At 32.8% G+C, this 57,671-nt stretch carries 56 protein-coding genes (1 of these 56 running past the window's edge); 35 read left to right on the top strand and 21 right to left on the bottom strand.

Annotation, left to right across the window (positions count from 1 at the left end):
- The 10 genes from VLB80_04640 to VLB80_04595 form a co-directional block, all read left to right on the top strand.
- Positions 1–358, top strand: the final stretch of a protein-coding gene (locus VLB80_04640) for an ABC transporter ATP-binding protein (protein ID HSC25473.1). The gene continues 398 nt to the left of window position 1, outside the view; 358 of the gene's 756 nt are visible here — the last part of the coding sequence; the start codon falls outside the window, past its left edge; the stop codon is at positions 356–358.
- Positions 358–1,149 carry a hypothetical protein gene (locus VLB80_04635; protein ID HSC25472.1) on the top strand — a complete coding sequence of 264 codons (792 nt, stop codon included), beginning with the start codon at positions 358–360 and terminating at the stop codon, positions 1,147–1,149. The genes VLB80_04640 and VLB80_04635 overlap by 1 nt, the downstream gene beginning before the upstream one ends.
- Positions 1,150–1,211: 62 nt before the next feature.
- Positions 1,212–2,399, top strand: coding sequence for an MFS transporter (locus tag VLB80_04630; GenBank protein HSC25471.1), 1,188 nt, complete (start codon positions 1,212–1,214; stop codon positions 2,397–2,399).
- A 152-nt stretch (positions 2,400–2,551) separates the two neighbouring features.
- The gene (locus tag VLB80_04625) at positions 2,552–3,745 is read left to right on the top strand and encodes an ATP-binding protein (protein HSC25470.1); all 1,194 of its coding nucleotides are present in this window, start codon (positions 2,552–2,554) and stop codon (positions 3,743–3,745) included.
- Positions 3,746–3,947: 202 nt separating this feature from the next.
- A complete protein-coding gene (locus VLB80_04620) occupies positions 3,948–4,547 on the top strand; it encodes a hypothetical protein (protein HSC25469.1) in 600 nt (199 codons plus the stop codon).
- Positions 4,548–4,813: 266 nt separating this feature from the next.
- Positions 4,814–5,866: a hypothetical protein gene (locus VLB80_04615; GenBank protein HSC25468.1), complete on the top strand. Its 1,053-nt coding sequence runs from the start codon at positions 4,814–4,816 to the stop codon at positions 5,864–5,866.
- Positions 5,859–6,533: a hypothetical protein gene (locus VLB80_04610; protein HSC25467.1), complete on the top strand. Its 675-nt coding sequence runs from the start codon at positions 5,859–5,861 to the stop codon at positions 6,531–6,533. Before VLB80_04615 ends, VLB80_04610 begins: the two co-directional genes overlap by 8 nt.
- Positions 6,534–6,642: 109 nt before the next feature.
- Positions 6,643–8,379, top strand: coding sequence for a hypothetical protein (locus VLB80_04605; protein ID HSC25466.1), 1,737 nt, complete (start codon positions 6,643–6,645; stop codon positions 8,377–8,379).
- A gap of 139 nt (positions 8,380–8,518) precedes the next feature.
- The gene (gene ppa / locus VLB80_04600; protein ID HSC25465.1) at positions 8,519–8,995 is read left to right on the top strand and encodes an inorganic diphosphatase; all 477 of its coding nucleotides are present in this window, start codon (positions 8,519–8,521) and stop codon (positions 8,993–8,995) included.
- Positions 8,996–9,176: 181 nt separating this feature from the next.
- Positions 9,177–10,781, top strand: a complete 1,605-nt coding sequence (locus VLB80_04595; protein HSC25464.1) for a hypothetical protein — start codon at positions 9,177–9,179, stop codon at positions 10,779–10,781.
- A 202-nt stretch (positions 10,782–10,983) separates the two neighbouring features.
- On the opposite strand, the gene VLB80_04590 is transcribed toward VLB80_04595, so the two are convergent.
- From VLB80_04590 to VLB80_04575, 4 genes are all read right to left on the bottom strand, one after another.
- The gene (locus tag VLB80_04590; protein ID HSC25463.1) at positions 10,984–11,424 is read right to left on the bottom strand and encodes an NUDIX domain-containing protein; all 441 of its coding nucleotides are present in this window, start codon (positions 11,422–11,424) and stop codon (positions 10,984–10,986) included.
- Between the two features lie 3 nt (positions 11,425–11,427).
- Positions 11,428–12,183 carry a class I SAM-dependent methyltransferase gene (locus VLB80_04585; protein HSC25462.1) on the bottom strand — a complete coding sequence of 252 codons (756 nt, stop codon included), beginning with the start codon at positions 12,181–12,183 and terminating at the stop codon, positions 11,428–11,430.
- Between the two features lie 15 nt (positions 12,184–12,198).
- Positions 12,199–14,493 carry a UvrD-helicase domain-containing protein gene (locus tag VLB80_04580; GenBank protein HSC25461.1) on the bottom strand — a complete coding sequence of 765 codons (2,295 nt, stop codon included), beginning with the start codon at positions 14,491–14,493 and terminating at the stop codon, positions 12,199–12,201.
- A 75-nt stretch (positions 14,494–14,568) separates the two neighbouring features.
- Positions 14,569–15,033 (bottom strand): DUF6165 family protein, encoded by a 465-nt coding sequence (locus VLB80_04575; GenBank protein HSC25460.1) that lies wholly within the window; start codon positions 15,031–15,033, stop codon positions 14,569–14,571.
- Positions 15,034–15,254: 221 nt separating this feature from the next.
- On the opposite strand from VLB80_04575, the gene VLB80_04570 reads away from it, so the two are divergent.
- The 5 genes from VLB80_04570 to VLB80_04550 all read left to right on the top strand — a co-directional run bounded on the left by VLB80_04570 (position 15,255) and on the right by VLB80_04550 (position 18,315).
- Positions 15,255–15,803, top strand: a complete 549-nt coding sequence (locus VLB80_04570; protein HSC25459.1) for a hypothetical protein — start codon at positions 15,255–15,257, stop codon at positions 15,801–15,803.
- 268 nt (positions 15,804–16,071) lie between these two features.
- On the top strand, positions 16,072–16,653 hold the full coding sequence (locus VLB80_04565; protein HSC25458.1) for a hypothetical protein: 582 nt from the start codon (positions 16,072–16,074) through the stop codon (positions 16,651–16,653).
- Between the two features lie 266 nt (positions 16,654–16,919).
- Positions 16,920–17,216 (top strand): hypothetical protein, encoded by a 297-nt coding sequence (locus VLB80_04560; protein HSC25457.1) that lies wholly within the window; start codon positions 16,920–16,922, stop codon positions 17,214–17,216.
- Positions 17,128–17,466: a hypothetical protein gene (locus VLB80_04555; protein HSC25456.1), complete on the top strand. Its 339-nt coding sequence runs from the start codon at positions 17,128–17,130 to the stop codon at positions 17,464–17,466. Before VLB80_04560 ends, VLB80_04555 begins: the two co-directional genes overlap by 89 nt.
- Positions 17,467–17,724: 258 nt before the next feature.
- Positions 17,725–18,315: a hypothetical protein gene (locus VLB80_04550; protein HSC25455.1), complete on the top strand. Its 591-nt coding sequence runs from the start codon at positions 17,725–17,727 to the stop codon at positions 18,313–18,315.
- 66 nt (positions 18,316–18,381) lie between these two features.
- Here VLB80_04550 and VLB80_04545 read toward each other — a convergent pair whose 3' ends face one another.
- The 4 genes from VLB80_04545 to VLB80_04530 form a co-directional block, all read right to left on the bottom strand.
- Positions 18,382–19,695 (bottom strand): tetratricopeptide repeat-containing glycosyltransferase family protein, encoded by a 1,314-nt coding sequence (locus VLB80_04545; GenBank protein HSC25454.1) that lies wholly within the window; start codon positions 19,693–19,695, stop codon positions 18,382–18,384.
- A complete protein-coding gene (locus tag VLB80_04540; GenBank protein ID HSC25453.1) occupies positions 19,688–21,406 on the bottom strand; it encodes a tetratricopeptide repeat protein in 1,719 nt (572 codons plus the stop codon). The genes VLB80_04545 and VLB80_04540 overlap by 8 nt, the downstream gene beginning before the upstream one ends.
- Positions 21,407–21,476: 70 nt before the next feature.
- Positions 21,477–22,580 (bottom strand): GTPase HflX, encoded by a 1,104-nt coding sequence (gene hflX / locus VLB80_04535; protein HSC25452.1) that lies wholly within the window; start codon positions 22,578–22,580, stop codon positions 21,477–21,479.
- A gap of 176 nt (positions 22,581–22,756) precedes the next feature.
- The gene (locus VLB80_04530) at positions 22,757–23,749 is read right to left on the bottom strand and encodes a hypothetical protein (GenBank protein HSC25451.1); all 993 of its coding nucleotides are present in this window, start codon (positions 23,747–23,749) and stop codon (positions 22,757–22,759) included.
- A gap of 223 nt (positions 23,750–23,972) precedes the next feature.
- Between VLB80_04530 and VLB80_04525 the strand changes: the two genes are divergently transcribed.
- From VLB80_04525 to VLB80_04500, 6 genes are all read left to right on the top strand, one after another.
- On the top strand, positions 23,973–25,265 hold the full coding sequence (locus tag VLB80_04525) for a signal recognition particle receptor subunit alpha (GenBank protein ID HSC25450.1): 1,293 nt from the start codon (positions 23,973–23,975) through the stop codon (positions 25,263–25,265).
- A gap of 79 nt (positions 25,266–25,344) precedes the next feature.
- Positions 25,345–25,653 carry a 30S ribosomal protein S16 gene (gene rpsP / locus VLB80_04520; GenBank protein HSC25449.1) on the top strand — a complete coding sequence of 103 codons (309 nt, stop codon included), beginning with the start codon at positions 25,345–25,347 and terminating at the stop codon, positions 25,651–25,653.
- 9 nt (positions 25,654–25,662) lie between these two features.
- Positions 25,663–25,896, top strand: a complete 234-nt coding sequence (locus VLB80_04515) for a KH domain-containing protein (protein ID HSC25448.1) — start codon at positions 25,663–25,665, stop codon at positions 25,894–25,896.
- 15 nt (positions 25,897–25,911) lie between these two features.
- On the top strand, positions 25,912–27,216 hold the full coding sequence (locus VLB80_04510; protein ID HSC25447.1) for an RNA methyltransferase: 1,305 nt from the start codon (positions 25,912–25,914) through the stop codon (positions 27,214–27,216).
- 74 nt (positions 27,217–27,290) lie between these two features.
- A complete protein-coding gene (gene rplS, locus VLB80_04505; protein ID HSC25446.1) occupies positions 27,291–27,698 on the top strand; it encodes a 50S ribosomal protein L19 in 408 nt (135 codons plus the stop codon).
- Positions 27,699–27,700: 2 nt separating this feature from the next.
- A complete protein-coding gene (locus VLB80_04500; GenBank protein HSC25445.1) occupies positions 27,701–28,186 on the top strand; it encodes a hypothetical protein in 486 nt (161 codons plus the stop codon).
- 26 nt (positions 28,187–28,212) lie between these two features.
- Here the strand turns inward: VLB80_04500 and VLB80_04495 are convergent, their stop codons facing one another.
- The 4 genes from VLB80_04495 to murC all read right to left on the bottom strand — a co-directional run bounded on the left by VLB80_04495 (position 28,213) and on the right by murC (position 30,965).
- The gene (locus tag VLB80_04495) at positions 28,213–28,608 is read right to left on the bottom strand and encodes a hypothetical protein (protein ID HSC25444.1); all 396 of its coding nucleotides are present in this window, start codon (positions 28,606–28,608) and stop codon (positions 28,213–28,215) included.
- An 89-nt stretch (positions 28,609–28,697) separates the two neighbouring features.
- Positions 28,698–29,036: a hypothetical protein gene (locus VLB80_04490; protein HSC25443.1), complete on the bottom strand. Its 339-nt coding sequence runs from the start codon at positions 29,034–29,036 to the stop codon at positions 28,698–28,700.
- Between the two features lie 47 nt (positions 29,037–29,083).
- Positions 29,084–29,404, bottom strand: a complete 321-nt coding sequence (locus VLB80_04485) for a hypothetical protein (GenBank protein HSC25442.1) — start codon at positions 29,402–29,404, stop codon at positions 29,084–29,086.
- Between the two features lie 154 nt (positions 29,405–29,558).
- Positions 29,559–30,965, bottom strand: a complete 1,407-nt coding sequence (murC, locus tag VLB80_04480) for a UDP-N-acetylmuramate--L-alanine ligase (protein HSC25441.1) — start codon at positions 30,963–30,965, stop codon at positions 29,559–29,561.
- 184 nt (positions 30,966–31,149) lie between these two features.
- On the opposite strand from murC, the gene VLB80_04475 reads away from it, so the two are divergent.
- Positions 31,150–32,820: a hypothetical protein gene (locus tag VLB80_04475; protein HSC25440.1), complete on the top strand. Its 1,671-nt coding sequence runs from the start codon at positions 31,150–31,152 to the stop codon at positions 32,818–32,820.
- Positions 32,821–32,826: 6 nt separating this feature from the next.
- Here the strand turns inward: VLB80_04475 and VLB80_04470 are convergent, their stop codons facing one another.
- On the bottom strand, positions 32,827–33,222 hold the full coding sequence (locus tag VLB80_04470) for a MerR family transcriptional regulator (GenBank protein ID HSC25439.1): 396 nt from the start codon (positions 33,220–33,222) through the stop codon (positions 32,827–32,829).
- A 190-nt stretch (positions 33,223–33,412) separates the two neighbouring features.
- Between VLB80_04470 and yidC the strand changes: the two genes are divergently transcribed.
- The 5 genes from yidC to VLB80_04445 all read left to right on the top strand — a co-directional run bounded on the left by yidC (position 33,413) and on the right by VLB80_04445 (position 39,692).
- A complete protein-coding gene (gene yidC, locus VLB80_04465) occupies positions 33,413–34,951 on the top strand; it encodes a membrane protein insertase YidC (GenBank protein ID HSC25438.1) in 1,539 nt (512 codons plus the stop codon).
- Positions 34,952–34,953: 2 nt separating this feature from the next.
- Positions 34,954–35,556, top strand: a complete 603-nt coding sequence (gene recR, locus VLB80_04460) for a recombination mediator RecR (GenBank protein HSC25437.1) — start codon at positions 34,954–34,956, stop codon at positions 35,554–35,556.
- A gap of 30 nt (positions 35,557–35,586) precedes the next feature.
- Positions 35,587–36,975: an aminopeptidase P N-terminal domain-containing protein gene (locus VLB80_04455; protein ID HSC25436.1), complete on the top strand. Its 1,389-nt coding sequence runs from the start codon at positions 35,587–35,589 to the stop codon at positions 36,973–36,975.
- A gap of 132 nt (positions 36,976–37,107) precedes the next feature.
- On the top strand, positions 37,108–38,673 hold the full coding sequence (locus VLB80_04450; GenBank protein ID HSC25435.1) for a Na+/H+ antiporter NhaC family protein: 1,566 nt from the start codon (positions 37,108–37,110) through the stop codon (positions 38,671–38,673).
- 65 nt (positions 38,674–38,738) lie between these two features.
- The gene (locus VLB80_04445) at positions 38,739–39,692 is read left to right on the top strand and encodes a hypothetical protein (GenBank protein ID HSC25434.1); all 954 of its coding nucleotides are present in this window, start codon (positions 38,739–38,741) and stop codon (positions 39,690–39,692) included.
- Here the strand turns inward: VLB80_04445 and VLB80_04440 are convergent.
- On the bottom strand, positions 39,689–40,591 hold the full coding sequence (locus tag VLB80_04440) for a hypothetical protein (protein ID HSC25433.1): 903 nt from the start codon (positions 40,589–40,591) through the stop codon (positions 39,689–39,691). The genes VLB80_04445 and VLB80_04440 overlap by 4 nt on opposite strands.
- Before the next feature lie 98 nt (positions 40,592–40,689).
- Here VLB80_04440 and radA point away from each other — a divergent pair, with 98 nt between their 5' ends.
- Positions 40,690–42,054 (top strand): DNA repair protein RadA, encoded by a 1,365-nt coding sequence (radA, locus tag VLB80_04435; protein HSC25432.1) that lies wholly within the window; start codon positions 40,690–40,692, stop codon positions 42,052–42,054.
- Here radA and VLB80_04430 read toward each other — a convergent pair.
- Positions 42,034–43,020 carry a hypothetical protein gene (locus VLB80_04430; GenBank protein HSC25431.1) on the bottom strand — a complete coding sequence of 329 codons (987 nt, stop codon included), beginning with the start codon at positions 43,018–43,020 and terminating at the stop codon, positions 42,034–42,036. The two genes, radA and VLB80_04430, sit on opposite strands and share 21 nt — an antisense overlap.
- Positions 43,021–43,213: 193 nt before the next feature.
- Here VLB80_04430 and VLB80_04425 point away from each other — a divergent pair, with 193 nt between their 5' ends.
- The 3 genes from VLB80_04425 to VLB80_04415 are packed head-to-tail and all read left to right on the top strand — an operon-like array spanning position 43,214 to position 47,992.
- Positions 43,214–43,624, top strand: a complete 411-nt coding sequence (locus VLB80_04425) for a VOC family protein (GenBank protein HSC25430.1) — start codon at positions 43,214–43,216, stop codon at positions 43,622–43,624.
- A 23-nt stretch (positions 43,625–43,647) separates the two neighbouring features.
- Positions 43,648–47,004 (top strand): CPBP family intramembrane glutamic endopeptidase, encoded by a 3,357-nt coding sequence (locus VLB80_04420; protein HSC25429.1) that lies wholly within the window; start codon positions 43,648–43,650, stop codon positions 47,002–47,004.
- 37 nt (positions 47,005–47,041) lie between these two features.
- Positions 47,042–47,992 (top strand): hypothetical protein, encoded by a 951-nt coding sequence (locus tag VLB80_04415; GenBank protein HSC25428.1) that lies wholly within the window; start codon positions 47,042–47,044, stop codon positions 47,990–47,992.
- Positions 47,993–48,366: 374 nt separating this feature from the next.
- On the opposite strand, the gene VLB80_04410 is transcribed toward VLB80_04415, so the two are convergent.
- A complete protein-coding gene (locus tag VLB80_04410) occupies positions 48,367–49,128 on the bottom strand; it encodes a hypothetical protein (protein ID HSC25427.1) in 762 nt (253 codons plus the stop codon).
- Between the two features lie 513 nt (positions 49,129–49,641).
- Here VLB80_04410 and VLB80_04405 point away from each other — a divergent pair.
- Positions 49,642–50,619 carry an ABC transporter substrate-binding protein gene (locus VLB80_04405; GenBank protein HSC25426.1) on the top strand — a complete coding sequence of 326 codons (978 nt, stop codon included), beginning with the start codon at positions 49,642–49,644 and terminating at the stop codon, positions 50,617–50,619.
- Positions 50,620–50,695: 76 nt separating this feature from the next.
- Here VLB80_04405 and gatA read toward each other — a convergent pair whose 3' ends face one another.
- Genes gatA through rsmG form a run of 4 tightly spaced genes read right to left on the bottom strand, consistent with a single transcriptional unit; the run spans position 50,696 to position 54,534 of the window.
- Entirely contained in the window at positions 50,696–52,144 is a 1,449-nt protein-coding gene (gene gatA / locus VLB80_04400; GenBank protein HSC25425.1) for an Asp-tRNA(Asn)/Glu-tRNA(Gln) amidotransferase subunit GatA, read from the bottom strand.
- Between the two features lie 22 nt (positions 52,145–52,166).
- On the bottom strand, positions 52,167–52,457 hold the full coding sequence (locus tag VLB80_04395; GenBank protein HSC25424.1) for an Asp-tRNA(Asn)/Glu-tRNA(Gln) amidotransferase subunit GatC: 291 nt from the start codon (positions 52,455–52,457) through the stop codon (positions 52,167–52,169).
- 14 nt (positions 52,458–52,471) lie between these two features.
- Positions 52,472–53,872, bottom strand: a complete 1,401-nt coding sequence (locus tag VLB80_04390; protein HSC25423.1) for an MATE family efflux transporter — start codon at positions 53,870–53,872, stop codon at positions 52,472–52,474.
- Entirely contained in the window at positions 53,866–54,534 is a 669-nt protein-coding gene (rsmG, locus tag VLB80_04385) for a 16S rRNA (guanine(527)-N(7))-methyltransferase RsmG (GenBank protein ID HSC25422.1), read from the bottom strand. Before rsmG ends, VLB80_04390 begins: the two co-directional genes overlap by 7 nt.
- A 92-nt stretch (positions 54,535–54,626) precedes the next feature.
- Here rsmG and VLB80_04380 point away from each other — a divergent pair, with 92 nt between their 5' ends.
- Together VLB80_04380 and VLB80_04375 are read left to right on the top strand one after the other, a co-directional pair.
- Positions 54,627–55,316, top strand: a complete 690-nt coding sequence (locus VLB80_04380) for a hypothetical protein (protein HSC25421.1) — start codon at positions 54,627–54,629, stop codon at positions 55,314–55,316.
- Between the two features lie 103 nt (positions 55,317–55,419).
- Positions 55,420–56,046 (top strand): orotidine 5'-phosphate decarboxylase / HUMPS family protein, encoded by a 627-nt coding sequence (locus VLB80_04375; GenBank protein HSC25420.1) that lies wholly within the window; start codon positions 55,420–55,422, stop codon positions 56,044–56,046.
- Between the two features lie 41 nt (positions 56,047–56,087).
- On the opposite strand, the gene VLB80_04370 is transcribed toward VLB80_04375, so the two are convergent.
- On the bottom strand, positions 56,088–57,212 hold the full coding sequence (locus VLB80_04370) for a glycoside hydrolase family 3 N-terminal domain-containing protein (GenBank protein ID HSC25419.1): 1,125 nt from the start codon (positions 57,210–57,212) through the stop codon (positions 56,088–56,090).
- Between the two features lie 162 nt (positions 57,213–57,374).
- Between VLB80_04370 and VLB80_04365 the strand changes: the two genes are divergently transcribed.
- A partial coding sequence (locus VLB80_04365) for an F-box protein (protein ID HSC25418.1) occupies positions 57,375–57,671 on the top strand: 297 nt, incomplete at its 3' end.

The following is a 57,671-nucleotide window of genomic DNA, read 5'->3' as shown; positions in this document are numbered from 1 at the left end:
AGCTACAGTGTTATCGGGGGGTTATAAGCAACGTTTTATGATTGCACGCGCATTGATGCATAATCCGCAACTAGTAATTTTAGATGAACCAACGGTTGGTCTTGATCCGCATATTAGAAGACAATTATGGCAACAGATTAAGGATTTAAAAAAAATAGGTGTTACGGTAATTTTAACAACACATTATCTTGATGAAGCAGAGCAATTATCAGATCGAGTTTGTGTACTTGATGCTGGACTTATTAAATTAATAGATACGCCGGATAATTTAAAAGCTGATTTTAAAATGAATAATCTTGAGGATGTATTTATAGCGATTATGTCCGACGATGCATCTAAGACAGATAAGGAAAAATAATGAATAACGGTTTATTTCGTTTTGCCGATATTTTTTACAAATTAGTTGCAACTAATTTTTATATTGCACGTCAGCAGCTTTTTAATCAATTTATTAATCTGTGTATTTGGGGTTTTTGCCAATTAGTTGTTATGGGGTATCTCATGCAATCATTTGGATTGGCGAGCAGTTTTGGTGCCTTTCAACTCGCAACAGTCATTGGAACGGTAGGTCTTTTTGAGGTATATGGTAATACGGTGAAAAGTATTATGGATTTTGAAGGTGATCGTTCAATTGGTTATTATTTAACATTGCCTGCAAGTTCAACCGTAGTTTTGTTGAGTATGGTTTGTTCGTATGCGTTGGTAGGTATTTTATTAAGTTGTGCAATGTTTTTATTTAATGCATTAATTTTCTCTACAAGCTTTAATATTGCTAATATATCATGTATTAAGTTTGCTGTTATTATTGTGTTAGCAAATATTTTTTATGGTGTATTTACTATAGCGGTTACTGCGCATGTTGGTAGTATGGCAAAAATACGAAACGCTTGGTCACGTTTTATTTTTCCATTATGGTTTATGGGTGGTTTTCAATTTTCATGGGCGTCAATGTATAAACTTTCAGCGCCCTTAGCATATGCACTTTTATGTAATCCTATTATTTTTATTATGGAAGGAGTGCGTGCGGCGTTATTGGGAGCAGAAGGCTGTTTGCCATGGGAAGTTTGTTGCATAGCATTGTGTAGTTTTACTATAGTTCTTTGGTTTTATGCGCATTATAAAATGAAAAAATTACTTGATTTTGTATAAGATTATTATGTACATACCTGATAGAAGGTATAAACACGTTTATTATTAATGTTTGGAAATATATGAAAAGTTGGTTGAATAAAAATATTATTGGTTTTTGTTCGGCCAGCTTTTTTGGTGATTGGTGCCATGAGATGGGTACTGCAATTTTGCCTATGTTTATTACACAGTTAGTAAGTGGAACCTATGCACCATTTGCATTGGGATTTATTCAGGGCTTTGCTGATGCAGGAGCAACGATTACTAAATTATTATCGGGTTACCTTGCAGACAGAGTTCCTTTTTATAAACCATTTTTGATTGCTGGATATGGTATTTCGGGTGTTTGTCTTGCATTGATTGGTACGGTACAATCGATTATATTTATTTTTGTTTATAAAACAATTGCATGGCTTGCAAAGGGGATTAGGGAACCAATGCGTGACACGTGGATTGCTAAGATTGTTCCGAGGAATTTGTATGGGCGAGTTTTTGGACTACAACGGTCTTTGGATACGTTAGGAGCACTTGTTGGTCCATTAACGACATTTTTTTTATTAAAAATTAATTTTTCATTGACATCTGTTTTTCTTTTTTCAGCTATTCCAGCTATTTTTTCTGTTCTTTCTATAATGTTTCTAACTCATGAAGAAAAACGAGAAACAATGGTAATGCACGATGTGCATTTTATTGAACAGGTAAAAGTATTGCCTTCTGATTTTATCTCTTTTGCATGGATAATGTTTTTATTCGGTGTTGGTAATTTTAATCAAACTTTACTTATATATCGCGTTCAGGAAATTTTTGGACAAGAACATTCTTTTTTAATAGCGACCACGCATGGGGTTTTATTATATGCGTTTTTTAATGTTATACGAGCATTCAGTGAATTTGGTATGGGAACTTTAAGTGATTATGTGAATAGAAAAATGTTATTGGCAGTTTTTGGTTTTGGTGCCTTTGGCATAACAACTCTTGGCTTTATGGTACACGTAACACCTATATGGTTTTGGTTGCTCTGTTTTGGATGTGCTGGGTTAAGCGCAGGTACGGTTAAGGCATTAGAAAAAGCTCATGCATCGTATATTTTGCCCGAGCAAACTCGTGGGGTAGGATTAGGATTGTTGCAATCTATCGATGGAGTAGGTGATTTGCTTTCAAGTTTAATAGTGGGAGCATTGTGGAGTTTTATTTCACCTCTTGCTGGTCTTATATATGCTGCAATAATAAGTTTTATAGCAATGGTATTATTGATTTTTCAAAGAGATTAATTTGTTCAGAAGCCGATTTTTTCATGCTAAAATTACATTCAATTGTCAGTTTAGCATGAAAATTTTTATTAAATCCTATTTTTGGCATAATTTTTATGTTAAACTTATACTTGATTATACATTTAACATAAAAATTTTTAGGAGATGTGAAAATGTTTAGACGGGATTTAGAGAAAATATTGTCGCGTTTTGCAAAATTTCCTGTGGTCGCTATTTTAGGGCCTCGCCAATCGGGAAAAACAACATTGGCTAGATCTTTTTTTAAAAATCACCGTTTTCTTAATCTTGAAAGTCCACATATACGAGAATTGGCAATTAAAGATCCGGTATTGTTTTTACGTGAAAATGAAAATGAATATGGTATTATTTTAGATGAATTTCAATATGCGCCAGAAATTCTTTCTTATATACAGGTTGAATCTGATGAGAAAAAAAGACCAGGATATTTTGTTCTTACTGGATCGCAAAATTTTTTAATGAATCAAGCAGTGTCTCAATCTCTAGCGGGCCGTGTTGGTATTGTTACACTATTGCCTCTTTCAATTAAAGAATTAAAAGATAATAATGCATTGCCAGACAATGTTAACGAAGTAATATTTAATGGCGGATATCCACGCCTTTATGCAGAAAATTTTTCTCCACTTGAATTATATCCACCGTACATACATTCATATCTTGAACGCGATGTTCGGCAACTGATTAAAGTAGAAAATTTGAGAACATATCAAAAATTTATGCAGCTATGTGCTGGAAGAGTTGGCCAGCTTCTGAATGTTGCAGATATTGCTACTAACTGTGGAATTCACCGTAAAACGGTAGAGAGTTGGATTTCAATTTTGGAAGCAAGTTATGTTGTTTTTACACTAAAACCTTACTGGGAAAATTTTAAAAAACGCGCAACAAAAATGCCAAAATTATATTTTTATGATACAGGCCTTGCATGTTCTTTATTAGATATTAGTTCACCAGCTCAGCTTGGTGTTAGTCCTTTTCGAGGTCCTCTTTTTGAATCTTTTATTATATCTGATTTGCATAAACAATATTTTAATATAGGGCGTCGCCCCCCATTGTATTTTTGGAGAGATAATAATGGGTATATTGAAGTTGACTGTTTAGCAAATATTGGTAATACGCTAATTCCGATTGAAACCAAATCTGGTCATACAGCAACGAATGATTTTTTTACCGGTCTTACTAAATGGAATAAATTGGCTACAACAGATCCAACAGCAGGATACATTGTATATGGCGGTGATTATACACAAAGTACTAGTATGGGTAGATTGCTTAGTTGGAAAGAAGCTAGCAACTTAATAGAAGAGCTGGAAGGTAAAAATAGTTTTTGATTACCATGTCTTTAGCGTAGGTTAAATAAAAGATTATATAAGAAATAATTGTTTTTTATGCAATTATACCTTTGCAATACTTTTTTTGCAGACAAAAAAAATCAACGTAGCAACTGTATTTTTCTTCTTGTCAGCCGTGCCCTTATGTGTTACTATTAGGATATATTGATAATATTTGTTTCTTTTAATGACAGGATATAAAATGAAGAAAATAACATATTTAGCAATTATAATGACCCTGACAAATGCAACAACGGGCTACTGCGCGGAATCGTCTAGTGTAATAGCAAAATTATCAGATTGGTATAAAAATTGGCGCCTAGAAATGGATTATAAAAAAACTATTCTTAAGCCCCTAACAAAAATAATCCGCGAATCAGCCAAGAATAAAGAAAAAGAACTTGATGCTAAAATATGTCACTGTAATGAGCAACTATCTATTTTGAATGATTTTAATATTGACGAATATGATGGGCTATTAGACGAAAGGCAAGTAGAAAATGCTAAAACTTATCTCTTTTATGACAAAAAAGATTTAGAACGAGAAAAAGAAGCTTTTCATAATCTCGCTACTAATCCTCATGCCTACCTTCAATATAGAGATGCCTATTATATGGAAGCGAGAAAAATGCATGAAATATTACATGAAGAAAACAAAGGAATAGAACATTTCCTTTATGAGCAATTTCGTGCAAAACGTCCTGAAGCTAAAGGCATACCTATACGTACGATATTAATGGACAAAATTAGACGAAACAATGAGTTAACATCTGCAGAAGAATTTTATGGGTTTGCAAATTAATAAGCGTTACTTTTTAAAGTTCTAAATGCACTACCTTGCTAGTTAAATTTTGCATGAATAGGCTATTTATTTACGGGTTCCTCGGATATCAATTGAATTGAACTATTATTAATTTTTTGATACGTTTTATTTAGAAATTATGTAATTTATTGAGTAATTATAAAATTTTTTTTGAATAAAGAGAACATATAGAAGAAAATAAGAGGAAGCGGAACTTGTATTTTATAAATTTAATTTTTCTGTCTATCAGTATATCGCTTTTTGGAATGGAAACTAAGCACACAAATTCTGATTATAAAATAATAAAATATAATATACTACGTCCTCAATGTTTTCGTAGTGATAAGCGCTTTCCAGGAAATTATCCTGTGGACACTGAAAGTCATGGACAATACTTTGTTAGCAATAGTTCTGTTACTGGTGGTACAAAAATTATTGTTTGTTTTTTTGGATACTTTAAAGAGCCTGCTCATGCCTACGATCCATTACTTCTTGCGCAAAATCCTTTATCAATGCTGGATATTGAAACGGGCATTAATACGCCATTTAAACAGATCCCAGAATTAGAAGAACGCTGTGTTGAGGCTAGTACTGTGAGGTTAAATAATAACAGTCGGCCACTGCATATGCTTGATGCAGATACCGGTGTAATTGGGTATAATAAAAAGATTTTTATTGTTCAAAATAGCTTTGAGTTTAAGACACTTAAGGGAAATATAATTGAACCTCTTGCAAAAATAGTACAGACACTTTCTTCAAAAATTCTTGATGATGATAGTATTCATACCGTTGATAGTTCACGATCTCATCTTGTAGTTGTTTCATTACAAGGCCATATTATAACATGGCCAAAAAATGGTATAATTATTGATGAAAGTAAATTAAAAACAATGCAGTGTGGAGAAAAATTTTTTTCATGCGTGCTGAATCATAAAGAAAATTTGTTATGTCTCGGCTTAGAGAATGGTAAATTATTTATAGTTGATTTAGCTGATCTTACAAGAAATAAAATTGTATCTTTATTTCCTGATTCACGTATTAAAATTAATTTGCTAAGTTCTTATAATGATCTTTTGCTAGCAGTTGCTGTAAGTTATTGTGCCAACAAGACAGAGTATTGTTGTAAAAAAGATACTGCTATTATTTCTCCAACATGTGAAGAATGTAAAAAAAGAAATTATAATGATGTTTATGGTAAACAGCAGACTATTGATTTGATGCACTTAGACCAACTACAGGAAGATTTAGAGAAACAATTAACTGTTCTTAACAATAAAGAATGTATACATGTAACATCTATTAAAAAAAAATATGATTGATGCATGTGATTATCATAAAAATATGGAAAATCCTTTTGATATAGAGCATTCACTTTTTTCTGCTCAAGTACTCAAAGAAACACTTGATAAAAATGAACAAATGTATCCTACATTGCAGCCATTTTTAAATAAAGAATTATTGAATTATTTGCACGCGCAAGAAGTTCAGTATAAAAATTATGGTTTGCAATATGCTATTTCAATAAATTCTGAGATATTAAAAATTGAATTCATTTCTCCTGATAATGTAGTAATATACCTACGAGATTTATATGAAAAAACCAGTGGTGACGGTAAGAAAAAGTATCAAAATCATCAAATCTATAAAGGAAATATAAATGAACTTTCTGCGTGGGCATTGATTCTAAGTAGAGAGGGGGATATCGCAATGCATATTATTCGTACAACTTCTGATAACTTTGTTGTTCTAATAGAATATGGGAAAAAATATATACATTCTTTAATGCATCGTATCATAAAATATACAAGACATGTTGATTATAGCTGGATGAAAAATAAATATAATAAGGTATTGCGATATTTTTCACTATATTGTGCACCAGGTGTAACTTATTTTAATTTAATTATATCATGCAAATTACTTTTTTTCTTGTTTGTTGTACAAACAAGTATTATTTATGGACTTTTCGCATACCAATTGAATTGAACTATTATTAATTTTTGATACAATTTCTTTACAGATTATATAATTTTATTAATTAAATATTTTTGATCGCAAGAGAGCATATGACCAAAATAGAAGAAAATGCCATGGTATGAATCACCTATATTTTATTTGTATGTTTGTATGCATATCTCTTACTGGTATGGAAATTACAAAGCGTGATTATACAGCGACGAGATATGAGGTATTAAATCCTCATTATTTAAATCTTACTATAAATGGATGTTGTAATTTTATACATAAAGGTAAGAATTATGGTATGTATGTTAGTAATAATCATAATGGTATACATGTTCTTATGGGTTGTTCTGGATATATTAAAAAAGAGGGGCTTTCCGAAAATGCTTTTTCAATACTTGATATACAAACTGGTATTAATACACCTCTAAAGCTGATGCCAGAATTACAGGAAATCTATAAAAAGGATGCGTCAAAGAATAGTAGCTTTTCATTACATATGCTTGATGCAGATACCGGTGTAATTGATCACGATAAAAAGATTTATATTTTTCAAAAGGCATGGGATTATTTGTATCTTTTTAATATTTTTGAACGAGGTATGCGTGAATGTGCAACAAAAACAATACAGACGCTTTCTCTAAAGATATTAAAGCAAGAGGATACTATTTATACCATTGATAGTTCACCATATCATCTTGTAGTTGTTTCATCGCAAGGGTATGTAATAACGTGGCCTAAAAATGGTATTTTTGTTAAAGAAAACGAACTAAAAACAGTACAGTGCAATGAAAAGTTTTTTTCATATGTACTTAATTATACAGAAAATTTGTTATGTCTTGGCTTACAGAATGGTAAGTTGTTTATAGTTGATCTAGCTAATCTTGCACAAAATAAAATTGTATCTTTATTTCCTGATTCACGTATTAACATTAATGTGCTGAGTTCTTATAACGATCTTTTGCTAGCAGCTGATGTAAGTTATTGTGCCAAGAAAACAGAGTATTGTTGTAAGAAAGATATTGAAATTATTTCTCCAGTCTGTGAACAATGTAAAACAATAAATTATGAGAATATTTATAAAAAACAACAGACTATTGATTTGATGCAATTAGATCAACTACAGGAAGATTTAAAAAAACAATTAACTGATCTTAACAATAGAGAATGTGAACATATAACATCTATTAAAAAAAATATGATTGATGTATGTGATTATCATAAACATATTGAAAATCCTTTTGATATAGGTCATTCACTTTTTTCTATTAAAGAAATTAAAAAAAATCTTAATGAAGATAGGAAAGTATCCTGCATAGGACAACCATTTTTAAATAAAGAATTACTTATGCCATCGTATTATTCAGCGTTGAAGTATTCATGTGATAGTACTAGTCAATTTATTAATTCTAAGGTATCACAAATAGAGCTTATTTCTGAGAATGAAATAGTTTTACATATATGTAGTGAAGTTAAGAATACAATAAATCATTATATATATAGAGGTGAAATATATAATCCACAAAACTATACATTAGTTGAAGATATACAAAATTGTAATGTAGCGCATATAGTTCCTACAGTTCCTCAGGGTTTTATTGTTTTAAAAAACACACAGGATAGTTATGTGCTGATGGATTTTATTACAAAGTATATAAAAAATAATCATTATAGTTGGTTTAAACATCAATATAATAATGGATTAAGGTGGTTTTCAGAGAATCGAAGGAGATTTATTTTATTGAGCTTATGTTTGATACCTCTTTTTACTTGTTATCGCGGAGCAAATGATATGGTATGTATGGTATCTCTATGCCCATTATTATTCCTCCTATATAAACATAGTGGTCCAATATCATCAGCGACATAAAAATTAAAAAATAATTTTTGATTATTCAAAGGTATCAATTGTTTACTTAATGGAATTACTATTAATTTTTTGCTATAATTTTCTTAGTTATTATACAATTCATTTTTTTATTAGATTTACGATTTATGAGGTTGAGCGTATGCACGATATTAATGTTTTAATAGAAATTCCTAAAAGTTCCATGGTCAAATATGAGGTAGATAAAGAAACCGGTATGCTTGTTGTTGACCGTTTTATGTATACGGCTATGGGTTATCCGTTTAATTATGGCTATTTACCAGACACACAATCAAAAGATGGTGATCCTGTTGATGTGCTCGTTATTTCGACGTATCCGGTGCAAGCAGGCTCTGTTTTACCATCACGTGTTATTGGAATGTTGGAAATGGAAGATGAAGCGGGTATTGATAATAAAATTATTGCAGTAGCTACTGAAAAAGTAGATCCTTTTTATGCAAATGTTCAAAATCTCGATGATCTTACGCATGCTACCAAAAATTTAATTAAGCACTTCTTTGAGCAATATAAAAATATCGAACCCGGTAAATGGGTTAAGGTTAAAAATTTCTTAGATAAACAACATGCATGGCAGGAAATAGAAGAAAGTAAACTTTGAGTCGTATATGTTTCATTTTTGGGTCCATGTGTATGTCTCTTTTTGTTTCTGCAATGGAAATTAAAAGGACACCTGTTAATTATACAACAACAAAATATGAAATATTAAATCCTCAATTTTTTAAAAGCAATAAAAAATTAAAGGATGTCAAGTAGGCACCAGGAGCGATGGAAAATATTTTGTGAGTAACAGTTCACCTGATGGTACAAAAATATTTTTTTATTTTTCTGGATATTTTGAAGAAAAGAATATAAATGGATTAATCCTTGCTCAAAATCCTCTATCGATACTTAATATTGAAACTGGTATTAATACCCCGTTAAAACAAATATCAGAATTGCAAGAAGGCGATGTGGGAAAAAAACTTCCCTTTTCAGCGTTTAATGAAAATAGTCAGCCATTACATATGCTTGATGTAGATATAGGTGTTGTTGGTCATGATAAAAAGATCCATATTATTAAACAATCATGGGATTATAGTAATTTAATAAATATTTTTAAGTTAGGCATGCATGAATATGCAGCAAAAATAGTACAAACACTTTCCCCAATACTATCTGTCCATGATAGTATTCATACCATTGATAGTTCGTTATCTCATCTTGTAGTTGTTTCATCAGAAGGCAATATAACAACATGGCCAAGAAATGGTATTTCTATTAAAGAAAATGAATTTAAAACAGTACAGTGTACAGAAAAATTTTTTTCATTTGTTTTTAATCATAAAGAAAATTTATTATGCTTTGGATTAAACAATGGTCAGATATTTATTGCCAATATGGTTGATCTTGCACAAAATAAAATTATATCTTTGTTCCCAAATTCAAGTGCGAACATTAATTGGCTTAGTTCATACAATGATCTGTTACTAGCATGCGCTTTGGATTATTGTAAAACGAAGACACAACATTGTTGTAAAAAGGATACTGCTCCTATTTCTCCAAGATGTGCAGAATGTAAAGCAGCAAATTATGATATGGTTTATAATACGCAGAAGAATATTAATTTAACGACAGTAGATCAAGTTAGATATGACTTACAACAACAATTAGATGATCTTAATAATCAAGAATGCAACCATGTAACAATGATAAAAAATAATATGCCTGATATATGCGATTATCATAGACACAGTGTAGATCCTTTTGAAGTAGAACATTCACTTTTTTCTGCTCAGCAACTTAAAAAAATGCTTCTTAATCAAAATAAGCAAGCACCTCTTGTATTACGGTCATTTTTAAAAAAAAAATTCCTTTTGCCTGGCGTGTCTCAAGATTTAGGTTCATTAATAAATTCTGAGATATTACAAATTAAACCTATTTCTGAGAATCAAATAGTAATACATATAGTCAATACGTATGAACAAATTAATTGTGAAAAAAAGAACAGACGACATCAAATATATGTAGGTGAGATAAATCAATCAGATTCCTATAAATTACTTTCTGATTCATCAACGTGCAATGCAATGCATATAATTCCTACGGCTCAAAATAATTGTGTTATTCTAATAGAAACAAGTGACGGAAATATACATGCAGTAATGGAACATATTATAAAATATACAAAAAATAGTATGTATGACTGGTTAAAAAATATATACATTAATACGTTGAGAGTTTTCTCGCATCGAATGCTACCTTTTTTGCTTATTGAGTTCAGTTCAATATTAATAATGATGTCGTCCTTTTTTTATATAGATATAGCAAAGGATTGTGGGATACTACGTGCACTATCATTGTATCCACTGTTTCATCTAATAGATTTTTTAACAAAAAATTTATAACGTGAAATACAAGAAAACACTAATCTTACTAATTATATCTGCGTTTTCTTGTTGCGCTCAACAAAAGACTCATTGATACGCTTTACTGAGCATTGTGTAGTTGATAAAACAGAAGCATGCATTATCGCAGAAATATATTTAAATGAAGAAAAAATTGATATAAAAATTTTGAGTTGAGCTTTGTGTATCAGTTATTTTAGTTTCAACCATTTTCTGAATATTTTTTGTCAGTTGTCATTTGTTGTATGACTAAAATAGCATGTTCAGTGACATTGTTGGGTAATTGATTACTATCAAACCATTTCATATCACTATGTCGGTGAGGCTCATTATTAATTGGTGTGCCATGCCATGAATGTGCTATAAAATAAATGCCGATAATATCTTGTGTATTTTTGTTGTTTGCGCGTACATGAATAACATGTGCTAGTGTAAAATCAGCCGGATCTACAATGACATTAACCTCTTCATGTATTTCTCGCGCAGCTGCAGATGTTAGTGTTTCATTTTCTTCCAGCAATCCACCAGGAAAATTCCAGTAACCTGACATCCAATCTGTATTATGGCGTTGTACCAATAAAACTTTGTGGTTTTGGCTGAGAATGATGCCAACATAGGCAGGAAGTTTAAATATATTTTTCATAATTTACTTTATACATTCATAAACAATAGTATAATCTTGTGCGGACGGTGATGATGTCAGATTATAGGCTTCTATTTTTTTTATATGCGAAAAACCAACTTCTTTAAGTAATACATCCATTTCCGTTGGATAATAAAGTTTGATCTGAAAATATTCCATTTCCGTTTGCATGATATTAGTTTTATCCATGAGTTCATAGCGACAAATAACGGTTGCAACCGAGTTTTCTATCGGTAGTGGTAAGTTGCTTGCAATAAGCGTTGTTCCATCCGGTTTTTTATATGCCTTTCCTTGCCATACACCAGTGAGAGCTGGTACGGCATATATAGTTTCAATATCAAAAACAAAGGTCCCGTTGTTTTCGAGAAGATTATATATCTTTTGTAGACACATTTTTATATGCGCAGGATTTAAAAATAGACAGAAGGAACTATCAGGAATAAAAATAAGATTATATTGTTTTGTAACAGGAACTCCTTCTAAAAATTGTTCCCATACATGAGGTGTGATATTTTTTTGTGCACATTTGGTATGTAGTGCTTTAAGCATAAATGGTGAAGCATCAAAACCTTCTACGGTAAACCCTTCTTCCACGAGTGGGATAAGATAACGCCCAGTTCCACACATTGGTTCTAAAATGGGACCTTGTGATCGCGCAACATAGTAGCGGTAAAAAGCATATTCTTCAGCAGGTGCTGCGGGTTTATCAAGATCAAAAAATTCAGTACACAAATTTAGATATAATGATGGTTTATTCATGTTAATGTTTTTCTTTTATAATCGCTGTACAAACTGAGCAACTATTTTTTTTGGTCCTGTTTTGAATTTGATAATTAAATGGGTCTCACCCGTTGATTTTTCTTCAATATCTTGAATTGTTCCGATACCATATTTTTGATGTTTGACTGGTTGATTTTTTTTCCACGTTGATGGAGTCAATGATTTTCCTGCTTTTAAGGAATCGTTCTCTAAAGCACTAGCGAATGATGCTGTATCTTCTGACATCTTAGGAAATGGTTTTCTCTCTAAAGTTTTGGAGAAGAAGGGAATATAAACTTCTGATTTTTTTTTTATTTTTGATCCTAACCAATCAGCACAAAATTGATGTATTTGCGGTAATCCCCAGTAAGAACAGTCTTCGTGTGGAAGTAGCTGCGCTGGTATTTCATGTAAAAAACGTGAAGGTAGTTGATCAGTCATTTTACCGTATGAATAACGATTTTTTGTATAGCAAATAAGTAGATGTTCCTTAGCTCGAGTTATACCAACATAAAAAAGTCGTCGTTCTTCTTCGAGTGCATCATTAAAGTTTAAGGACCGTGTTGTTGGTATTATTCCTTCTTCTACCCCTGGTAAAATTACCAGGTCAAATTCTAATCCTTTTGCTGCGTGAAGGCTCATGAGAGAAACTGCATGAGTATCTCTATTTTGTTTATTCATTTTATCTTGCATAAGCGCAACTTCATCAAGAAATGCAGTGATAGTGGTGGTACCATTTGACTCAAAATGATCTACAGCATCTAAAAGTTCTTTGATGTTATCGAGTCGAGCTTGTGCTTCTTGTGGTTCGTCATTGTTTTTGATGTAGCTGAGATAACCGGCGCGTATAATAATTTGATCAAGTGCTTTGCTTGTCAAATTCATTGGTTCAAGGCCTTGTAAAATAGCGGCAAATGATTGTAAAGCATCTGTTTTTGTTTTACCTAAATTATTGTTTGAGGTTAACTGTTGAATTATATCTTGCCAGGTTGCAAATGGCTCATTATTCCAGTGTGTATAAAATAGTTCTTCAAATTTATCACCAAATCCACGCGCAGGAACATTAATGATTCGAAAAAAAGACGTACGATCAAACGGATTAGCGATAATTTTAAGATATGCGAGCAGATCTTTTATTTCTTTACGCTCATAAAACTGGATTCCACCGATAATGCGATAAGGGATTGAATCTTTCAGAAGTGCTTCTTCAAGAGCTCGCGACTGCGTGTGTGTTCGATACAATATACCAACATTATTAAGGCCATATTTTTCTTTTGCTACCAACAATAATTGTGAAATTGCTCGCGCTTCTTGGTATTCAGTGAGACATGTAAGTTTGTAAACTCTATTAGTGCCTTGTTTTTCCGACCATAATTTTTTTGGAGTTCTGCTGCTATTGTTTTCTATGCTGTTGTTAGCAATTGTTAATATTTGTTGTACTGAACGATAATTTTGCTCAATGGTAATAATATGAGTATCCGGAAACACTGATTTAAAATTAGCCATGTTAGTGACTGTTGCACCGCGCCATGAATAAATAGATTGATCTTCATCGCCCACAGCGCATACAGAATCTATTGCAAGTACGTTGTCACTTAGCCCCATTTCTTTGAGTAATTCATGTTGTACTAGGTTGGTGTCTTGGTATTCATCAACTAACACATGTCGAATTTTTTCTTGAAATCTGTTTTTTATTACATTGTTTTTTTTTAACAACCGCAATGTTTCAAGCAGTAGATCATCAAAGTCTAATGCTTTAGAAGCTTTTTTTTCCGTTTCATATGCGTTAAAAATATCAACTAATGTTTGATGTTGTAGGTATTCTGTTGCCGGTTGATCGGGATTATTGGTATGATTTTTTAGTTGAGATATTTGATATGCAACATTCTTCGGGGTAAATTGTTTTTGTAGTCCATTACGTTGTAAAATGCCACCAATCATTTTATGCTGGTCGTCAGTGTCTATTATGGAAAAAAAGGGATTAGATAAGTATTCCTGATGTTTTTTTAAAAATTGTACACAGTATGAGTGAAATGTACCAATAAAAGGTAGATTGACTTGATTGCCTAAAAATGAAGTAATGCGCTCCTTCATTTCAGTCGCAGCTTTATTAGTGAATGTAAGCGCGACAATTGATGAAGCATGTATGTTCTTATTAAGAATAAGATGGGTAATGCGGGCGGTGATTACTCGTGTTTTTCCCGAACCGGCGCCAGCTATAACAAGAACTGCACCATGTTCATGATGAACCGCTTTTTTTTGAGATTCATTGAGGTTGTTGTGGAGAAAATTATTGAAGGAATCGCGCATTATTTTTATCCTGTTGGCACTTATATAAAGTAATGAATATTATAATAGTTTATAATGCGCGACGATTTATTCAAGTTAAACAAATTCCTCATATGACTTTTCTTCGGTGATGCGAGAACCAAGGAGTGAGTCGATTTCTCTTTTTATCTGGTAACGTTGATCGTTGGTTATGTAAACGTTGCGCGCAAGCTCAATGAATTCATCGTCATAAAATTCTTTATTACGTTCTTTGATGCGAATTGCATCTTCAATATCCCATAATACTTCATTAGTTCTTTTTAATTTTTTTTGTAAAACTAGGACATCAGATCGGTTGCCAATATATTTTGCGTAGGTTTTTTGTAATGTTTCAAGTTCAATTAATACATTTCTTAATTTTTCTGGATTGGTCATACGTTCTGATTTAATGGTTAAAATGGTAATTTTATCAATAAACTCTCCATAAGAAATCTCAGTGGTAATGAGGTTGCCATATGATTGAGATGTTAGTAAAAGTGTGCTTGCAATAGATGCGTAATAAATATTCTTAATCTGCTTCATTATTCTCCTTTAATTAATCATTCAACTTTTTTTTTATTATGTTAGTCGTACAAAAATTTAGAGACAAAGTAAAGATGCAAGAAAATAGTTGCATTTGTTTCAATTAGAACTATTTGTCTGATGGGCGGCATTTTTATTTTTAACACTTGATTTCTATAATGAAATGATTAGGATTGTGTAGGTGAAAGTTATCTATTTTTTTACACTTTAAAGGGTCGTTTATGAATATATTTCGTACAATTTCTCGTGTTTTAGTAGTTGCTGTGATAGTATTTGCTGGCAACGCAGTCGCAGGTCCGGAGGATTCTAGTTACATGAAATTTGGAAAAGGTATTAGGTTATCAGGATTGACATTTGTTGGTATGGCTGCAGCAAGCCAATTGTGTGAAAAAGATGCGTCATTACAAAGGGCTGGAATTGAAACCATTGGATATTTGTGTAATGGGCTCATAATAAAAAAGGAAAAAAAAGAAGAAGTAGAATCCGCGAGTGTGTTTATCGAAGGAATGGGTCATCTTGCTATTAATTATGGCATTCGCAAAAGTTCTGAAACGTTAAATAAAAAAGGTTATAATCTTGATTATGTAGCGAATATATGCGATAAATTGCCAGAATCAGTAGGTTATTTTATCAATCCTGCAGTAAGAACGGTTGCTGAAGGTGTGACACAACCTGAAATACTTACTAGTGCAATTATGTGTGTATTAATTCATTGTATTATTAAGCCTATCGTAGATTTTAATCCATGTGGTGGGGGTGAGTGCGATTAGAGTAGTGATATAATTATTTTGTTTTAAAAAAAAGAGGGGTTTTAAAAAAAACCCCTCTTTTTTTTTGCCTATCAATTTTTACTATGTTAGTCGTACAAAAATTTAGAGATAAAGTAAAGATGCATGAAAGTAGCTATACTTGTTTCAATTAGAATTGTTTGCTTAATGAATAGCCTTTTTATTTTTAACGCTTGATTTCTATAATGAAATGATTAAACTTATGCAGGTGAAAATTATCTATTTTTATACATTTAAAGAGTCATTTTTTATGAATATATTTCGTACAATTTCTCGTGTTTTAGTGGTTGCAATGATAGTGTGTGCTGGTAACGCAGTTGCTGGTGAAAACGGTAATAATTGGGGTTCTAAGATTAAAGATATGGGAAAAGGAGCATGTAAAGGGGCTGGCGAGACTCTAGATAACTATAAGGTTCAACTTGCCGCTTACTATTATATGGATAAAATGGTGCCCAATAAAAAAAAACATTTTGCAAGAGCTGGGATAAGAACATATGCTAGATATCTGGATGCACTATCAAAAAAGTGTAAAAAAATAAAAATCGATGATAAAGAAACGGTTTGTTCGGTGCACAGCCATCAGAGAGAGATGGCTTCATTTATTGTTGATCTTGCAATGTGTGAAATTGGCGACAAATTGAATGAAGCGGGTTATGGCATTGATTATGTTGTAGAAAAATGCGATAGGTTACCAGAAGGAAAAGTGAGAAATGCTGTCAACTATACGGTAAGAAATGTTGCAGAAACAGTTACAGAACCTGAAGTGCGTACGTTTGCTGCTATGTATGTATTGACTAATTTAATTATTCCTATGTTTACTGTTAAAAAATAATATAAATATTTTGTTAGTAAGATAATTAAAGACAAAAAGAGGGGGTTTATAAACCTTCTCTTTCGTTGTTTGTCTATCAGTTTTTACTATGTTAGTCGTACAAAAAATTTGAGATAAAGTAAGCAGGGGGCAAAGTTTAATTAATTCTATTATGGCTTCTTATTTATAGAGTAACTTCTTTATTTTTAATTATTAATTTATATAATGAAATTATTATAATCATATAAGTGAAAAATATATATTTTTTTATATTTAAAGGATTGTTTGTGAATACATTTCGTACAATTTCTCGTGTTTTAGTGGTCGCGGTAGTAGTTTTTGCTGGCAATACCGTTATTAGTGGACCGGAATCATCTGCTTTTAAGGTGTTATGGGAAAAAAGATACAAGAATGATGAGATAGGTATTGTGCAAAGTATTAGCGAATCTGGTTGTACTGGTTTAAGCATGCTTGTAGCAAGTAAATTGGACAAAGATGAGGATGCAAAAAAAAGCTGCCGTGGAAACTGTTGGATATATGATAGATGCAGGAATGGCAGTAAATTTCGATTTTACTTACGATAATTTTTTTATTCTTTCTATAAGTCATCTGCTTTGTAATTATGGTGTTCGTAAAACTACTAAGTTATTGAATCAAAAAGGATTTAGTTTTGATTCTGTGGCAAATAACTGTGATATTTTACCGGAAGCGGTAAAACCTATCGTTAACCCTGTTGTGAGATTTTTTGTTGAAGGAGTTACACATCCTGAAATGCTTACTTATCTATATTTAACACGATTGTTATTGTTAATGTGTAGCTTCGAAGAAAAATAAAAAAAAAGTTATAAAATAAGTCAAGAGGGGTTTTAAAGCCTCTTTTTTTTGTTTGCCTATCAATTTTTACTATGTTAGTCGTACAAAAATTTAGAGATAAAGTAAAGATGCATGAAAGTAGTTGTGTTTGTTCCAATTAGAATCGTTTACTTAATGAATAGCCTTTTTATTTTTAACGCTTGATTTCTATAATGAAATGATTAAACTTATGTAGGTGAAAGTTATCTATTTTTTTTTACATTTAAAGGGTCGTTTTTTATGAATATATTTCGTACAATTTCTCATGTTTTAGTGGTTGCTGTGATAGTATTTGCTGGCCATGCAGTTGCTAGTGAAAACGGTAATAATTGGGGTTCTAAGATTAAAGATATGGGAAAAGGAGCATGTAAAGGGGCTGGCAAGACTCTAAATAACCATAAGTTTCAATTTATTGCACAACAATACATGGATCAACTAGTACCTGATAAAAAGAATTATTTTAAAAGAGCTACCATAAGAGCAGGAGCTAAGTTTGCAGATTTACAATTAAAGAGATATGAAGTAATTAATAGTAATAAAGACACCGTAGTTCCACTGTCACATGTCAGCACAAAGGATGCGATTGATCTTGGAATTTCATTTGGTCTTGATCTTGCAATGTGTGAAATTGGCGATAGGCTGAATGAAGGAGGATATAACCTTGATTATGTTGCAGAAAAATGTGATCGACTACCAGATGGAAAAATAAAAAATATTGTTAATCCTGCAGTAAGATTTGTTGCAGAAAAGGCTACAGAACCTGAAGTGCTAACGGCTGCTGCTATGTATGTATTACATAACTATATTATTCCTAATTTTACCGAAAAATAATATAATTGTTTTTGTTATAAAAGAATAGTAGGAGGGGTTTTTTAAAGCCCCTCTTTTTTTGTTGCTCTATTTTTGTGCGATTATTTGCTGTAAGTCTATTTTCACACGTTCCATTACGTTTTGCCAATCAAATGGGTAGTGCTGTTTAAAAATGCGAACGGTTGGATACCAGTATGAATCGGTACGATGGCAAATCCAGCGCCAATCTGCAGTTGCATAGGGGTGAAGCAGCCATACATTCGCACCTAAAGCGCCGGCAAGGTGTACAATTGCTGTATCAACGGTAATAATAAGATCAAGATTTTTAATAATAGCAGCAGTATCCATGAATGAACCTGCCTGCTCATCAAGATTATCAAAAACATGCAGCGCAAAGTTTGGTGATAGTGTTGTGAGTTGTTCAATTCCATCATATTTTTGTAAACTATAAAAACTTATGCCATCAATTACGGCTAGTTGTTCAAAACGTTCAAGTGGACATCCACGGCGGGCGATAGGCAGTCGTGAGACATCATTGTGTACATTGGCTTGCCAGCAAATACCTACTTTAAAGTTTGTGTCAGCTGCAAGTTGTTGTTTCCAGTAGGTGACTAATGCTGGATCAGCAAAAATGTAAGGAATAGCGTTTGGTACGGTGGTATTAGTATCAGAAAAAATTGCAGGAAGGCTCATCATAGTTGCATCTGCATCATACGTTGGCAATGCTGTAGTGTGAGGAATTAATTGATCAATGTATGTGCAGCGGGAAAGAAGTGGAATGAGTTGCTTTTGACATGCAACAATAACGTCGGCACCCATTTTTTTGAGACGCTGCGCATAACGTACAAAAAGAAGCGTGTCGCCAAGGTCTCCTTCAGGTCGCAATAAAATTTTTTTGTGTGCTATCGTATTGTTCTGCAATAGTGATCGTAATGTATACCCATTTTTTCCGCTTTGTATAAGATATCGTTCGTGCTGTTTCCAGCCGAGTTCAAAATTGCCTTGCGTTATATAAGCAAAACCAAGAGCAAGCTGCGCTGGTTCATAATCAGGGTTTGTCTGAATTATTTCTTTGTACAATATGGTTGCAGTATCTAAGTCACCCATTGTTTTATACGTAAATGCCTTGTTGTAGAGAGCGGGTAATGCTAGAGGGTGTATTTGTATAACACGGTCGAATGATTCAATTGCATCTTGACCTTGTCCAAGGGCAAGGTAGCAACAGCCAAGATTAAATAGTGCTGATACATCATACGGATTGTCGCGTGCGATCTGTTTGTAGCATGCAATAGCTTGCGCAAACAGCTCGTTTTTTTGATGATAGAGAGCAGTTTCAATTGTTGGTATTGCGTGCGTTATTAATGGGAATAATGTTAAAATTAGTATTATTTTTTTATGCATGATTAATTCCTTCAATATGTATTTTGAGTTCTTGAGTAATTTCTGCAATCAATGTTTTCCAATCTCCTGGCGTTGGTTGTTTAAAAAGACGGGTAACTCCTGGATACCATGGAGAATCAGCGCGGTTAATCATCCAGCGCCAATCGGCTGGATTAGGAAGCATAATCCAGGTAAGAACACCAAGCCCACTTGCAAGATGAGAAATTGATGTATCAACGGTGATAACAAGATCAAGATTTTTAATTACCGCAGCTGTATCCATAAAACGACCATTGCTTTGATCAAAGTCACCATCAAATGTAATAATGTTCATGGTTGATGGTAGATCTTGCAGTTGATCTGTCCCGGTTGTCTTTTGCAAACTATAAAGGGTGATGCCAGGAATTTTGCTGAGTGGTTCAAATTCCTTTGGGTGAATTGATTTTTGCGCTACGGTTGCGCGTAATAATGGGGTTGCATAATTATCATTACCTTGCCAGCAGATACCAATTTTAAAATTTTTATCGGTGGCTAATTTTTGTTGCCATTGTTCAGTTAGATTTTCATCGGCATAAAGATAAGGAATATCACAAGGAATGGTATCAAGATCTGTTTTGAGTGTATAGGGTAACGACATAATGGGCGAATGAACATCAAAGTGTGGTGGAGTTTCATTGAGCGAAATAACCATATCTATATATTTACAATGTTTTATGAGATCGACAAGAGGTTTTTGCACAGCCGCAATAACGATGCCATTTTTTTCCTTTACCAGTTTTGCATAGCGAATAAATTGAAATGTATCTCCAAGACCTTGTTCTGCGTGAAGTAAAATTGTTTTTCCTTGTAAATCAGATCCATCCCAGCGTGGTTGTTTATACGTACGTAGTGATCCTTGATCAGGGCGATTGTAGCGCCACTCATAGCCATGCCATCCTTTTTCAAAGTCTCCCATTACCAGGTAAGCAAGGCCACGACTGAAAAGCGTTTCTGCATGATTGGGGTTGATTTCAAGAGTTTTATTATAATAATAAAGCGCTTGATCTAGTTGGCCGATTTTTTTGAATGTGAATGCAATATTATATAAAATTGATGGGTTGTTTGGTATTTGGCGATTAAGTTCTTGGTAAAGTGTAAGTGCTTCATCAAGTCTGTTGACTAAATTGTATACATTCCCTAGTTCAAATCTTAAATTAATATGATGAGGTTCAATCTGAAGTCCTTCAGTAATTATTTTTATTGACTCATCAAAATAATGTTTATCATTGCAGACGCGCGCAAGTAGCAGCCGTGCATCTGGGTTATTTGGTTCGATGGCAAGCGCTTTTTTTAAAGGTTTAATCGCATCATTTGCTTGCTTAACATCAATCATGATTTTTGCAATTTGGACATATGCACGATAATGATCGTTTTTGTGAGATATGGTTTTTTTGTATGCATACAGCGCTTCAGAATATTTTTTTATATGATAAAGCGCTTGGCCGAGATTAAAAAAAAGTTGTGCGCACGTTGGATTTAAAGCGAGTGCTTGTTTATAAAATGCTATTGCCTCTTCATACTGTTCTGTAGTGAAAAGTTCATTCGCGTGTTTGCAGAGCTCGGTAAAAGATTGGTAATTAACAGGGTGGTGAGAATTCTGTTCAATAAAGTCAGGTGAGGTTGCATAGCTTGTTGGCGCATTGCATAAAGATGTTATAACTATTGTAAATATTAATTGACGCAATAGCTTCATAGACAGGTCCTTTCTTGTGTTTGTATGTTTCAGTTGTTATACACAAGAAAGGAATAATAATCAATGTAAATTAATGAGGCATCCAACCTTTGATGTAGTGTATAAGTGGAGCAATACCTTTTTTTGAAAGTGATGAAACAATAACATGTGGTTCATATCGTTCTAGAGCACCAATTAATAATGTAGTATCGATTTTGTCGGCTTTATTAAATACATATAACATGGGTGTTTCAACTTTTAAATCTGTTAAAATATCATGAACAATACGAATATGATTTTCCCATCCAGAATCAGAAATGTCGATGACATGTAATAGTAAATCGGCGTGATGCAATTCGGATAATGTAGATTTAAATGCGTCTATTAATCGTGGAGGAAGTTGCTGAATAAATCCCACCGTATCAGAAATAGTACCTTTTTTATTGCCGTCGATAAAAAGTGAGCGAGTTGTGGTATCAAGTGTTGCAAATAATTTATCTTCAGCGAGTACATTGCTATTGGTGAGTATGTTAAGTATGGTTGATTTTCCTGCATTGGTGTATCCAATAAGACAAAGGTTAGGTTCACCACTGCTGAGACGTTGTTTGCGTTGTGTTTCACGTGCGCTGTGCATTTTATTTAAATGCCTTTTAAGTTGCAAGATACTGTCTTCGATGTGACGAGTTTCTTTTTCTTTTGCAGTTTCGCCAAAACCACCTCTAACGCCAATTGCACCGGATTGCTGACCAAAATGAATACCTTTACCAGATAGTCGTGATTTTTTATGTTGTAGTTGCGCAATAGCAACTTGCATTTTTCCTTCAGCAGTATGAGCAGATTTTTCAAAAATTTCTAGAATAAGCTCAGTTCTATCAAAAATATTACAATCTAAAAGTTCGCTTAAATTGCCTGCTTGGCGGGATGAAAGAGTTTCAGAAATAATAACTTCCTCAATTTCATGTTCGTCACAGAAAGTTTTTATTTCATCACGTTTGCCTTTGGTTAAAAAATATCCCGGATCAATTGTGCGAATTTTAATAAAAAGTTCTTCTGGATCATGCACTTCATTAGTTCGTGCTAAATTGCGAAATTCCTCAAAATACGATTCCATGTTGATGTTGTAATGGTCAGGAGTCTGTATTCCAAGTAATAATGTTTTTGGATGAGTAACGGTGGTTGTTGCTTGTTTTTTCATACATTTTTACCTTCTTGCCATGGCACGGATCTATCGTATTATTCTTTATAATTATAGCATAAATGATTTTAATGTGTATAGTGCGCAAAGTTGACTATGCGCGATTGTTAGGTATACGGAGAGAAAACTAAAAAAATTATTTTTTTTGCAAGGATAAACATTAAGATTTTAAGGTTTTAAATTTTTTTTTCAAGGCGATGGATTCGTCGTAAATCGCTGGGGTGAGATGATCTCATATGAAAGACAATATCCATAACAAGCGGTTTGGCAAAGCAATTTTTAGGCAATATCTTCATGGCAAAAAGTTGTGGTTTTGTAAATTGGTCGTCTTTATGAGATAAAATAATATCATGTAATGATGCACGTTCTTTTATAATGTTTATACATTCTAGATACGCTTCATGACGTTTTTTAGAATCATTTATGTGAGCTTGTAACACTTTTTTTTGAGAAGGTATGCCATCATCAGCTTTTAATTCCTCATATTTTGCGTAAAAATTCATGTTCATTATGTTATAAATTGTAAAGAAGGTTACTCCTCCGCGCGCCATTTTTAAGGTGTTTTTTAAAGCAAAATGTTGTTTAAAAGTCGGGAATAATTTGTGCGTAAAGCGCGTTAACAAAGCGGAAGTTGTAATGCCACCGACAGTTCCAATGCTTGCTTCATACATAGGGACATATTTATTGCTACTTCGTATGTTGTGGGCTATCTCATGGTATAATATGGATTTGTGTCTATTGAGCTGTTCTTCTTCTTCAGATGTTAAGGTTGTTTTGGCTAGTAAAAGTTCTAAATCAGTAGCTTCTTTATTGGGAATAAAAATAATATGTTTATTTGTGTCAGTATTGTAACTGTATGCTTTATCATTAAGAATGACTTTTACATCGTTGATTTCTTTTTCCTTTGCAATATGTGTAACGAAGTTTATTATTGATTCAGGTGCGTTTGATTGAACATTTTTGAGATTTTTTGCGCGTAGATCAGCAGGATTTAATAATGTTGCATTTGCTAATGGACTAAATGTGAACAATAATTCTATTGATGAACATGCAGCGGCTATCGCTCCTTTTGTAATTGCTCTCATAATATTGTGCATGCAAAAAGAGTTGCTTACTTGTGTTGCAAAGGCTAATGTGATTAATAAGTAGATAGTGCGTATTATTTTCATAATTGTACTCCAAATTGCTTTTTACTGTTAGGTGTGCTTATTATTAATAATAATTCAATTTGAAAAAATGTCAATAAATTAATATAGTTATATAGTCGGCAAAAAATATTGATATATTAGTATTGGTTTTACGTTTTTTTAGAAAAAGTTTGATATTTATGATAGGATAACATAACAAAATAAAATAAATTATTTTTTATCTTTTTCAAAAAGGATTTTTGATATGTTTGATTTTCTTTCACAGAAATTTTCATCACTTTTTTCTGACCTTGAAATTACCAAAAAATTGACGGAACAAAATATTAAAGATGCTCTTGAAACTGTCGAGCAAGCGTTACTTGAAGCAGATGTTCCTTATGGTGTTGTGCAAACATTTATTATATCAGTAAAAAATGATGTAATTGGACAAAATGTGGTTGGGACGTTAAAGCCGGCAGAACAATTAATGACGATTGTTCACAATAAAATTGTTGAATTTCTTGGTGGTGATGATAGCGCGTCTTCATTTTCTCGTCCATCAACAGTCATGGTAATGGGTTTGCAAGGTTCAGGTAAAACAACAACGATTGGTAAATTAGCGCATAAGATTAAGCAGGATGCCTTAAAACTTGGAATGGTAAAAAAAATCTTGGTTGGATCAATAGATTTTTACCGTCCAGCAGCGATCGACCAGCTTGAAGTTTTGGCCCGCCAAGCAGACGTTTCTTTTTATAGAACTAATAGTAATGATCCAGTTGCAGCAGCAAAAGAAATTTTTTCTTTTGGTAGCAATAATGGTTTTGACGTTATTTTATTGGATACAGCAGGTCGTTTGCATATTGATAATAGTATGCTGCAGGAATTACAAGAAGTTGATGCATTAGTGCGACCAGCATATAAAATGTTGGTTTTAGATGCAATGACTGGGCAAGAGTCGCTTGCTATTGCAAAAGCTTTTGATGACATAATAGGGTTTCATGGAGCTACATTGACTAAAATGGACAGTGATACGCGTGGTGGAGCAGCTTTTGCGTTTAGATTTATATTAAAAAAGCCCATTGTTTTTGTTGGTGAGGGTGAAAAAGTCACTGATCTGAATTTCTTTTATCCTGATCGTGCCGCAGAGAGGATGTTAGGTAAAGGTGATATTCGCACACTTTTAGAGCGTGCAGAAGAAAAAATTTCTGCTACTGAACAAAAAAGAGCAGAAAAATCATTACAGGATGGATCGTTTTCATTGCAAGACTTTGCCGATCAAATGGAGTTGATGAATCGTTTAGGTTCTTTTTCCCAATTATTGCAATATATTCCTGGTATGGGTGTTAAAGTTTCTCCTGAAATGGTGCAAAAAGGAGAAGTTGAATTAAAAAAATTTCGTGCAATCATTTCTTCGATGACATTAAAAGAACGTCTTAATCAAGGTATTATTGATTATTCACGGATGCAACGTGTTGCTAGAGGAGCCGGAGTAACGGTATCAGATGTAGCAAATCTTTTGAAACGCTTTGAAGAAATGAAGCAATATGTTAAGCTATGAAATAAGTTTAAGTCTTTATAGGGCTTAATTAATCTGATAATGTATATATGTTTTGTTTTTTTATTAAGGATTTCTTTCTATGGCAGTTAAAATTCGTTTGTCCCGAATCGGAACAACAAATAGACCATTTTATCGAATTATAGCAACTGATGCACGTAACAAAAGGGATGGGGCGATGCTTGCAAATGTTGGAACATATGATCCTGTGGAAGGTATTGTTGTTCAGTTTCATGAAGATATTTATCAAGCATGGTTATCAAAGGGTGCAATCGCGACTGATTCAGCAAAAAAAATCTATCGTTTGTATAAAAAATCTGGCTTATCACCAATAATTGAAGCAACAGCTGTAAAAACAGTTATAAAGAAAACTGTTGAAGAAGCGGTATAAGGCATAGGTATGATAAGAGAATTGGTAATTTTTGTAGTGCAACAATTAGTTTTGTATCCACAAGATGTTATTGTTACATTTACTGAAAAAGAGGATATTGATCTTCTTGAAATTAGAGTAGCTTCAGAAGATCGAGGCCGTGTTATTGGAAAGGAAGGCCATACAATTAAATCTATACGAGCTTTGATTGATGCTGCCATGCCTAATCATAAAAAAAAAATTATGCTTGAGCTTTCTCGGTAAACTATTATTAATGCAATGAATATATCAATTCTTACTGTTTTTGATCAGCTATATGCGCCATTTGTGCATACAAGTTTAGTTGGGCGCGCACAAGAAAAAGAGATTGTACATATACATGTGCAATCATTTTTTTCGTATGTAGAACCGAAAGAGCGGATTGATGCACCTACATTTGGTCCTGGAGCTGGAATGTTAATTCGTCCTACGGTTGTTCAAAAGGCAATCGAGGATAAAGAGGCGCGGTATGGTAAAGCATTTAAAATTTTCTTTTCCCCTCGTGGTGAAAAGATTGATCAACGTATGTTTGAACATATTGCTGCTCAAGGACAAAAATGTGGTCATATAATGATTATACCTGCACGTTATGAAGGAATGGATGCGCGGGTAGAAGAAGAGTATGCAGATTTGGTTCTTTCTGTAGGGGATTTTGTTATTATGGGTGGCGATGTCCCTGCAATGCTTCTTCTAGAAGGTGTGTTGCGTTTAATACCAGGTGTAGTTGGAAAAGAAGAATCAGTGCGTCGAGAATCATTTAATGGCCCATTTGTTGACTTTCCTTCGTATACCGAGCCAGTTGAGTGGAAGGATAAGCGTGTTCCTGATGTGATTCGTTCTGGAAATCACGGAGCTATTGAAGAATGGCGTAATGATCATGCAGTGCAAAAAACAGTTAGGGATCATTTTGCGTGGTTGCGTTCTCAGAAGCTTACGCTAGGGGATAGGCAGCTTGCTTATTGTTATATTCCACATCATTATGTAGCATTGATGCATAGTGATGTGCTTATTGGAGATGAAAGAAAGCCTGGCGTAACATCGGTAACATCAATTGATATTCATGATATTGCGCGTTCGTCAAAAACATATGGTGTTAAGGAATTTTTTATTGTAACACCATTGCTTGATCAACAAAAAATTGTGAATACAATGCTTGATTTTTGGAAAAAAGGGATTGGTTTTGAATATAATAGATGTCGCTATGACGCCATCCAGCTTGTGCAGATTGGTGGATCATTTGATGAGATTGTTAAGAATATAGAAGAGAAAGAAGGCAAAAAACCGCTTATTGTTGCAACATCAGCACAGGTAACAGGGTTACAACAAGTTATTTCTTTTGGTGATCAAAAAAAAGTATGGCAAGCTGATAGGCCAATTTTAATTCTTTTTGGCACAGGACAAGGACTTTCATCAGCAATAATTGAGCGCAGTGATTATGTTTTATTGCCGATTGATGGATTTTCTGATTTTAATCATTTGTCCGTTAGATCAGCTGTAGCTATTATTCTTGATAGATGGTTAGGTATTAATCAGCAACGAATTTGAGAAAGGTTGCTGTAATACCATTTTTACGTTATATTTAAAAATATTTATATAAACAGGTTGAAGAGGAATCTCGCATGAAAGCAACATTTTATACAAAAGAAACAATTCGCAGTATTGGTATGCAAAATCGTGAATATCCAGCATTTGGTATTGGTGATATGGTCGTTGTATCTCAAAGTATCAAAGAAGCAGGAAAAGAACGTTTACAAGCATTTCAGGGCAATGTAATTGCTATGCATAAAAAAGGTATATCGAGTACTTTTATCGTACGTAAAATAGCAGATAATTCAATTGCTGTAGAGCGTATTTTTCCTTTCTTTTCTCCACTTATTAAAGAAATAAAAGTACTTAGCAAGGGGGATGTACGTCGTGCTAAATTATACTATCTTCGTAAAAGAATTGGTAAAGCTGCGCACGTCAAACAACTTGTTGAAACAAAAATTTCAATTGCTAAGCGTAAAGCGACACTTGCTTCTGAATAATTATGAATTCCAAAACAGAGGATGTGGTTAGAGCGAAATTTTTTATAGTAATGTTTTGTTTATTATTGTTACCTTCTTGTACAAAACGTTATAAATGTCATCAACCAATTACTCATGATGTGGTGATTGATAATTGCTATAGTAAAAATCTTGCTATCGTTGTTCAACAGGAAGCAATGCTTGTTGATATTTCAATCCCTTTTTACAATGAACGTATTATACCGGTGTCTTGTGACATTTCCGAATCTGATACATTAGTGTTTGGTTATAGAAGTCCCCTTTCTTGTACTCAAGCTATTGATTTTTTTAATAATCAGATGGAGCGATCAGGTTGGAAGCATCTGGTTTCTTTTAATGGCGTAGAAACAATTATGCAGTTTGCAAGTCCTAATCGATATTGCACTATTGTTATTAAAAATTCTACGTTACCACTTAATTCAGATATTTTTATCTATATAAAAAGAGCAAGCATACATGCTTGCTCTTAAGTAGGTGGTTTGGGATGAGTGATTTTTTATTCCTGCGGTAATGGTTGCCGTGGGAATTGTTGTTCTTGTAACTGTTGTCGTAATGCTGCATTTTCCTTTGCGAGATTTTCATTTTCCCGCTTTATTGAACTGTATCTAGGATGTCTATATCTATTTCGATATCTATTGTCGTAATAATAATCATCATCATATCGACGATGTCTATTATGTGCTGCAGTAGATAGAAGACCTACACCAGCTCCTACGCCCGCTCCGATGGCGGCTCCTCTTCCTCCTCCAGCAACGCCACCGATAAAAGCGCCAGTTGCGGTAGATCCTAGGACTCTTCCTCCATCATCATCATAGTAAAACGAATGAATAGGAAGGTTGGTAAGTGCTATGCAGGTGAAGATAAATAACGTTATTTTTTGTATGTTTTTCATAGTTTATCCCATTTTTTCTCATTAATTGATTTCAATAAGGCCTGGCTTATATCACCAGGCCTTATATATTCTTAATTTACGTTGGTAATTTACTGTAAATTATCTTCATTGCTACGGTCATAAGGATCGTAGGTGTTTTCATCATCTGCGTAATCGTCTCGGTATTTTTTTGGTTGTACGCCACGACGATTCTGTCGCATTTCTTCACGTTCTTGTTGTTCTTCCGCTTTACGTCTGCTGTGACCACCAAGAGTGAGAATATTTGCAGCAACATCGCCCGCCCCTTCTACTGTATCTCTTACTGGTCTATATCTTCTATCACAACGACGGTACCCTGCTTCATCCGTATAACATTCTCTGTAATGCGCTGAAATAGCGGACGCAGTTGTAATCGCGATAAGCGCTATGATTAGTGTTGTATTTTTCATGATAAATCCTTTATGTAGTGATGTTTACATCTTTAATTTTTGGATTTTTATTTTTTAACTGACGTTGTGGCACCTTCATAGTAACTATTAGCATATCTTTTGGGATATTTATTTTGTTGAATATCTTTAGTTGGCATTGTTGCTCCGCCATAATAGCCACTTGCGCGATTTTTGGTATTTATTGTATTTTCATCTACTGGCAGGGTTGTATCATATTCTTCATCGGGCGTTGTTCCTTGGTATGTTTTATTGCCACCCATTTGTGTATTCGGGACGTATTTCCCTGTTTTTTGATCCCAATAGCCGGCAGATATAGCTGAGGTTGCAGCGATAGTGATAAGCATAAGAATGATTTTTGTGTTTTTCATGAGAATCTCCTTTTTTGCTTTTTTGTATTTTGACAAAAAGCTTATAGTTAAATATTTGTTTATTCTCTATAATATTACAAATAGAAACAGGAAAAAGGCAATGGTTTAGCATGTTTTTTAGCTAAAATAAAGTGAAATGATTGATTTGATGATTTTATTGGACGGTGAGTTCGTGCCCAATTATATGAACTTTTCCTGCTCCAAGAAACAAAACAAGGTCATTTTGTGTAACGGAATCCTTTATTACTGCTTTGATTTGATTAAAATTGTCTTCAAAGGGGACATAGAGAATAGAAAATGAAGGACTCAGTGATTGTAGCTCTTCGGCAAATAGTTTGCTACTTATGTTGTTAATTGGTTGCTCTCCTGCAGAATAAATATCGGTAATTATTAATGTATCAATATTGCTTGCGATAAAGATAGCGAGAAAATCTGACCACAATTTTTGTGTGCGGGTATAGCGATGTGGTTGAAATACAACAATAAGTTTATTTTTTGTGCGTTTGCGTGCAATGATGAGGGTTAATTCAATTTCTGTTGGATGATGACCATAGTCGTCAAAAAGTTCAGCATCTTTATAAGTTCCTAAAAATGAAAATCGTCTTTCAACACCACTAAAAGATGCTAAACCTTTTTTTATTATAGTAGAATCGATGGCTAGTTCTTGTGCAAGCGCAATCGCTGCCAAAGCATTATAAACGTTATGAATACCAGGAATTGGTAAGATGATATTATCAATAAGGAGTGAGTTGTTCTGTGTATATACGCTAAATGATGAATGATCTGGTGCTAATGTAATAGTACGTGCAGAAAAATCTGCTGGATGATCTATACCATATGATAGTGTTTGAACGTTGTGAATTGGTAATAATGACCGAATGTTTTTATCATCGATACAAATGATTGCTTTACCATTGTAGGAAATATTGTTGATAAATTGTTGAAAGCTGCTTTTGATATCGTCTAAATCGGTGTATGTTTCGAGGTGTTCTAAATCAATATTGGTAATTATTGCAACTGTTGGGTGAAGTTCTAGAAATGATCGATCGCTTTCATCAGCTTCTGCTACTAACAAATTTCCATTACCTTTACGAGCATTAGAAGAAATATTTTTAAGTTGTCCACCAATAATTACTGTAGGATCACGTTGTGCTTCAATCAATAGATGAGAAATGAGAGATGAGGTAGTTGTTTTGCCATGCGACCCACTAATTGCAATGCTGTATTTAGTTTGCATAAGTTCTGAAAGCATATTTGCTCGGGAGATTGTTGGAATATTACGTGCTTTTGCTTGTTTTATTTCGGCCATTATTGTTGGTATTGTTGTAGCGTACATTGGTATATAGACAAGAATATCAATTGTTTGATCATCACATTGAGGTGAATTATTGTCGTGATATATTGAGCATCCTAATTTTTGTAGCTTTTTGACAGTATCTTGGGTTATGTCAGGATCACATCCAGAAATTGTATATCCTTCTTGTTGTAAAATGGTTGCAATTCCGCTCATGCCAATGCCACCAATGCCTACAAAATGAAAATGTTTTTTTTTCGTGTACATAAAAAAATAGTAATCCAATAGAGTAGGTTTAAGATAATGCATAGTAGTATGATACTGCATTTTTACGTAAGTAACAATTGTAAAAATAGATTCGTAAAGTTTTCTAATTGTGTAAAACAATAAATACGTTATGATATTTATGAATTTTGTTTTTTTGAAATAATGCAATATAGGTTTGATTGGTATGAAAAAATATATAATTATGGTGTTTTTATTAACGCTTCAGAATATTAATGGGATGAGAAAAGAAATAACACCATTTGTTTTTTCATTTGATGAAGAAAAATTATTAACACCATTAATTAGTCAGAATGTATCTTTTGAGACAATAGAATCAATTTTATCGAAAGATAATCATGATAAGGCTTTGCGGCTTGCAAAGCTTTTTTATAAATATCCGGATGGGTTTAAAAGTAAGGATTATGATAAAGAAAGAATAGATAATGAAATTAAGTGTTTTATTTCGGCTTGTTCATTGCAAAATTTGCCGGTTAAGACATATCTAAAAAGATTAAAAGATATTGAAGCAAGAGAATTTTTTTGCTCTGTGCATGATAACATTATTATTCGTGAGATTAGAAAAGAAATTTTTACTAACCTTTTACTGCAGCATGCTCAGCAATATTATGCGATGAGTAATATGTTAAAGTTTTATGATATGAGTGGCGATTCTGTTAGATCTACGCCTTATGCGAGAAGTATTTCTGAAGATTTCTGGAAATATCTTTTTTTGTCTGAATTAGTTCCGGCGGGTTTTGATGGTTCCAGCTATTCTTTAAAACAAGATAATAATAAGTTCAATATAATTAAAAAGTGTACGATTCGAAGTGAGTATGTTTATTATAATAAAAAGACGTTTGTTGTTTTAGAGAAAGATGGTGATGATGGTAATTTATATATACATATTTATGACGAAAATACAAAAAATTTATTTGAAGATCTTACTTTTAATTTTGGGAAAGAGAAGAAAAGGGGGGTGATTAATTTTTTGAACGATTATGATACTCGAGCTAAGAGTTTTTATCAGTTATTTAATGCTTTGGTTGATAATCTTTCGAAAAAAAAGAAAAAAAATAAGGCTATGAAGTTATTTATTGAAAGTTTAGTGAGTGTGCAAGGTTATAAAAATAAGCAAGTTATTTTTTCTAGTGAATTTAAAGGTCGTTCGACAACAATTCGTATTTTACTTCCTTTAAAAGAGGTTTTGTCGGTTGTTAAATATGATGTTAAGTTTTTTAATAGTCTTGCGCAAAGTAATGATAGCACATGTTTATTGATTGAATTTATACCTGACTTATTGCAAAAATGGCAAGATTTTCCAGAGGATAAGCGTAACATACTTAAATCTATCAATATAAAAATTAAAGATAAGGGGTCAACATTTGTTGATAAGATAATTTTTCATGGTCCATTGTTTTTAAATGCGTTAATGCCTGAAATTAGACGATATATATGCGATGTAGCAGCATCGTCAACGGGTTGTAATAGTTCTCTAGTGCATATCTTGGGGATTGTAGGTGAGTTTTTCGTGAGTTATACAATAGGAACAACTATTTTTCCATGGTTAGAGGATACATTTAGTTCTCATGTTCCTTCTATGCAAGCTTGTATCTCAGCTGAAAAGGTTAAGAAAAGAGGTCATCAAACATTAATTTTTTTTATAACAACAATTATTCATATGATGACATCATCACTACAAAATAAGTTTTTAACATTTCAATTGGTGCCTATTAAAATTTTTGCAATGTTGATGTATGTTGGAAGAGTATATATATATAATGCAACATACCCATTGGTTGATATGTGGAACTTAAGAAATGAACAATATTTTGCTTCTGATTTAAAGATATCGTAATAGTTTTTAGAGCATTTCTCGCAGCTTACGCAATTTATCCTTTAAATCGATAATTTGTTGAGAAAGATATTCAATTTTTTCATTTTCAGGTGATGATTTCGTCATTGTTTTAGTTGTTTCATCGATAGTTGTTTTTTGTGATGCAATGATTGATTCGCCTTTGTTAGAGAATTTTTCTTTTAATTTCTTTTTTGCACCAATAATAGTAAACCCTTCTACATAAAGAAGTTGTTTGATTGATTGAAATTTTTTGAGATCATTTTCATCGTAAAAACGTTGACTACCTTGAGAACGTTGTGTTTTTATATTAAATTCTTTTTCCCAAAATCGTACAACAAATCGCTCAAGTTCAAGTTTATTCGCCAGTTCGCCGATTCGGAATTTTCTTTTTTGCATTTTCATAATATTTGTTCCTTTTTTAAATTTTAATTTTTATGGCGTTGAATGCATGAGGGTGCTAGGTGAAAAATTATTTTTATGGTATCATCATAATACTGAATTAGTCAATTCCAAGTTATATTGGTTCTGATATTTAATATCATAGTGATTGGTTATTAATGATTTTTTCAATTTTATTATATGGGGCGCGTGTATGAATATTAAGGAATTGGTTATACCAATTAGTTTTGCTTTTTTGAGCGTGTTTGCATTGAATTATTTTTTTTCTGGTAATACAAGTAAAGATGCTGTTGAATCAAGTTTTGTAGTTCCAAGAGAAAAAAAGGCATACAAACCTTTGAATGTAGAAGTTGATTTTTATGATCAAAAACGTGTTGAGCCATCGCAAGTAACAATTTGTGACACAGAATGGGCAAACTTACTATTTTCAACTGATGGAGCATCGCTAGAAAGTATTGATTTCAAAAGAGAGCTCAATGGCCAACAAACAACTATACGTACGATTTTTCCCGTAATTGATACAGAACGTTCGGAAAAATGTTTTTTGGTTGCGTTAGATAATGCAACTCCATTTTATTATACACTAGTGTCATCAGAGAATAATGAAAATGCATATGAATTAATTTATGTTGCAGGGAATGATGAATGTGTAATACAGAAAAGATTTGTTATTGATAAGCATAAACCAAAAATTGATTTATCACTCGAAGTTGCTCCAAAAAATGAAAATTATAATGCGATAGAATCGCGTATTTTTTTTCCAGCACCATTTGTGCCAGATCTTAAAGAAATTGATATTATTTCATCAATTTTAATTGATCAAGCTGATACCTTTGCAAAGACTAATGTTAATTCTCTTGATATTCATCGAGGCTGGTTTACGCCAACAATGTTCGGTATTGATAATCGATATTTTATTCATGCATTAATTCAAGATTCAAATCACTTTGCGCAGCGAGCCTATTATAAATTAGAAGAAAGAACCCGTTTGTTTTCAGTACTTGAAGGACCGGTAGTAACTGAAAAAACATCTTGGACATTATCATTCTATTTTGGACCTAAAGAGCTTAATGCACTTGCGGCGGTTGATGCCCGTTTAGAAAAAACGTTAGATTATTCTGGTATACTTTCATTTCTTGCCAAGCTGATGTTATATTTATTGAATTGGTTATATAAATATTTACATAATTATGGGTTGGCTATTATAGCATTGACCTTTCTTATTCAACTTTTACTGCTCCCTGTTTCGTTACGTAACAATGAAGAAAAATGGAAAAAACAGCAAATGGAATATCAGCGACAGTTAGCGTATATTGAGCAGCGATTTAAAGATAAGCCAGAGCAGTTACTTGCTGAGCGTACTGAATTAATTCGTAAAAATGGATTGCCAGGATTTGGATGTTTATTGCCATTATTGCTACAATTACCAATCTTTTTTGCTTTAAGTCGCGTACTTTCTAGTTCATTTGAGCTGTATCAAGCACCAATGTTATGGATTCCTGATCTTTCATCTAAAGATCCTTTATATATTTTACCTGTTTTAGTTACTATTACTATGCTTATGCAAGATATCAACGGTGATTCTCAACAAAAGATGAGTAAGATAGTAATGGCTTTTGTATTTGGAGCTGTTACATCAAGTTTTTCAGCAGGATTAACATTATATATTTGTTTAGGTAGATTGTTTAGTTTTGTTCAGGCGAAATTAATGAGATATTTTAAATTGGTGTAATTATGATAGAAGATTTACCGACACTTATTCATTTACTTAAAATATTACAGCAGGTTCCTTACCTTGCTTCGAAGAATTTGTATCGTGTTGCAGCACATTTTTTAGAAATGACACCTGAGCAAGTAGTGCAATTTTGTGCAGCACTAGAAGTTGCAAAGCAACAGCTTAAGAAGTGTGATACTTGTTTCTATTGGCAAGAGGTATCAGCCGGTTGTGTTTTTTGTTCTTCATTAAAGCGTGATCAATCAATTATTTGTGTTGTTGAAACATGGCAAGAAATAGTTGCTATAGAAAAAACACGAGGATATTTGGGTGTTTATCATGTATTGGGCGGTTCAATTTCTCCTCTTGAAGGTATTAGTGTTGAAGATTTAACTATTGATTCATTAATTGCACGTATTGAAAATGGTGCGATAAAAGAGCTTATTCTGGCAACTAATCAAACTCCTGAAGGAGAAGCAACTGCAACATATATTGCGCGTAAATTAAAAGAGAAAGATATTATTATTTCTTGTTTGGCACGTGGATTGCCGGTAGGATCATCGTTGGAAGGCATGGATCGCTTGACAGTGTTTAAAGCATTATCAGAGCGCCGTTTATTTTAAAAATTAATTTTTTATTAAAGGTATTTGATTATGATATCAGATTTTTTTGGTGGTTTAGCACCACGTGCAGATGAAAATAATCTCCATGCATTGCGACGTAAAGAACTTGCTGAATCAATAGCATTACAATTTTCAGAGGCTTCAAATGGTATTATTTTGTTGTTTGCAGCATTTGAGCATGGGGCTGAACGTTTTAGGCAAGATAAAACTTTTTATTATTATACAAACATAGATGAGCCAGGTGTTGCATTAGTAATTGATTATGATAAAAAATCAACACTGTATATACCTAATTGTTTCGAAAAGCGTGCTCAATGGATGATGTTGTCTGCGGGACTTATTAATCGTGATGCAAAAGCTTTGCGTGTTGATGCAGTTGAGTTGCTGGGTGAGGAATGCCAAGGATATGAATTAAATCCTTATTTTTCTGCTCATGAATATATTCATTTGATTACTTTAATTAAAAGCGTTATTGCGCGTAATGGGTCAATTTTTACTACAGTTCCTCAGAATGGTCATGAATATCTTCATACGCGTTTTACGCTTGATCATTTGGAAAAATTTATTCCTGGATTACACAAATCACTCGTTGATATTTCAGCAATCGTAGCCAATAGTAGGCGCCGTAAAGATGTTAGTGAAGTTGAGCATATTTATCGTGCAGTAGAAATCACTGAATTGGCACATGAAGGAGCAGTTGACATGCTTAAACATGGAGTGCAAGAAAGTGAGGTTCAGGCAGCGTTGGAATATATGATGATATCATCGCATGCTCGACCAGCATTCCCGAGCATTGTTGCAAGTGGAAAAAATGGAACTATTTTGCATTATAATACAAACAACGGAATGCTTAAAAATGGAGATTTGGTTCTTATCGATATTGGTGCTGAATTTAACAATTATTGTGCAGATTTAACGCGAACATATCCTGTTTCAGGAATATTTACTAAGCGACAAAAAGAGTTATATACTATTGTACTTGAAACGCAAGCATATATTGCATCATGTGCAAAACCTGGAGTATGGCTTAAAAATAAAGATAATGTTGAAAAGTCGCTGCATCATTTGGCAGTAAAGTTTTTAACGCAGTGTGGGTATGATAAATATTTTCCTCATGATATCGGACACTTTCTTGGTCTTGATGTGCATGATGTTGGGGATTATACTATGCCGCTGCAAGAGGGTGATGTTATTACGATTGAGCCAGGAATTTATATTCCGGAAGAATCTATTGGTATTCGTATTGAAGATAATTATTGGATTACTAAAGATGGAGCTTTGTGTTTAAGTGAAAATTTGCCTAAAGAGATAGCTGATATTGAATCGATTGTGCAAAATGCATTGAATGGTATCAGTAATGATGAGACTGATGAAGATGATTTTGACGATGATGAAGATGATGAGGATATTTTTAGTTAATTGAGCAGTGGAAAAAACTGTATATAAAATGTATGAGAAGCTAATAGTGGCTACTGATGAATTTCATATACAGTTTTTCTTTGTGACATGATACGTAAGTCCTGTTAATAGTAATTTTATTAGGATGTTTTTATGGATGCTACGTGCATTTCTTTATTGCCACCTATTGTAGTGATAGTTGTTATTTTTTTTACTCATCGGTTGAATATTTCTTTGATGCTGGGCATTGCTTCAGCGGCATTGCTTGCTGCGAATGGCTCCTTTTTAATGGCGTTATGCATGCTTAAAGAGCGCATTATTGAACATTTTTCAGATATGGGTAACATATATTTATATATATCTCTTATTTCGATTAGTTCGCTTATTTCATTATTAACGATAAGTGGCAGTGCTATAGCATGTGCACGTATTATCGGCAGCCGAATGCGTACAAAGCGAGGTGTAGAAACTTCATCTATAGTATTATCTTTTTTGTTGAGTATAGACGATTATTTGAGTATTTTGACTGCTGGTTTTGTTATGCGTTCATTAACGGATCGATTTGCTGTTTCACGTACTAAGTTAGCATACATAATTCATTCATTAGCAGGTCCGTTAGTGATAATAATGCCAATTTCAACATGGGCGGCTACGGTGTTGGCTCAGCTAGAAAATGCAGGAATCTCGACGCAGACGACAGCAAAAATTATGGCAGATCCATTTTATGTTTATTTATGTACTATTCCATTTATGTTTTATTCTTTAATTACCATTTTTTCAGTTATATTTGTTGTACGCAAGAGAGTTGCTTATGGTCCTATATATAAAGATGAACAGAGTGCTGTGTTAATGCATGATGTATATGCTAATGAGAATCTGAGTAATAATAACGAGGAATATTCTCTTTTTGATTTATTACTTCCTATCGCCGTTCTGATTGGAGGTGTTTTTTTTGGTATTTTGTATGCGGGGGGATTTTATTTATTTGGGGGCAGTAATTCTTTCTTTGAGGCATTTAGGTGCAATGATAAGACATTTTTTATTTTGTGTATATCAGGATTGGGCGCATTTATTATAAGTGCTCTACGATCACTTTATAAAAAAAGAATTATTATTACTCAATTGCCTAGTGTTGTGTGGAATGGAATTATTTTGATGCAGGCGCCAATCATCATGGTTATCTTTGCTGCCATTTTAGGTAGCTTTTTACGTACTGATTTACATACAGGTAGTTATATTGCACATCTTTTATTGGGTAAAGCATCTTTATTTTTTATGCCGGTAATTTTATTTGTTACATCTTTGATTATTACTTTAACAACCGGTTCTGCGTGGGGAACGTTTTCATTATTGATTCCTATTACAACAGAGATGTTGATAGTTCTTTTACAAGTGCAAACACCAACCACATTGGATTCAGTTGCTATATTAGTGCCCACATTAGGAGCATTGCTTTCTGGTGCGGTATGTGGAGATCATATTTCGCCATTTTCCGAAACTACGGTAATGACTGGAGCTAGCTCCGGCATCAATTCATTAATACATGCGCGTACACAGTTTTATTATGCATTTCCGGTAATATGCGGCACATTGATCGCTTTTATTGTTGCAGGATATATGTGTCTTGGCAGTTTGTCATATTTGAGCTCTATAATTTCATGTGCTGTTGGTATGGGAGTAAGTTTAGTGTTATTATTGTGTGCTAATCGATTATTATAATTGACACTTTTCTATATTATTCTATCATGAAATATATATGTTAAATGTTTCTAAATAAATAAGATATGAAAAAAAATAAAATATTTGCCCTAATAATTTTTAGTGTACTCATTATGCCAGGAACCACTCGTTCCTTTCAATCATTCTCTCGGAATACAAAAATAATGACATGTCTTACTGGTATTGTTTGTTGTACAGGCCTTACTGCATGGATCATTTTTAAAAACAACTGGTATACAAAGTTTTATAATTTTTTATTTTCTACAAAAACCACATCCTCCGAAAAAGATGATAGAGCAGTAGAACAAACGAAAGAAGAAGATAAAAAGAAAGAAGAAGATAAAAAGAGAGAACAAGAAAAAGAGAAGCAAGAGAACCTGAAAAAGGACAGGTGGCTTAATTTTTATAGGGAAGAGCTAAAATTTATACCTTTACTCGAATTGCTCGGCATTGATAAAATTTATGAGAATCGATTTAAGGAGACTTCAGTAGTTTTATTTCATGCGATAAAAATAGCCGATAATGATACAACAGTGCAAGCAAATATACATGACAAAAAGCTACATGATTTGTATTGGTTAACCATACGACAACAATTCAATAACGCAATTTTTTTAAATATACAAAATGAAGGCGATCAAATTGAAACATTAAGTTTATTATCCCCATTTTCGTCAAATATTATAACATCTAGATTGTGTCTTGCTCAAAATCTAAATAATCAAAGAAATATTCTACAAAAATTAATATATGTTATTTATACAAATGAAAATTGGGATTATACTAAAAAAAAGCTTATGCAAAAAAATGTTTATTCTCCGAGAAATAATAATATTTATTCGGAAGATAATAACATATTAGATGATAAAATTACACATCTCAAGAATTTTCACTCTTATGGCACAAATAGTAAATATAAAGAGTATACTGCTTTTCAATCTCATTATAAAGAATTAATAGAAGGACTTCCTAACCATGAGCGTCAAGCTTACGACGATATAATACAATCTGTTGTTTAAAGTTTTTTATGTTTTTTTATCAATTGATCGACTATTGTTACCAATTTTTTTGCATCCTGATAGCTTCGCATAATCATTGTCTTATTATATGCAAGGCCTTCAGCAAATTTCTGTGTATATAAGTCAGATCCTTCTACAAACCCTGCTTTTTCAGCAAAATAATCATACATTTTAATAGTATCTTCAGGTTGATGATTATCGATTAAAAATTGTATGTAATCACGATATAATGTAAGAGCTTTTACTTCTTTAGTACTTAATTGTAATTTTTTATCATTAAGCATTTCAGTAAAATTGTTACACGCTAAAGCACATAAGTTATATTTCCATGCAGAATCCATATCAATTGCACAGAATGAATCAGTTTTCACGTTATAAAAAAGGTTTCCTCGGTGACGATCATGGTTACATAAAAAGGTGTCCAGTGCTACCACTTTAACCAAAGTTTCATGTTTTATCATCCACGGTAACATATCGCGTCTAAATCCAATATTTGCTTGTTTAATTTTCATTTCATAATAAGCACCTTCTTGAGCTTTAATCATTTTTCCCGGAGCAATTGTATGAATTGTTGCGGGCCAATCTGCTCGGAATTTTCCGGGAAATTCTTTCCCTGCAGGAATGATATCAACTCTATGAGCCATGCCTATTCCAAAACTTTCTGCGATATGAGCTGTCAATGCATCACGAACCACACCAAGAAGTTTATTTAAAGGTTTTTTTTGTTTAATTAAATACTTTTCTCCATCAACAGTAACAAAGCTAATATAACAAAATCGCATCTCTTTCATACTAAGTAGCTTTACCTTGCCATGCTTAATATTGACATTCTCTAATCGTGCAGAAACAAATTGTATACTTATCAATCCAATTAACACAAGTCCATGGTAACTTTTCATACTAACTCCACATAAAATATCTATCTTTTTATTGTTTTTAATCATGCAGAAAAAATATTCATTCATGCAATATTTTGCAAAAATAATCATGGTGCTTTATGCTAAAACTTATGAATAGAACAAAAAATTCTTTTATCTGCTCACAATGTAACTACACAACTATCAAATGGATAGGCTGTTGCCCAGAATGTAAACAATGGGATTGCATGGTGGAAAATATAGCTCCAATTAATACTACTACAAAAATGTATGCACATAGCAAACCTGTTTCTCTTGTATCATTACATGAAATTGATATAAAGGAACAACCACGATTATTGTCTGGTATTGAAGAATGGGATCGTGTTGTTGGGGGAGGAATTGTTCCTGGGTCTCTTATTGTTATTACTGGCGATCCTGGTATCGGTAAATCTACCTTATTACTGCAAGTTGCTTATAAAATCGCTAAAACAAAACACGTATTTTATTTTTCAACCGAAGAATCATTACAGCAGCTTAAAGGACGTGCGACAAGACTTAATACAGCTACAAGTAATCTTCTGTTTTCTGATGCTGCAGAATTGACTAGTATTATTATCACAGCTCGCGAAAATAAACCTGATTTATTGGTTATCGATTCTATACAGAATTGCTATATCAATGATGCTACTACTTTGCCAGGAAGTGTTGGCCAGTTACGGGAAGCAGCATTTCAGTTAATGCGTTTAAGTAAAGAGCATAATATTACCATTATTATTACCGGGCATATCACTAAGGAAGGTATTATTGCCGGTCCAAAAACATTAGAACATATGGTTGATGCGGTATTCTATTTACAGGGAGAAGATCGTTGGCAAACACGGATGCTACGCGCAGTTAAAAATCGATTCGGCGCAGTCAATGAGCTTGGTTTTTTTTGCATGGAACATGATGGATTAAAAGAAGTTCCTAATATTAATGCTCATCTCATTAGTGAGATATCTCACGCTCCGGGTTCAACAATTGTGAGTATTATGGAAGGATCGCGTCCTATTTTACTTGAATTACAAGCATTAACTAATGCATCAAAATTAACTATGCCACAGCGTGTTGTTTCAGGACTTGATCACAAACAAGTGGTACTTATTGCGGCAATACTGGAAAAATATCTTAAAATAAAATTAAGTATGCACGATATCTTTTTTAAAGTTAGTGGCGGGTTTAAAATTAAAGGAAATGAAAGCGATCTTGGCACAGCTTTTGCGCTATTATCAAGTTATTTTCAAGAACCATTGCCTGAAAATTCAATTGCTCTTGGTGAAATCAGTTTAACGGGCCAGATAAAACCAATTAATAATATTGGCCATCTTGTTAAAGAAGCGGAAAAATTTGGTATTACTACATTACTCATTGCACAAAATCAGACTGTTGAAAAAACATCATGCATAATTAAAAAATTTAATAATGTTTATGAGTTATTGTCATTATTTGGAAACGGAAACTGAATCCAGTATTCCCGATAATTTAGATTTCATATAAGATACCAGAGCATATCCAGCTAAACCAACCATAGCAGCACCACTAATTATTTTCTCTTTATTATCATTAATATATACTAATGATTCCATACCACTTTTAAAAAAGCTACTCAACGCTGTTACAGCCAAGCTTATTTTGCCAACTTTTAGTGCACTCGCCTGTTCTCTTACTAAGTTTAAATTAGCAAATTGCTGCTCAAAACCAACATTTCTTGATATCTGACTATGTCGCTCTGTCAATTCACGGTTTGCCGCTTGCTTAATAACTCTAAGATTATTATCTAGAGAACGCTGAATGATCACAATTTTCGTTCTTAACTTTTGTATTTCATCGCTATTTGTTAATCGATCCAATAATTTTAATGCACAACCCGCTTGGTATAACAAATTTTCAACTCCTTTTAGCCGAGCAATATTAGATGCCACCCATGCAGAATTACCTGCAGATGTACCCATAGTGTTAAGGTTTAATTCCGTTGTATATGGATTTTTAACAACATCAAGATTTTCACACAGAGCTATGTACGCTTGTAAATGCTTTAAAATACCTTTTTCCAAACGAGGATATAAGACTTTGTACGCACCAAAGCCCATACCAGTTGCTCCTGCCAACGCCCATAACCATTTATTAGATAACATCCCTTGTTGATATTTTGGTGTACCAATTTTTGTAATCATGGCATCAGCCAAAATAGACGTAGCGGCTCCCATTTTATAAGTAGCATATGCTCCAATTCCTCCCGCTGCTATATCTTGTAACGGTCCAAGCCACAAAAATTTCATTTGATTAACATAATCTTCAGTTAAATTAGATTTTTTTTTAATATCATTAACTACAGCATAGTCAGAAGGATCTTCATAAGAGGATCCATGCATCAAAGGTATATATGCCAAAGACAAAACAACCATCATACTGTTTATATACTGTTTCACTATAGCTCCAAAATTTATATATTTTTACTTTTTATATTAATTAATAATTGCATTATTTACAAATATATCATACAGCTTAAGGTAAAAACAAGATTTGCAGCGGTTGCTAATATATTCTTAATTGCTTTAGTTACATAGACTGATAAGATTATTAATAGTGTATTATATTAATTTTCTGTGAAAGGATTTATTCATGATAACAAAAATAAGCCACTTTGCGCTTTTAGTGCGTAATCAAGATGAAGCGGCAGCTTTTTATACCGAAAAACTTGGTTTTGTTGTAACAGAAGGACATAAATCTCCCGATGGCAATTTTTGGTATTGGCTTACATTAGCGCCGTCCAAAGATTCAACAGTCTCGCTTTCGCTTTTAGCACCTCAAGAACCTGAAGATCATGGACTTATTGGAAAACAAAGCGGTAGCATTCCTTTGTTTGTCTTATTAACTGATGACTGCCATAAAACAATCGAAACGTTTAAAAACAACGGCGTTACTATTATCAAAGAACCAACAAATGAATTCTGGGGCATTGATGCAGTTATCAAAGATCTTTATGGTAATCTCATTGATGTTTGTCAGCCAACCGAAGAAAAGAACGCTTAATAAAATTATTTTCCAGGAATATAATGCAATTGTCCTCACGTTCTCTCATTGTATGGATCAGTGCAACGATATTATCGATATTGTTATATTTATTTGCATTCAACTTTTTTTCCCAAACATTTCCTCTCATTCATCTTGATATTACGATGGACTTGCAACAAGCTTTACAGGAAGCCACCCATCTTGCTAAAGTCAATAATTTTGGCCCAACAGAATATCATCAGGCAGCAATGTTTCATACTGATACGCTCAGTAAAACATTTATAGAGCTTGAAGCTGGTGGTAAAGATGCATTAGTAAACATGATGGAAAAAAAACTTTATATGCCGTATACCTGGCGCGTACGTCATTTTAGAGAGTATGAAAAAAATGAAACTACACTATTTTTTACTCCTGATGGCCAACCATATGGTTTTATTGAGACAATTTCAGAAAATACTCCTGGAAAACAGTTATTGGAGAATGATGCACGTCACATAGCAGAAACAAACGCTACACTCAATTGGAATATTGATTTTCATGATTATATATTAATTGAATCATCACAAAAAACAGAACTAAGTGGACGTATTGACCATACCTTTGTTTACCAACAAGCTCATTATCACATCGGAGAAGGGTCATATCGCTTAAAAATAATTATTAGCGGCGATAAGATGACTGAGTTAACTCATTTTATCAAAATACCTGAAGCATTTAATCGTCGCTATGCTGAAATGCGTTCTGCAAATACAATAATTTCATGGGCAGCAAGTATTTTCATGTTATTGTTCTATATTTTAGGCGGTTGCTGCTTAGGATTATACTGGATTATCAAAAAACGTTGGTATATTATAAAACAACCTTTATTTCTGGGAGTCATACTTGCTTTTGCAGCAATACTTGTATCAGTAAATCAGTTACCTTTTTTATGGATGCATTATGATACTGCTCACTCTTCTAATGGTTTTTTGTTACAATTATTACTCAGTTTTTTTATAAATTTAATTGCACAAACTATTTTTATAACAATAGTAATTATGACGGCAGAAAGCCTAACACGACGTGCTTTTGGTAAACATCTACAATTATGGTCTTTAGGTAAAAATGAAATAGTAACTTCTTATGCATTACTTGGTAGAGTGTTTGGTGGATATCTTTTTGTAGGTTTTAATTGTGCATTTGTTATTGCATTTTATTTGTTTTCTACGCATTGTTGCAACTGGTGGGCACCATCAGAAATGTTATTTGATCCTAATGTATTAGCAACGTATTTACCGTGGTTTTCGCCAATTGCACAATCACTAAATGCCGGAATTATAGAAGAATGTTTATTTCGTGCAATTCCATTAGCAGGAGCAGCTCTATTAGGAACATATTTTGGTAAAAGAAGCTGGTGGATTGCAAGTGCACTCATACTACAAGCAATTGTTTTTGGTGCTGCACATGCTAATTATCCTATGCAGCCATCATATGCACGGCTCATTGAATTATTCATACCATCATTACTTTGGGGAATAACATATTTACGTTTTGGTTTAATACCAACTATTATCGCTCATTGCGTTTATGATATTATTTGGTTTTCATTACCGATTTTTGTATCTCACGCATCTCATGCGCTTATGTATAAAATAATTATTATTCTTATTACATTATTGCCTATTATAATCCTTCTGTATGCACGTATTAAAAAAGGCAATTGGACATCGTTACCACAATCAGTTTTAAATGACGCATGGCAACCGTTTAGTCCGGTAATAGAACAAAAAGAAGAAACTATTATTATAGCGCCTATATCATGTACGTTTCCTAAGTCATTACAAAAATGGGTATGTATATTAGGTATTTTCGGTTTAATAGTATGGATTTTGGTAACACCATTTACTCATGATGGCGTTACAATTACACGTAATCGCAATGAAAGTGTGCAGTCTGCATATCAATTTTTGCAACAAAATAATATTTTACTCAATGAAAGTTGGCAAATATTACCATTATTTTTTGCTCATTATAAACTTGATTGTCATAGCAATTTGCAACATAAATTTATTTGGCAAGAAGGAGGTAAAGAGCTATATCATTCATTATTGGGAACATATCTACATCCTGCTCATTGGACGATTCGTTACGCACAATTTACTACTGATATAATACAAAGAACAGAAGAATACAGGATAACACTTTACAATGATGTTGTATGGCGCTACCATCACTTATTACCTGAAAGTGCCGTTGGAGCAGAGTTAACACAACATCAAGCACGTGAAATTGCACATCATGGCATTAAAAAACAGTATAATATCGATCAAATTGAACTTACTGAAATATCCGCACAGCAAACACAGTTACCGCATCGAAGTGATTGGATATTTATTTTTTCTCATTCTGCTGTTTATCCATTAGATAAAGGTCAAGCTCGTATATGTGTTACTATTAGCGGTGATCAGATCACTGACACAGTACGTATAATTCATATTCCTGAAGAATGGAAGCGAAATGAACAACATGAACAAAGTATTCTGGCAATTATTATCATAATTTTCTTTCTTATATTCTTATTTTTTTTGTTATATGGAATAATTATTTTATACAGAAAATCACCAGAATTTTCTTTCTCAAAACAACTTTTTTTCACACTACTTGGCATAGCATCAGTGTTATTGTTTATTGAAAGCATCAATTCATGGCAAGCAATTATAGGCATGTTTAATACAAGCTTGCCATTAAAAAATCAACTGTTTCAATCTCTAACATCTTTAATCTTGTTGACTGGATTTAAAGCAATTATGTATGCCTTTTGTGTCACGTATGTTATTAGCTATACTAAGTTATATCAATTGCCCAAAAATGGGCGTACTGTTGGTATAGGAATTTGCACAGGACTATTTTTTGCAGGAATTATTGCGATTGTAGAAAAAATTCTTAATTCTACCATGCCATTGTGGCCGCATTATATGCCACTTAATTACTCACTGCCACTCATTGCTAACTTATTCATCACCATTGCAAATTATGTACAAATAACGCTTATATTTTCTTTGTTATATATAATGTTTGATGGTATTACACAGCAGTGGAGACAGCGTCAATGGCTTGTTGCTGTCATTTTAGTTTTGTGTGGCATTGCACTATCTGCTTTGTCATCTCTTGCAATGATACCGGTGTGGATTTTTGTGGGAACATTGGTTGGTTTGCTATTGCTTGTAACGTACATGTATATAATCCGTTATGATTATTCTCTTATTCCACTCGCAACAGGCAGCTTTATTGTATTACAAATTATACAGCAAGGCATATTCAACGCATATCCAGGGGCAATGTTTGAAGCGGGAATTAATGCGTGCACTATTGTGGTTATATCAGCTGTTTGGTATTGGTATAGTGATAAAACAGAATAGAAATTGATCCCTTTATTATAAATATGGTAATATGAATATGATTAAAACAATAAAATTGATATGTTTATATACTCTAATAATAACTCATACAATAAATGCATGTATTCCTTTGATTGCAGCAGCTGGAACAACTGTAGCTTTCATTGTACAACCAATTATCAAAAATTATCAAAACTACCAAACTATAATTGACTATAAAAATATGGTTAATGCAGCATTTGCCGACACTCCCGATCTTTTAAAAGTTATAAATCATTTTTCTCCACCGGATAGCATAATAGCTGATTATCATGTAATAAATAGGCGATCTGAAGATATCAAAAGTAAAAAACATTCTGATGACCTGAGTAAGTATATTATTAAAGACAATGAAAGTGTTTCCCGCGTTATTCTTGCTGCAGCAATGAAACATATTATCACTGAAAAAAATTATACGACTGTTGATGTTCCAGAGAAATATCTATTTCTCACACAAAAAGAATCATCTAAATGGAACGAGGCTACAAAATGTTTTCAAATGGGTTATGATTATACACTACACTGTATTGCACAAAAAATTAACGGTGAACATAGACCAAAAAAATCAATTGAATTACAGCAAATGAGAGAATTTATTGATATTATTGAAACAACAGGTTTTCAAGATATTCATTATAAAAATTTTTTGTATGATTCGCATAATAAATTATATTTTATAGATACAGAACGATTTTCATTTTCATCACTATTAAATGATGATGGACAAAAAAAAATACAAACCGAAGCATTTATATTTATATCTAGTTATTATAAAGTTACAGAGGAAGTTGATACGTATTTAAATGGAAGATATGATGAAAGTAACAAGCAAAATAAAACAGAATACGAAACTATTTATTCCCGTCCATCTATGAAAAGTTCAGATACGACGACCTTGTCTAGTGATGATATTTATCGATTATATGTCAGATGGAATATGCGAAGCCAATATATACCAATCAAAATATAAATGGTAATATAATTTCTTATGAATTAAATTCATCGCGCGTCTCGAAACTTTCACACTATTATGAAGTCCTCATTATCAAATGCAATGTAAATTAATATTATTAATATGATAAGAAAAACCGCAGCATTTTTTAAAGTCAGGGATAGATGATCGTCATTATAAGTGAAAGCTGAGAGGATACGTCGAATTCTATAGCGTAAATTTAAAATCTTCGTAGATTTCTTAGTTAAAAAGCGCTGGCCTTTAGGTCGGTTGGAATTTACTTTGATAGTATAAAGAGTAAGATTTTTTTATAACATGAAAATAATCATAAAAAAGCAGGCGGATTAATTTAAGACAACCTGCTTTTTATGAAAAAATGTGGATAAGTTTTTTTATTGATTTGAGTCATTTAGTGTGGCGGTTATGCTATTCTGCTTACATTTATTATGTTTTGCTGTAAAACCATTTATTCCGTGGTTGCCGGTTCGAGTTAATATTTCTTTTGTAATAAATTCTTGAGGAATAAGATCGTCTGAACTTGATAATACTATACTGGGAGCGTTATTGAAGTTAAGCAAAGCGGTTTTGAGTAATTGTGGAAACCGCGGATCCTTTATAAATTTAAAATTTAAAATTTGTATCTCAGGTTTATTGGTATATATATTATTATATGCTCGTGTAATGGTAGTATTTGTATTGGAATTGAATGTGGTCAAACCAAACTTTAATGGCAACGATGCTGTTGTTTTGTTTGTTTTTTCAGAGGTATAAAATTTTTCTAACCTCAAGAATGTTTCTCTAAATTGCTTTGGATTATCAAGTCCCTTTATATTTTTGCATTCTTCATGAGCTAACTCCTTTGCGTCTTTTTGTGAAAAAGGATGTATTTTTGTAAATACGGTAACATTAAAAAATATATCGCTAGTAATTAATTCTTCTTCTGATAACAGTTGAAACCATCGTGATATATTAGCTCGTATATTTTCATTTGCATAAAAAATATTTAAATGGTTATCTAACTCGAATGATGTTGTAGATCGTATCAATGGTTGTTCGCAGTATTTTTGATCTGTCTCAATTCCAATGATAATTACATTAAGCATTATGGATGTTGCTGCGAATATATGAGAAATTATTTTTGTATATGTAGTCATCTGGTATCCTTATGTTTTTTGTTTTGGTAATCACACCATGTGAAGCAATGTTGATTGCTGTATAATTTTACATAAAAATGTAAAATTATCAAATTGAAATGTGTTATAGCAAAGTGATAAATTCCTCTATGTGAGCACAATAAAAATTACGATTATTAGTATAAATTGAAATTTTTACTAATAAAAATACGAAATTCGTAGGGAACATATTACCATGAATAATAAACAGAAATAAAACGATAGGAATAGTTAATTGATTGAAATGATAGTTATTTTAGCCGTTTTAAAGCTTTAGTGTCAAGCGTGTAGGGAGATATAAAAGTCAATTATAAAAGTAACGGCTTTTGATGACATTGTGTAAGTTACTATTTTAGTTTAAAATGACAAGCATATTTATTAATTTAATATTTACTATTTCATTGAAAAAGTTGATATAGAATAGTAATATCTTCAGTCAGTAGTGCTGGGGAATTTTTTTTTGAAAGCTATAGTTTATTATAATAAGGGATATTGATGAAAACTAAAAAAAATACAGTTTTTTTATTAGTGAGTTTATTTGTTGTAGGGTTTATTCTTCTGTATAAACGTTCATATATACAAAAAGCTGATGCACTTTTTACTATTGGTATTTTGCAAACCGCTTCACATCCTGCGCTTGATGCTGCACGAGAAGGATTTATAATAAAAATTCAGGAAAAAATTGGTAAAGATAAAAATATTGATTTTGTAATTCGTAATGGTCAAGGTTCCATTAATAATATTCATATGATTGCGCAACAATTTCATGCTAAACAAAATATAGATGCGGTATTTGCTATTGCTACTCCGGCTGCGCAGGCTATGGTTTCGATAGAAAAGGAAAAACCAATTATTATTGCGGCAGTTAGCGTAGCGCCACAACTGAGTGATATATATTCTGCACAAAATGTATGTGGCGTTAGTGATATGATTGATGTGCGTAAAGAGATTGAAGCAATGAAAGTTCTATTGCCAAAAGAAATGAAAACAATAGGTATAATATATTGCACCGCTGAAGTTAATTCGGTTGCCGCAGCAGAACAGATGGTTATTGAATTGCAACGCGTTGGCTATATTCCTGTACTCATAGGTGTTTCACTGGAATCTGAGATTGAATCTGCACTTTTAAGCGCGGCACGTATGGTTGATGTTTTTCTTGCCCCTACAGATAATATGGTAGCTAATACCATTACTCTTATTGTTGATATAGCACGTAAAACAAATAAGCCATTTATTGTTAGTGATAATATGCTCGTTAAGCATGGCCCTTTAATGGCGCGTGGTATAGATTATTTTGAGAGTGGTAAACAAGCGGCGGAGATAGCATTGCAAGTGCTTGTTCAGCACAAAAAACCACAGGATTTACCAATAATTAGTGGAGATGCTCGAGAAATTTATGTTAACAGAAAGACATTAGAGAAGTTGGGACTTACAATACCCAATGATAGTGGATTAGAGGTTGTTTTTGTTTAAAGCGATGCATGTATATAAAAATTATTTTTGATTTAAAAAGAGGCTTAAAAAAAGCCTCTTTTTAATAAGCTTAGTGTTAATATCCAGCAGGTGTTTTTGTATGCCAATCAGTTTCTTGCTGAAATGCATGACCAACTTGGAATAAAAGTTCTTCTGATAGATGAGGACCTACAATCTGAAATCCAATAGGTAAATTATTACTACTTATGCCGCAGGGCAATGCAAGGGCGGTGATTCCTGCAAGATTCATTGCGCAAGTAAAATAATCTTGTAAATCCATTTGAAGTTTATCATTATCAAAAGCACCTATTTTAAATGCAGGCGCAGGATGTACTGGCATAATAAGTACATCAATATCTTTAAAAGCTTCTTTAAATTCATCGCTAATGAGATATTGTACTTTTTTTGCATTATTATAAAATTGTCCTGCATGACCAGCAGATAGTACATAATTACCTATTAAGATGCGTGATCGTACTTCTTCACCAAAACCATCGTGACGAGAATTATAATACATTTTTGATAATGTTTTTGCTGTTTTATCACGTAATCCATATCGTACACCATCAAAACGTGCTAAATTTGACGCAGCTTCTGCTCGGCTTAAAATAAAATAGGTTGCTGCCGCATAATCAAGGGTTGGTAATTGTAAGTGTTTTATAGAAGCGCCATTTTTTTCAAATACTTTAAGTGCTTGTTCAATTGCCTGTACAATTTCAGTTTCTACCCCTTGTGCGTGCAAAGCATTATCAACAACACCAATACGTAGATTTTTCGGTAATTTGTTAGTTAAATTTTGTGTGTAATCTTTTGTATTTATTTGTTGCATTGATGCATCTTTATCATCTTTTCCTGCGATAACAGAAAGAATGCGTGCATTGTCATAGACAGTACGTGTCAATATTCCAATTTGATCGACTGATGACCCATAAGCAACTAAGCCATAGCGGGAAATTAAGCCATAGGTTGGTTTTAACCCAACGATTCCACATAATGCAGCTGGATGGCGAACAGAGCCACCAGTTTCCGATCCTAGAGCCCACGGTATTAATCCTGCAGAAACTGCCGCGGCAGAACCACCACTTGATCCACCGGGCACGCGAGATTTATCCCACGGATTATATGTCTTTTGGAAAGCAGATGTTTCTGTTGAGCTTCCCATGGCAAACTCATCACAATTAGCGCGACCAATAAGTAATGCTCCTACATTTTTTAAGCGTGCAATTGCAGTTGCGTCGTAAGTGGCAACAAAATTTTCCAAAATTTTTGATCCACATGCGGTAGTTCGTCCTTCCTGGCAAATATTGTCTTTAATGATACCAGGAATACTAAAAGATTCTTTGTTGCTTGTATTAGTTTTATCTAAAATTGATTGTTTATCAAAAATTTCTAACGCAGAGCCAATTTCGCCATCAAAGGCTTCAAAACGTCTTAGATAAAATTCGAGAATTTCTTCTTGTGTTATCTCTTTTTTTGTTAATTTTTGTTCTAATTCTTTAATTGTTATGAACGGGCTTAAGCTCATTGTATTTCCTAAAACTACTATTCTATTGATTGTTTTCAATAATCACGGGAACGACAAAGAAGTTACCTTCACGTTCTGGTGCTTGTGCAAGAATTGGTTGTGGATTTGTTGATATGATAATATCTTCACGTTCAACATTACTGTTTTTTAAAGAAGACGAATTAACATTTTTAGCGATGTCTTGTACGCGAGCAGCATAACCGATTACTGCATTAAGATGTTTAATGGCATTGATAATTTCTATATCAGAAAATTCAATATGTGATAAACGTGCAATTTTTTCGACCTCTTCTTTGGTGATAAGTTGTGACATGTTTTTCCTTAATGTTAAATAGTTGGTGTTTTCCAATGATCGCTGCGAAATCTTTTGATATACCATATGCTCATTAATGCGTTTCCAAGATAAAATGAGCCATATAAAAGAACAAGTTTTAGCGCTTCATTAGTAATGATACTTTTAGATAATAGATAGGAAGTAGGGACAAAATAACAGAAACATGTAATGAATCTTACTATCATAACAATTCGCACATTACCTGCGCCACGAAGTGCACCTGATAGAATTAATTGTAACAAATCAAAAATAATAAAGATACTCAAAAGCGGAAATGCTTGCATAGCAATGGTTGCAAAATTACCTTGTTTATCAAAAATATTTATAATATAAGCTCGCTTATAAATAAATAAACCAAGAATAATTACCACCATACTTGAAGATAAAAGAAGTATTTTTTTAATATTTGTTTTTATATTATCCCAATTTTTTGTACCTACGTCGTTGCTAACTAAAAAAGTGATAATTTGAGCAAAAGCAATTGCTGGTAAAAAAGCAAAACGTTCCATGTCTTTTACGACACAAAATGCTGCAATACCGTCAGTTCCCATAGTTGCAACCATTTTCCCTAACCAAACATAGGACCATGCCATTACTGCTTTATCAAGCACTACAGGCCATGATATTGAGAGTAAATGCTTAATGTATGAAATGTCATGTAATCCAGAAAAAAGGTTTATGCTATATTTAAGGTTCTTTTTGTTAAATAGTACATATAAAAGAGCAATAAGCATCATGCTGCCATATTGTATAATAGTTGCAAGCGCTGACCCTTGTAATTCCATTTTGGGAAATCCAAATTTGCCAAAAATAAGAACATAATCAAAGAAAACGAAGAGAATTGATCCAAAAATAAAAATTTTCATGGGGGTGCGTGAATTTTTGATACCGCGTAAAAAGCCAACTAATGCAAGATAAATGAACATACAAAGGACACCAATGGCGCGTAATCTTAAAAAAGGAACACCAAGCGTTATTATTTCTTGTGAAACACCGTACCATGTGTAGATAGCGTGAGCTCCGAAAAAAAGAAAACCTCCAAACGCTATACCTAATATTGTTGTTATCCAAAAGGCATCACGAATAGTACGTCCTGCATGTTCAAAGGCATTTTGACCATTAAATTGACCACTGAGAACAATTGTGCCTACAGAAATAGCTTCTCCTACCTTAATAATAAGATGAAGAAAACTATTGGTTACACCAAGCGCTGCATAACTATCAACTGAAGCTAGTGATCCGATAAATGCAGCATCAAGCCAGAATGGCATTGCATAGAGTAAAAAGTTCGTGATAAATTCAGGTAAAAAATAGCGCAATAATGTGCTATATTTTTCACCTTTATCATTGTTATAAATATCATTTATATAGCGAGTAATAAGTGTTCTTACCATGAAGTTCCTTGTGAACTATTCTTTTGTTTAAAAAAAACAAGTTTTCTCTGTATAGCATCTAAAGTATAGGATACCTCTTTTTCTATAAAAGAAACCTCTATTTTATTAGGTAACCATTGTTGTGATGCCCAATATATGAGAGATCTGTTCTTATAGGTAGATGTAGGTTTAAATAATCGTATGAGTTCTTCTGGTTGGAGTGATGCGCGAGCAAGAAAATAATCGATTGTGTAGGTTGTAGAACGTAAAAATGTTCTCCAATCATAGGGGTAAATAATGACGTTTTCTAACTCAAGTTCTTTAATAATACGTTCAAGAAAGCTTCTTTTTTTATTGTTAACTTCAATGAGTATGGTTGTAAGGTGTGGGTGTATTATTTTTAATGGTATTGCTGGAAAACCCGCCCCTGTACCAATGTCAGCTAGTGAATTGATAGAGGTGCAATCAATATGTTGTGTTAAGGCAAGTGAATCATCAAAGTGGTATCGTATAACAGAAGAAGGCTCTGTGATTGCGGTAAGGTTAAATTTTGTATTCCATTCTATTAAAAGATTTAAATAACGCTTAAATTTATCAGTTTGAGCTGTTGTCAAGGTATATTTACTGATAATTTCGCTTAATTGATTATCTATTATATGGCTTTCTAGATGCTGTTTATTCATTTTTTTCCTATAAAATGTAGTTTTATACCTCATATCTATGGTATCATGGTTAGAAGTAAAATACAATTTGTATTACCAGTAAAGTGTTTATCATGAAAAAAAAATATTATTCGTGTGCTATGCTATGTATACTGACCTTTGTTGCGGTTAACGCCAATCCTATAATTACATTTTTTTTTCAAGAATTGAACGATGTAGAAAAAATAAGTCAAAAATTAAAAAAATCAAATAAATTGGCAAAACATACGGTGAATGGAATTATTCAGCATATTCCTGTTGCAGGGTTGTTGGTTAGTTATGCTGGTTATATAACATTTTCTAATTATAATGGTGAAGTTATATTGCCGAGGAAACATCAATCTTCTCATGTTTCTATTCTTATAACACCAGAAATCGTTCCCGTTTCTTTATTTGAAAATACTATATTGAACTGGAAGCTTATTCCAGGAATTCCAGCAAAAATGTATTCTTGTGAGAAAAAATACAATGATAAGGATGATAGTTATTACTGGGAAACACAAGAAGTTTCTTTGCCGGAAAACAATATAATTTCGTTATCCACAATAATTATTATCGCAAAGCCCACTAATATTATGATGAATGTAGGTATAACGCCAACAATAGAAACTGCTAATCTTGTTCTTCCTGATATTTATGTAAAGAAAGGAATTAATATTATAGAAAATAGCTCTTATATGCTTACTATACGGCATCTTTTTAAAGCGGTTGAGTCAAAAACAAAACATGAGCCATTTAAAATATTAACTCATGTTATAGATTAAAAAGGAGTGTTGTTTTTTTTAAATTATAATACTGCTATACTGAATTGAGCATTACTCATAATGATTATTAAAAATAGTAATCATATTCTTTGGAGAACGTGATATGAAGTTACAAATTTCATTTGATCTTATTGATTTGGATAAAGCGATTTCCATTGGTTCAGAAGTTGCTCAATATGCAGATGTTATTGAGGTGGGAACTATCCTTATCTATCATCATGGTATCGCAGCGGTTAAGCGGTTTAAGCAAGCATTTCCTGATAAAATAATTCTTGCTGATACCAAAATTGTCGATCGAGGTAAAGAGGTAGCGGAGCTTTTTGTTGATGCAGGTGCAGATTGGATCACGGTAATGGCAGGAACGTCTCACTATGTGATCCATGCAACAACTACAGCGGCACATAATGCAAATATTAAAGTAATGCTCGATCTGATTGACTCTGATTCCGTTGGTCAATCAGCATTAGAAGCAAAAAATCTTGGTGTTGATGCATTATTATTTCATCAACCATATAGTGAAAGTGAATCACTCGTTTTTCTTGATAAGTGGGATATGATTAAAGGTAATAGTAGTTTACCTATTTTTGTTTCAGCGAAAATTAACCGTGATAATGTTGATAAAATTATAGCACTTAAACCAGATGTTATAATAGTCGGCGTTAGTATAACTGATGCAGAAGATAGTGCTTCTCAAGCTCATTATTTTTCTCAGTTAATCAGTGCGTTATAGTCGTTAGTTTTTTATAATATGGTTTTTATAGATAAAAAATTTCATTTTTTTAGATGTATGGTATTGAATAGCATATTTTTACTATTTAAAATTTTTTCAACATGTTTATCTATTTCTTGCTCGGTAATAATATTATCTATAATTGCTTGTTTTATCGCTGCAACAGCAAGAGGAACGTTAACAGGGCACAGTAAAATATCATTACCAGCAAGTAATGCATGTAATTCTGCTTGACCATTATAATAGTGGTTAGTTACACCATGCATATCAAGCGCATCAGTAATAATAAGTCCGGTAAAGCCCAGTTTTTTTTGTAACAGATCAGTTACAATACGTTTAGACAAACTTGAAGGTACATCTTTTATTGTTTCAAAAGCGGGAACTTCAAGATGACCAATCATGATTGCGGGAATTTCTGCGGCGATTAATTTTTTAAATGGATAAAGTTCAATTTCATGCAATCTACTTTTATCATGAGAAATTAACGGTAAATCATAATGAGAATCAACATTCGTATCGCCATGGCCAGGGAAATGTTTTGCGCATGCGATTATTCCTCTGTTATATAGTCCCTGTGCAAATGCTATGGCATGGCGTGTTACCAATTCTGTTGTGTTGCCAAATGAACGATCATTAATAACAGGATTATTAGGATTATTGTTGATATCAGCAACTGGTGCAAAATTAATATGAACACCTAATTTATTACAAAGGTCCCCAATTTCTCTACCAGTTTGATACGTTATTTCTTCATCATCACGTTTTCCTAATTTTTGATTACATACAAAATCGCAATCATGCGGCAGCCGTGATGCACCAACTCTTCCTGGTTCTAAATCTTGTCCAATTAATAACGGGATAACTGATATGCTTTGAAAATATGTAGTTCTTTGTATCTGTTTTTCTACATCACTTTTACCTAAATAAATTATTCCGCCGATATAATAATCGGTAATGAGTGTTTCAATATATTTTTTATCAAGACGATATGTTTTTTTGTGCATACAATCTTTGGCAATTTCTTCATCAACAACAGCCGCAACCATAAATAACTGGCCTATTTTTTGTTCAAGTGTGAGATGGTAGATATTGATATTTTTGGTATAATTATCAGACGAGGTAATGATACCAAAAAATATAATATTGCGTAAAATATGCTTTTTCACCGTAGCTCCTTTATTATATATCGCAATTCAACTTCGAAGTGCATAAATAACATTATTAGCCTTTTTTTCTTACTGATTGTACTAAAACATTATATACGTGGATAGATGTTGAAATTTACTTTTTTTATATTTTTTGTTTTTTATTCGAATATGCTATGTAGCATGAATAAAGAAGTTGTTTTCTCTTCTATTTTAGTGCCTAAAGATATATATGCGCATATTATTAGTTATTGTGATTTTCAGTCAATAAAAAGAGTGAGCGCGACTTGTAAAGAGCTGTATGAAAATAAAATTATTGATAAAATTTTAAATGATAGATCTTCAGTTGTATACAAAGATTTTGCATTAGAAAAAAATTATGATTTTTGTTCTAAACTGCTTTGTCATTATGCTTCTTGTATAAAAAACATTGTATCGGAACAAGGGAAGGATCATGATAAAGAAATAGTAAATTCGTAT

The sequence above is a fragment of the Candidatus Babeliales bacterium genome (assembly GCA_035455925.1).
Classification (GTDB): Bacteria; Babelota; Babeliae; order Babelales; family Vermiphilaceae; genus SOIL31.
Note: the sequence above shows the minus strand (reverse complement) of the source record. Positions and strands in the feature narration are given on the sequence as shown.

What these genes read in the sequence shown, in the direction of transcription:
- VLB80_04635 (HSC25472.1), top strand. Translation starts at nt 358, where the DNA reads ATGAATAACGGTTTATTTCGTTTTGCCGATATTTTTTACAAATTAGTT.
- VLB80_04630 (HSC25471.1), top strand. Translation starts at nt 1,212, where the DNA reads ATGAAAAGTTGGTTGAATAAAAATATTATTGGTTTTTGTTCGGCCAGC.
- VLB80_04625 (HSC25470.1), top strand. Translation starts at nt 2,552, where the DNA reads ATGTTTAGACGGGATTTAGAGAAAATATTGTCGCGTTTTGCAAAATTT.
- VLB80_04620 (HSC25469.1), top strand. Translation starts at nt 3,948, where the DNA reads ATGAAGAAAATAACATATTTAGCAATTATAATGACCCTGACAAATGCA.
- VLB80_04615 (HSC25468.1), top strand. Translation starts at nt 4,814, where the DNA reads ATGGAAACTAAGCACACAAATTCTGATTATAAAATAATAAAATATAAT.
- VLB80_04610 (HSC25467.1), top strand. Translation starts at nt 5,859, where the DNA reads ATGATTGATGCATGTGATTATCATAAAAATATGGAAAATCCTTTTGAT.
- VLB80_04605 (HSC25466.1), top strand. Translation starts at nt 6,643, where the DNA reads ATGAATCACCTATATTTTATTTGTATGTTTGTATGCATATCTCTTACT.
- ppa (HSC25465.1), top strand. Translation starts at nt 8,519, where the DNA reads ATGCACGATATTAATGTTTTAATAGAAATTCCTAAAAGTTCCATGGTC.
- VLB80_04590 (HSC25463.1), bottom strand. Translation starts at nt 11,424, where the DNA reads ATGAAAAATATATTTAAACTTCCTGCCTATGTTGGCATCATTCTCAGC.
- VLB80_04585 (HSC25462.1), bottom strand. Translation starts at nt 12,183, where the DNA reads ATGAATAAACCATCATTATATCTAAATTTGTGTACTGAATTTTTTGAT.
- VLB80_04580 (HSC25461.1), bottom strand. Translation starts at nt 14,493, where the DNA reads ATGCGCGATTCCTTCAATAATTTTCTCCACAACAACCTCAATGAATCT.
- VLB80_04575 (HSC25460.1), bottom strand. Translation starts at nt 15,033, where the DNA reads ATGAAGCAGATTAAGAATATTTATTACGCATCTATTGCAAGCACACTT.
- VLB80_04570 (HSC25459.1), top strand. Translation starts at nt 15,255, where the DNA reads ATGAATATATTTCGTACAATTTCTCGTGTTTTAGTAGTTGCTGTGATA.
- VLB80_04565 (HSC25458.1), top strand. Translation starts at nt 16,072, where the DNA reads ATGAATATATTTCGTACAATTTCTCGTGTTTTAGTGGTTGCAATGATA.
- VLB80_04555 (HSC25456.1), top strand. Translation starts at nt 17,128, where the DNA reads ATGAGGATGCAAAAAAAAGCTGCCGTGGAAACTGTTGGATATATGATA.
- VLB80_04550 (HSC25455.1), top strand. Translation starts at nt 17,725, where the DNA reads ATGAATATATTTCGTACAATTTCTCATGTTTTAGTGGTTGCTGTGATA.
- VLB80_04545 (HSC25454.1), bottom strand. Translation starts at nt 19,695, where the DNA reads ATGCATAAAAAAATAATACTAATTTTAACATTATTCCCATTAATAACG.
- VLB80_04540 (HSC25453.1), bottom strand. Translation starts at nt 21,406, where the DNA reads ATGAAGCTATTGCGTCAATTAATATTTACAATAGTTATAACATCTTTA.
- hflX (HSC25452.1), bottom strand. Translation starts at nt 22,580, where the DNA reads ATGAAAAAACAAGCAACAACCACCGTTACTCATCCAAAAACATTATTA.
- VLB80_04530 (HSC25451.1), bottom strand. Translation starts at nt 23,749, where the DNA reads ATGAAAATAATACGCACTATCTACTTATTAATCACATTAGCCTTTGCA.
- VLB80_04525 (HSC25450.1), top strand. Translation starts at nt 23,973, where the DNA reads ATGTTTGATTTTCTTTCACAGAAATTTTCATCACTTTTTTCTGACCTT.
- rpsP (HSC25449.1), top strand. Translation starts at nt 25,345, where the DNA reads ATGGCAGTTAAAATTCGTTTGTCCCGAATCGGAACAACAAATAGACCA.
- VLB80_04515 (HSC25448.1), top strand. Translation starts at nt 25,663, where the DNA reads ATGATAAGAGAATTGGTAATTTTTGTAGTGCAACAATTAGTTTTGTAT.
- VLB80_04510 (HSC25447.1), top strand. Translation starts at nt 25,912, where the DNA reads ATGAATATATCAATTCTTACTGTTTTTGATCAGCTATATGCGCCATTT.
- rplS (HSC25446.1), top strand. Translation starts at nt 27,291, where the DNA reads ATGAAAGCAACATTTTATACAAAAGAAACAATTCGCAGTATTGGTATG.
- VLB80_04500 (HSC25445.1), top strand. Translation starts at nt 27,701, where the DNA reads ATGAATTCCAAAACAGAGGATGTGGTTAGAGCGAAATTTTTTATAGTA.
- VLB80_04495 (HSC25444.1), bottom strand. Translation starts at nt 28,608, where the DNA reads ATGAAAAACATACAAAAAATAACGTTATTTATCTTCACCTGCATAGCA.
- VLB80_04490 (HSC25443.1), bottom strand. Translation starts at nt 29,036, where the DNA reads ATGAAAAATACAACACTAATCATAGCGCTTATCGCGATTACAACTGCG.
- VLB80_04485 (HSC25442.1), bottom strand. Translation starts at nt 29,404, where the DNA reads ATGAAAAACACAAAAATCATTCTTATGCTTATCACTATCGCTGCAACC.
- murC (HSC25441.1), bottom strand. Translation starts at nt 30,965, where the DNA reads ATGTACACGAAAAAAAAACATTTTCATTTTGTAGGCATTGGTGGCATT.
- VLB80_04475 (HSC25440.1), top strand. Translation starts at nt 31,150, where the DNA reads ATGAAAAAATATATAATTATGGTGTTTTTATTAACGCTTCAGAATATT.
- VLB80_04470 (HSC25439.1), bottom strand. Translation starts at nt 33,222, where the DNA reads ATGAAAATGCAAAAAAGAAAATTCCGAATCGGCGAACTGGCGAATAAA.
- yidC (HSC25438.1), top strand. Translation starts at nt 33,413, where the DNA reads ATGAATATTAAGGAATTGGTTATACCAATTAGTTTTGCTTTTTTGAGC.
- recR (HSC25437.1), top strand. Translation starts at nt 34,954, where the DNA reads ATGATAGAAGATTTACCGACACTTATTCATTTACTTAAAATATTACAG.
- VLB80_04455 (HSC25436.1), top strand. Translation starts at nt 35,587, where the DNA reads ATGATATCAGATTTTTTTGGTGGTTTAGCACCACGTGCAGATGAAAAT.
- VLB80_04450 (HSC25435.1), top strand. Translation starts at nt 37,108, where the DNA reads ATGGATGCTACGTGCATTTCTTTATTGCCACCTATTGTAGTGATAGTT.
- VLB80_04445 (HSC25434.1), top strand. Translation starts at nt 38,739, where the DNA reads ATGAAAAAAAATAAAATATTTGCCCTAATAATTTTTAGTGTACTCATT.
- VLB80_04440 (HSC25433.1), bottom strand. Translation starts at nt 40,591, where the DNA reads ATGAAAAGTTACCATGGACTTGTGTTAATTGGATTGATAAGTATACAA.
- radA (HSC25432.1), top strand. Translation starts at nt 40,690, where the DNA reads ATGCTAAAACTTATGAATAGAACAAAAAATTCTTTTATCTGCTCACAA.
- VLB80_04425 (HSC25430.1), top strand. Translation starts at nt 43,214, where the DNA reads ATGATAACAAAAATAAGCCACTTTGCGCTTTTAGTGCGTAATCAAGAT.
- VLB80_04420 (HSC25429.1), top strand. Translation starts at nt 43,648, where the DNA reads ATGCAATTGTCCTCACGTTCTCTCATTGTATGGATCAGTGCAACGATA.
- VLB80_04415 (HSC25428.1), top strand. Translation starts at nt 47,042, where the DNA reads ATGATTAAAACAATAAAATTGATATGTTTATATACTCTAATAATAACT.
- VLB80_04410 (HSC25427.1), bottom strand. Translation starts at nt 49,128, where the DNA reads ATGACTACATATACAAAAATAATTTCTCATATATTCGCAGCAACATCC.
- VLB80_04405 (HSC25426.1), top strand. Translation starts at nt 49,642, where the DNA reads ATGAAAACTAAAAAAAATACAGTTTTTTTATTAGTGAGTTTATTTGTT.
- gatA (HSC25425.1), bottom strand. Translation starts at nt 52,144, where the DNA reads ATGAGCTTAAGCCCGTTCATAACAATTAAAGAATTAGAACAAAAATTA.
- VLB80_04395 (HSC25424.1), bottom strand. Translation starts at nt 52,457, where the DNA reads ATGTCACAACTTATCACCAAAGAAGAGGTCGAAAAAATTGCACGTTTA.
- VLB80_04390 (HSC25423.1), bottom strand. Translation starts at nt 53,872, where the DNA reads ATGGTAAGAACACTTATTACTCGCTATATAAATGATATTTATAACAAT.
- rsmG (HSC25422.1), bottom strand. Translation starts at nt 54,534, where the DNA reads ATGAATAAACAGCATCTAGAAAGCCATATAATAGATAATCAATTAAGC.
- VLB80_04380 (HSC25421.1), top strand. Translation starts at nt 54,627, where the DNA reads ATGAAAAAAAAATATTATTCGTGTGCTATGCTATGTATACTGACCTTT.
- VLB80_04375 (HSC25420.1), top strand. Translation starts at nt 55,420, where the DNA reads ATGAAGTTACAAATTTCATTTGATCTTATTGATTTGGATAAAGCGATT.